Origin of the sequence: Nocardia rhizosphaerihabitans, from assembly GCF_014646295.1 — a bacterium.
Taxonomy (GTDB): Bacteria; Actinomycetota; Actinomycetes; order Mycobacteriales; family Mycobacteriaceae; genus Nocardia; species Nocardia rhizosphaerihabitans.
Genome location: NZ_BMNE01000006.1, coordinates 337,244 through 393,659, shown reverse-complemented (window position 1 = coordinate 393,659; position 56,416 = coordinate 337,244). Strand labels below are relative to the sequence as shown.

The 56,416-nt window shown below is 68.7% G+C and carries 53 protein-coding genes and 1 tRNA gene (2 of these 54 cut by a window edge); 23 read left to right on the top strand and 31 right to left on the bottom strand.

Features of this window, described 5'->3' with window-relative positions; translation table 11 throughout:
• Positions 1–507 carry the 3' portion of a dihydrofolate reductase family protein gene (locus IEY60_RS26150; protein WP_189033121.1) on the top strand. The gene continues 54 nt to the left of window position 1, outside the view, so only the last 507 of its 561 coding nucleotides appear in the window; the start codon falls outside the window, past its left edge; it ends in the stop codon at positions 505–507.
• An 18-nt stretch (positions 508–525) separates the two neighbouring features.
• Here the strand turns inward: IEY60_RS26150 and IEY60_RS26145 are convergent, their stop codons facing one another.
• Positions 526–3,768, bottom strand: a complete 3,243-nt coding sequence (locus tag IEY60_RS26145; RefSeq protein ID WP_189033120.1) for an AfsR/SARP family transcriptional regulator — start codon at positions 3,766–3,768, stop codon at positions 526–528.
• Between the two features lie 109 nt (positions 3,769–3,877).
• Here IEY60_RS26145 and IEY60_RS26140 point away from each other — a divergent pair, with 109 nt between their 5' ends.
• Positions 3,878–4,777: an alpha/beta fold hydrolase gene (locus IEY60_RS26140; protein ID WP_189033119.1), complete on the top strand. Its 900-nt coding sequence runs from the start codon at positions 3,878–3,880 to the stop codon at positions 4,775–4,777.
• Positions 4,777–5,358 carry an NADPH-dependent FMN reductase gene (locus IEY60_RS26135; protein ID WP_189033118.1) on the top strand — a complete coding sequence of 194 codons (582 nt, stop codon included), beginning with the start codon at positions 4,777–4,779 and terminating at the stop codon, positions 5,356–5,358. Before IEY60_RS26140 ends, IEY60_RS26135 begins: the two co-directional genes overlap by 1 nt.
• Before the next feature lie 15 nt (positions 5,359–5,373).
• On the opposite strand, the gene IEY60_RS26130 is transcribed toward IEY60_RS26135, so the two are convergent.
• Positions 5,374–6,576, bottom strand: a complete 1,203-nt coding sequence (locus tag IEY60_RS26130; protein ID WP_229740123.1) for a serine hydrolase domain-containing protein — start codon at positions 6,574–6,576, stop codon at positions 5,374–5,376.
• 217 nt (positions 6,577–6,793) lie between these two features.
• Here IEY60_RS26130 and IEY60_RS26125 point away from each other — a divergent pair, with 217 nt between their 5' ends.
• A complete protein-coding gene (locus IEY60_RS26125; protein ID WP_189033116.1) occupies positions 6,794–7,426 on the top strand; it encodes a TetR/AcrR family transcriptional regulator in 633 nt (210 codons plus the stop codon).
• A gap of 148 nt (positions 7,427–7,574) precedes the next feature.
• On the opposite strand, the gene IEY60_RS26120 is transcribed toward IEY60_RS26125, so the two are convergent.
• Complete coding sequence (locus IEY60_RS26120) at positions 7,575–8,135, bottom strand: ester cyclase (RefSeq protein WP_189033115.1); 561 nt, start codon at positions 8,133–8,135, stop codon at positions 7,575–7,577.
• A 15-nt stretch (positions 8,136–8,150) separates the two neighbouring features.
• A complete protein-coding gene (locus IEY60_RS26115) occupies positions 8,151–9,251 on the bottom strand; it encodes an MBL fold metallo-hydrolase (protein WP_189033114.1) in 1,101 nt (366 codons plus the stop codon).
• A gap of 85 nt (positions 9,252–9,336) precedes the next feature.
• Here IEY60_RS26115 and IEY60_RS26110 point away from each other — a divergent pair, with 85 nt between their 5' ends.
• Complete coding sequence (locus IEY60_RS26110; RefSeq protein ID WP_189033113.1) at positions 9,337–10,044, top strand: TetR/AcrR family transcriptional regulator; 708 nt, start codon at positions 9,337–9,339, stop codon at positions 10,042–10,044.
• 211 nt (positions 10,045–10,255) lie between these two features.
• Here IEY60_RS26110 and IEY60_RS26105 read toward each other — a convergent pair whose 3' ends face one another.
• The 3 genes from IEY60_RS26105 to IEY60_RS26095 form a co-directional block, all read right to left on the bottom strand.
• Positions 10,256–10,585 (bottom strand): hypothetical protein, encoded by a 330-nt coding sequence (locus IEY60_RS26105; protein WP_189033112.1) that lies wholly within the window; start codon positions 10,583–10,585, stop codon positions 10,256–10,258.
• 55 nt (positions 10,586–10,640) lie between these two features.
• Entirely contained in the window at positions 10,641–11,882 is a 1,242-nt protein-coding gene (locus tag IEY60_RS26100) for an oxygenase MpaB family protein (protein WP_189033111.1), read from the bottom strand.
• A 635-nt stretch (positions 11,883–12,517) separates the two neighbouring features.
• The gene (locus IEY60_RS26095) at positions 12,518–13,375 is read right to left on the bottom strand and encodes an SDR family NAD(P)-dependent oxidoreductase (RefSeq protein WP_189033110.1); all 858 of its coding nucleotides are present in this window, start codon (positions 13,373–13,375) and stop codon (positions 12,518–12,520) included.
• A gap of 101 nt (positions 13,376–13,476) precedes the next feature.
• On the opposite strand from IEY60_RS26095, the gene IEY60_RS26090 reads away from it, so the two are divergent.
• Positions 13,477–14,058: a CGNR zinc finger domain-containing protein gene (locus IEY60_RS26090; RefSeq protein ID WP_229740122.1), complete on the top strand. Its 582-nt coding sequence runs from the start codon at positions 13,477–13,479 to the stop codon at positions 14,056–14,058.
• A 205-nt stretch (positions 14,059–14,263) separates the two neighbouring features.
• Here the strand turns inward: IEY60_RS26090 and IEY60_RS26085 are convergent, their stop codons facing one another.
• Positions 14,264–15,472: an FAD-dependent oxidoreductase gene (locus tag IEY60_RS26085; RefSeq protein WP_189033109.1), complete on the bottom strand. Its 1,209-nt coding sequence runs from the start codon at positions 15,470–15,472 to the stop codon at positions 14,264–14,266.
• 309 nt (positions 15,473–15,781) lie between these two features.
• Positions 15,782–16,189 (bottom strand): PPOX class F420-dependent oxidoreductase, encoded by a 408-nt coding sequence (locus IEY60_RS26080; RefSeq protein ID WP_189033108.1) that lies wholly within the window; start codon positions 16,187–16,189, stop codon positions 15,782–15,784.
• A gap of 142 nt (positions 16,190–16,331) precedes the next feature.
• Here IEY60_RS26080 and IEY60_RS26075 point away from each other — a divergent pair, with 142 nt between their 5' ends.
• The gene (locus IEY60_RS26075) at positions 16,332–17,186 is read left to right on the top strand and encodes a sterol desaturase family protein (protein ID WP_189033107.1); all 855 of its coding nucleotides are present in this window, start codon (positions 16,332–16,334) and stop codon (positions 17,184–17,186) included.
• 107 nt (positions 17,187–17,293) lie between these two features.
• On the opposite strand, the gene IEY60_RS26070 is transcribed toward IEY60_RS26075, so the two are convergent.
• A tRNA-Asn gene (locus tag IEY60_RS26070) sits at positions 17,294–17,366 on the bottom strand.
• 211 nt (positions 17,367–17,577) lie between these two features.
• Between IEY60_RS26070 and IEY60_RS26065 the strand changes: the two genes are divergently transcribed.
• Positions 17,578–17,838 (top strand): hypothetical protein, encoded by a 261-nt coding sequence (locus tag IEY60_RS26065; protein ID WP_189033106.1) that lies wholly within the window; start codon positions 17,578–17,580, stop codon positions 17,836–17,838.
• 1 nt (position 17,839) lies between these two features.
• Here the strand turns inward: IEY60_RS26065 and dnaG are convergent, their stop codons facing one another.
• The 4 genes from dnaG to IEY60_RS26045 form a co-directional block, all read right to left on the bottom strand.
• The gene (gene dnaG, locus IEY60_RS26060) at positions 17,840–19,762 is read right to left on the bottom strand and encodes a DNA primase (RefSeq protein ID WP_189033105.1); all 1,923 of its coding nucleotides are present in this window, start codon (positions 19,760–19,762) and stop codon (positions 17,840–17,842) included.
• Positions 19,763–19,787: 25 nt separating this feature from the next.
• Positions 19,788–21,041, bottom strand: a complete 1,254-nt coding sequence (locus IEY60_RS26055; RefSeq protein WP_189033104.1) for a deoxyguanosinetriphosphate triphosphohydrolase — start codon at positions 21,039–21,041, stop codon at positions 19,788–19,790.
• 6 nt (positions 21,042–21,047) lie between these two features.
• The gene (locus IEY60_RS26050; protein WP_373291763.1) at positions 21,048–21,626 is read right to left on the bottom strand and encodes a YdcF family protein; all 579 of its coding nucleotides are present in this window, start codon (positions 21,624–21,626) and stop codon (positions 21,048–21,050) included.
• A 113-nt stretch (positions 21,627–21,739) separates the two neighbouring features.
• A complete protein-coding gene (locus IEY60_RS26045; protein ID WP_189033102.1) occupies positions 21,740–22,669 on the bottom strand; it encodes a LysR family transcriptional regulator in 930 nt (309 codons plus the stop codon).
• Positions 22,670–22,751: 82 nt separating this feature from the next.
• On the opposite strand from IEY60_RS26045, the gene IEY60_RS26040 reads away from it, so the two are divergent.
• On the top strand, positions 22,752–23,174 hold the full coding sequence (locus tag IEY60_RS26040) for a DoxX family protein (RefSeq protein ID WP_189033101.1): 423 nt from the start codon (positions 22,752–22,754) through the stop codon (positions 23,172–23,174).
• 395 nt (positions 23,175–23,569) lie between these two features.
• Here IEY60_RS26040 and IEY60_RS26035 read toward each other — a convergent pair whose 3' ends face one another.
• Positions 23,570–24,247: an MBL fold metallo-hydrolase gene (locus tag IEY60_RS26035; protein ID WP_189033100.1), complete on the bottom strand. Its 678-nt coding sequence runs from the start codon at positions 24,245–24,247 to the stop codon at positions 23,570–23,572.
• Positions 24,248–24,317: 70 nt separating this feature from the next.
• On the opposite strand from IEY60_RS26035, the gene IEY60_RS26030 reads away from it, so the two are divergent.
• Positions 24,318–26,333, top strand: coding sequence for a TPM domain-containing protein (locus IEY60_RS26030; protein ID WP_189033099.1), 2,016 nt, complete (start codon positions 24,318–24,320; stop codon positions 26,331–26,333).
• Between the two features lie 19 nt (positions 26,334–26,352).
• Here the strand turns inward: IEY60_RS26030 and IEY60_RS26025 are convergent, their stop codons facing one another.
• Positions 26,353–27,621 carry a phthiocerol/phthiodiolone dimycocerosyl transferase family protein gene (locus IEY60_RS26025; RefSeq protein WP_189033098.1) on the bottom strand — a complete coding sequence of 423 codons (1,269 nt, stop codon included), beginning with the start codon at positions 27,619–27,621 and terminating at the stop codon, positions 26,353–26,355.
• Between the two features lie 125 nt (positions 27,622–27,746).
• Complete coding sequence (locus tag IEY60_RS26020) at positions 27,747–29,147, bottom strand: glycine--tRNA ligase (protein ID WP_373291762.1); 1,401 nt, start codon at positions 29,145–29,147, stop codon at positions 27,747–27,749.
• A gap of 191 nt (positions 29,148–29,338) precedes the next feature.
• Here IEY60_RS26020 and IEY60_RS26015 point away from each other — a divergent pair, with 191 nt between their 5' ends.
• The 9 genes from IEY60_RS26015 to IEY60_RS25975 all read left to right on the top strand — a co-directional run bounded on the left by IEY60_RS26015 (position 29,339) and on the right by IEY60_RS25975 (position 36,043).
• The gene (locus tag IEY60_RS26015; protein ID WP_189033096.1) at positions 29,339–29,689 is read left to right on the top strand and encodes an ArsR/SmtB family transcription factor; all 351 of its coding nucleotides are present in this window, start codon (positions 29,339–29,341) and stop codon (positions 29,687–29,689) included.
• Positions 29,661–30,143, top strand: a complete 483-nt coding sequence (locus tag IEY60_RS26010; protein ID WP_373291761.1) for a Fur family transcriptional regulator — start codon at positions 29,661–29,663, stop codon at positions 30,141–30,143. Before IEY60_RS26015 ends, IEY60_RS26010 begins: the two co-directional genes overlap by 29 nt.
• 127 nt (positions 30,144–30,270) lie before the next feature.
• Positions 30,271–30,561: a type VII secretion target gene (locus IEY60_RS26005; protein ID WP_189033094.1), complete on the top strand. Its 291-nt coding sequence runs from the start codon at positions 30,271–30,273 to the stop codon at positions 30,559–30,561.
• A complete protein-coding gene (locus IEY60_RS26000; protein ID WP_189033093.1) occupies positions 30,561–32,408 on the top strand; it encodes an alpha/beta hydrolase in 1,848 nt (615 codons plus the stop codon). The genes IEY60_RS26005 and IEY60_RS26000 overlap by 1 nt, the downstream gene beginning before the upstream one ends.
• Positions 32,405–32,908 (top strand): hypothetical protein, encoded by a 504-nt coding sequence (locus IEY60_RS25995; protein WP_189033092.1) that lies wholly within the window; start codon positions 32,405–32,407, stop codon positions 32,906–32,908. The genes IEY60_RS26000 and IEY60_RS25995 overlap by 4 nt, the downstream gene beginning before the upstream one ends.
• Positions 32,909–32,986: 78 nt before the next feature.
• On the top strand, positions 32,987–33,571 hold the full coding sequence (locus IEY60_RS25990; protein WP_189033091.1) for a DUF3558 domain-containing protein: 585 nt from the start codon (positions 32,987–32,989) through the stop codon (positions 33,569–33,571).
• 12 nt (positions 33,572–33,583) lie between these two features.
• Positions 33,584–33,964, top strand: a complete 381-nt coding sequence (locus IEY60_RS25985; RefSeq protein ID WP_189033090.1) for a hypothetical protein — start codon at positions 33,584–33,586, stop codon at positions 33,962–33,964.
• Positions 33,961–35,286: a hypothetical protein gene (locus tag IEY60_RS25980; protein ID WP_189033089.1), complete on the top strand. Its 1,326-nt coding sequence runs from the start codon at positions 33,961–33,963 to the stop codon at positions 35,284–35,286. The genes IEY60_RS25985 and IEY60_RS25980 overlap by 4 nt, the downstream gene beginning before the upstream one ends.
• A complete protein-coding gene (locus IEY60_RS25975; protein WP_189033088.1) occupies positions 35,273–36,043 on the top strand; it encodes an ESX secretion-associated protein EspG in 771 nt (256 codons plus the stop codon). The genes IEY60_RS25980 and IEY60_RS25975 overlap by 14 nt, the downstream gene beginning before the upstream one ends.
• Before the next feature lie 6 nt (positions 36,044–36,049).
• Here the strand turns inward: IEY60_RS25975 and IEY60_RS25970 are convergent, their stop codons facing one another.
• A complete protein-coding gene (locus IEY60_RS25970) occupies positions 36,050–36,889 on the bottom strand; it encodes a hypothetical protein (RefSeq protein WP_189033087.1) in 840 nt (279 codons plus the stop codon).
• Between the two features lie 137 nt (positions 36,890–37,026).
• On the opposite strand from IEY60_RS25970, the gene IEY60_RS25965 reads away from it, so the two are divergent.
• The gene (locus IEY60_RS25965; protein WP_189033086.1) at positions 37,027–38,637 is read left to right on the top strand and encodes a GMC family oxidoreductase; all 1,611 of its coding nucleotides are present in this window, start codon (positions 37,027–37,029) and stop codon (positions 38,635–38,637) included.
• Between the two features lie 187 nt (positions 38,638–38,824).
• Here the strand turns inward: IEY60_RS25965 and IEY60_RS25960 are convergent, their stop codons facing one another.
• Positions 38,825–39,799 carry a hypothetical protein gene (locus tag IEY60_RS25960; RefSeq protein WP_189033085.1) on the bottom strand — a complete coding sequence of 325 codons (975 nt, stop codon included), beginning with the start codon at positions 39,797–39,799 and terminating at the stop codon, positions 38,825–38,827.
• Between the two features lie 102 nt (positions 39,800–39,901).
• Between IEY60_RS25960 and IEY60_RS25955 the strand changes: the two genes are divergently transcribed.
• Together IEY60_RS25955 and IEY60_RS25950 are read left to right on the top strand one after the other, a co-directional pair.
• The gene (locus IEY60_RS25955; RefSeq protein WP_189033084.1) at positions 39,902–40,510 is read left to right on the top strand and encodes a TetR/AcrR family transcriptional regulator; all 609 of its coding nucleotides are present in this window, start codon (positions 39,902–39,904) and stop codon (positions 40,508–40,510) included.
• Between the two features lie 154 nt (positions 40,511–40,664).
• A complete protein-coding gene (locus tag IEY60_RS25950; RefSeq protein WP_308426125.1) occupies positions 40,665–41,360 on the top strand; it encodes an LGFP repeat-containing protein in 696 nt (231 codons plus the stop codon).
• A gap of 3 nt (positions 41,361–41,363) precedes the next feature.
• Here the strand turns inward: IEY60_RS25950 and IEY60_RS25945 are convergent, their stop codons facing one another.
• From IEY60_RS25945 to IEY60_RS25925, 5 genes are all read right to left on the bottom strand, one after another.
• Complete coding sequence (locus IEY60_RS25945) at positions 41,364–41,717, bottom strand: YbjN domain-containing protein (RefSeq protein WP_229740157.1); 354 nt, start codon at positions 41,715–41,717, stop codon at positions 41,364–41,366.
• A gap of 74 nt (positions 41,718–41,791) precedes the next feature.
• Positions 41,792–42,616, bottom strand: coding sequence for an isoprenyl transferase (locus IEY60_RS25940; RefSeq protein ID WP_229740121.1), 825 nt, complete (start codon positions 42,614–42,616; stop codon positions 41,792–41,794).
• Between the two features lie 67 nt (positions 42,617–42,683).
• The gene (recO, locus tag IEY60_RS25935) at positions 42,684–43,451 is read right to left on the bottom strand and encodes a DNA repair protein RecO (protein WP_189033081.1); all 768 of its coding nucleotides are present in this window, start codon (positions 43,449–43,451) and stop codon (positions 42,684–42,686) included.
• A gap of 54 nt (positions 43,452–43,505) precedes the next feature.
• Entirely contained in the window at positions 43,506–44,108 is a 603-nt protein-coding gene (locus tag IEY60_RS25930; protein WP_189033080.1) for a TetR/AcrR family transcriptional regulator, read from the bottom strand.
• Positions 44,095–44,961, bottom strand: a complete 867-nt coding sequence (locus tag IEY60_RS25925; protein WP_189033079.1) for an alpha/beta fold hydrolase — start codon at positions 44,959–44,961, stop codon at positions 44,095–44,097. Before IEY60_RS25925 ends, IEY60_RS25930 begins: the two co-directional genes overlap by 14 nt.
• Before the next feature lie 150 nt (positions 44,962–45,111).
• Between IEY60_RS25925 and IEY60_RS25920 the strand changes: the two genes are divergently transcribed.
• Complete coding sequence (locus IEY60_RS25920; RefSeq protein WP_189033078.1) at positions 45,112–46,539, top strand: amidase; 1,428 nt, start codon at positions 45,112–45,114, stop codon at positions 46,537–46,539.
• Position 46,540: 1 nt separating this feature from the next.
• Here the strand turns inward: IEY60_RS25920 and IEY60_RS25915 are convergent, their stop codons facing one another.
• From IEY60_RS25915 to IEY60_RS25885, 7 genes are all read right to left on the bottom strand, one after another.
• On the bottom strand, positions 46,541–48,124 hold the full coding sequence (locus IEY60_RS25915; RefSeq protein ID WP_189033077.1) for a serine/threonine-protein kinase: 1,584 nt from the start codon (positions 48,122–48,124) through the stop codon (positions 46,541–46,543).
• Entirely contained in the window at positions 48,121–49,308 is a 1,188-nt protein-coding gene (locus IEY60_RS25910) for a DUF7373 family lipoprotein (protein ID WP_189033076.1), read from the bottom strand. The genes IEY60_RS25915 and IEY60_RS25910 overlap by 4 nt, the downstream gene beginning before the upstream one ends.
• A 7-nt stretch (positions 49,309–49,315) precedes the next feature.
• Positions 49,316–51,028 carry a serine/threonine-protein kinase gene (locus tag IEY60_RS25905; RefSeq protein ID WP_189033075.1) on the bottom strand — a complete coding sequence of 571 codons (1,713 nt, stop codon included), beginning with the start codon at positions 51,026–51,028 and terminating at the stop codon, positions 49,316–49,318.
• Between the two features lie 183 nt (positions 51,029–51,211).
• The gene (locus tag IEY60_RS25900) at positions 51,212–54,043 is read right to left on the bottom strand and encodes an ABC transporter substrate-binding protein (protein ID WP_189033074.1); all 2,832 of its coding nucleotides are present in this window, start codon (positions 54,041–54,043) and stop codon (positions 51,212–51,214) included.
• 90 nt (positions 54,044–54,133) lie between these two features.
• Complete coding sequence (gene era, locus IEY60_RS25895; protein WP_189033073.1) at positions 54,134–55,039, bottom strand: GTPase Era; 906 nt, start codon at positions 55,037–55,039, stop codon at positions 54,134–54,136.
• Positions 55,032–55,367, bottom strand: a complete 336-nt coding sequence (locus tag IEY60_RS25890; RefSeq protein WP_189033072.1) for a cytidine deaminase-like protein — start codon at positions 55,365–55,367, stop codon at positions 55,032–55,034. The genes era and IEY60_RS25890 overlap by 8 nt, the downstream gene beginning before the upstream one ends.
• Positions 55,360–56,416 carry the 3' portion of a hemolysin family protein gene (locus tag IEY60_RS25885; protein ID WP_189033071.1) on the bottom strand. Its footprint extends 275 nt past the window's final position, so the window shows 1,057 of its 1,332 coding nt (coding positions 276–1,332); the start codon falls outside the window, past its right edge — the gene reads right to left on this strand; it ends in the stop codon at positions 55,360–55,362. The genes IEY60_RS25890 and IEY60_RS25885 overlap by 8 nt, the downstream gene beginning before the upstream one ends.

Sequence of the window (56,416 nt, the reverse complement as noted above, 5' to 3'; positions counted from 1 at the left end):
CCGAACGGCGAGATGGACTGGCTGACGTTCGCGTGGAGCGACGACCTCGCCGCCCACATCGGTGCGCTGACCGAGCCGGTCGACACCATCGTGCTCGGCCGCAAGCTCGCCGAAGGATTCATTCCGCACTGGGCCGCGCAGCCCGAGCACGAGACCCAGGAGGCGATCGACACCATGAACAAGACGCCGAAGGTCGTCATCTCGCGGACCATCACCGAATCGCCGTGGGACAACACGGTTGTCGCGGCCGACGCGGCTGTCACGATCCGCGAACTGAAGGCGCGGCCGGGCGGCGACATCATCGCCTACGGCGGCGGCGAGCTCGTGTCGAGCCTGATCGCGCAGGGGCTGTTCGATGAGCTGAATCTGTTCGTCAACCCGACCGCGATCGGCGCCGGACTCCCGGTGTTCGCCGCGACCGGCGCGAACCAGCAGTTCGCGCTCGAGTCGGCGACCCGGTTCGAGTGCGGGATCGTCGGTCTCCGCTACGTGCCCGCCGCCTCGTGAGCTCGCCGGTCCGAAAACTCAGCGCGATGCGGCGACGGCGTCGATGAGTTCGCGTGCCGCGGCGGCGGTCAGGTCGAGTCCCGCCGCGTGGGCGGCGGTGAAGGCATCAGCGCCGAGCCCGGTGCGGACCGTCGCGATGGCTCGGTCGATGTCGGGCTGCTCGGCGGGCAGCAACGGCATTCCGGTGCCGGCCCGCAGCGCTTCCGCGGCGCCGAGCAGGCGTGCGGCGGTGTCGAATTCGCCGAGGGCCGCGGTGGCCGCTGCCGCACCGCCCAGCGCGAAGGCGGCATCGCGGGGCGCGTCGATGCGTTGTGAGCCGTCGAAGGCGCGCAGATGCTCGAACAGGCCGGCAGCCGGTTCGCCGCGCTGTTCCAGCAGATAGCCCAGTTCGACCTGGAGCATCGGCACGAACAGCGGCGTCTCGGTGTCGTCGGCGGAGTCGGCGGAGTCGGCGGAGTCGGCGGAGTCGGCGAGCAGGCCACGCAGGAGCTGTTCGGCCTCCTCCGGCCTGTTGTCGCGACGAGCGGTGAAGGCCAGCACGATCGAGGCGAACAGCCTGCCCGCCCCGTCACCCTGTTCGGCCGCCAGCACCATGGCCTGCTCGGCGAAATCGCGCGCCTCGTCGAACTCGGTGTGCTGCATGGCAATCCAGCCGAGCCAGCACAGGTGCGCCGAGGCCTGGCCCCACAGCTCGAGTTCCCTGGCCAGGACGAGGGCCTCGCGGTGGATGTCGGCCGCGCCGTGCAGGTCGCCGGTCAGTTCGGCCAGACCGCCCAGCCATTCGGCGGCCTGCAACCGGCCCCAGCGGTCGCCGAGTTCGGCGAACAGACGCGCGGCCTCGTTGGCGTAGCGCGCCAGGGCGTCCACGTCGGCGCGGCTGTGCGCGGATTTCGCCAGCGCTACCTGGATGGTCGCGACGCTCCAACGGTCACCGAGGTCACGGCATTCCGCGAGCAGGTCCCGCACGGAGGTTTCCAGATCCTGATCGGCGCCCGCTTCCAGCGCCGACATCAGCAGGATGACCTCGGCGCGCACCCGCACGGCCGGGTCGTCGAGTGCGACAAGGGCGGCCGACACCTCCGCGCGGCGCGCACTCACGTCGAGGAAGTCGCCCTGCCGGAAGGCAGCCGTGAGGCGCCAAGCCGCGACCGGCGCCCGGCGCTGCGCGGTGCCGCCGAGGGCGAGCGCCGCGTCGAACCGGCGCCGGGCGGGGCCCAGCCGACCGCGAAGCAGCCAGTACCAGGCCAGCGCGTCGGTGAGGCACAGTGCCGCGTCGGCGTCTTGCTCGCGGAGGGAAGCATCAAGGGCTGCTTGTAGATTCGCGTCTTCGCTGTCGAGCTGAGCCAGCCACCGTTGCTGGTCGGCGCCGTACAGTTCCGGCGCGGCGCGCTCGGCGAGCGCTCGGTAGTACGCGTGATGCGCCCGGCGTACGGCGGCTTCTTCGCCAGCCTCGGTCAGGCGGTCCAGGCTGAACGCGGCCACCGATTCCAGTAGCCGGTAGCGTCGCCCGCTCTGCTGGACCAGCGATCGGTCGACCAGCCGCGCGATCAGATCGGCGACCAGCGCGGGCTCGACGGGCGCATCGTCCCCGGATACGACTGCGGAACACACGGATTCGGCGGCTTCGAGGGTGCAGCCGCCCGCGTGCACGGCGAGGCGCCGCAAGACGACCCGCTCGTTCTCGTCGAGCAGGCCCCAGCTCCAATCGATCATCGCCGCGAGGGTCTGCTGTCGCGGCGGAGCCCCGCGATGCCCGGTGGCCAGCAGGCGGAACCGGTCGTCGAGCCGGGCCACCATCTCGTGCACACCGAGCGCGCGGACCCTGGTCGCGGCCAGTTCGAGGGCCAGCGGAATGCCGTCGAGCCTGCGGCACAGGGTCGCGACCGCGCCGGCGTTCTCGGCGTCGAGGGCGAACTCTCGGGCACCGGCCTGCGCACGAGTCACGAAGAGCCGCACCGCATTCGACTCGGCGATGACCTCCATCTCGCTGTCCTTCGGCGGTACGGGGAGCGGTTCGACCGCGACGACATCTTCCCCGGCCAGGCGCAGTTGTTCGCGGCTGGTCGCGAGAATGCGCAGACCTGGCGCGGCACCGAGCAGAGCTTCGGTCAGATCCGCCACCTGGTCGACGATGTGTTCGCAGTTGTCCAGTACCACGAGGAGTTCCTGCTCGGCCAGCGCTTCCCCCAGCGCCGCCGGTGCCGAGCCGTCGCCCAGGCGAATTCCGACGACCTGGGCCACCGTCTCCGCGATACGGTCGGCGTCGGTCGTCGCCGACGCCAGCGGGGCGAGTTCGACGAGCCAGGCGCCGTGCGTAAAACGGTCGGTGAGACCAGCCGCGGTCGCCGTGGCGAGGCGGGTCTTGCCGACGCCGCCGGGCCCGGTCAGCGTGACCAGGCGTGAGGCGTCGACGGCGTGTCTCAGTGCTGCGAGATCGGCTGCCCGGCCGATCAATTCGGTGCGCTGGGCCGGAATGTTCGTCGTGCGCCGGCGAACGACCGCGCGCGGCCGGGTCACCACGAGACCGGGGTCCTGGCCGAGGATCGACCGGTGCAGGTCGACCAGTTCGGGACTCGGGTCAAGACCCAGCTCGTCGGCCAGCTGCCTGCGTAGATCCTCGTAGCTGTCGAGCGCTTCAGCCTGGCGGCACGCGCCGTACAGGGCACGTACCTGTGCCGCGCGGAGTCGTTCCCGCAGTGGGTGTTCCGTAACGAACCGGGTGAGATCGCCTGCCACCTCACCGTATTCACCCTCGGCGAGTCGGGCCTCGGCCAGTTCTTCGACGGCGACCAGCCGCAGCTCCTCCAGCTGGGCGATGGCCGACCGGGTGAACTCCGCGTCGCGGAAGTCGTCGAAAGCCGGTCCGCGCCATAGCCCGAGCGCCTCGGTCAGTGTCTTGATGCGCTCGCCCGGGTCGGTGTGGGTGCGTGCTTCGGCCAGCAGGGTGCGGAACCGCAGCGCGTCGACCTCGGTGGTGGCCAGGCGGTATCCGGGCGGCGGCGACACCACCAGATCCCGGCTGCCCGGCTCGGCGTCCTCGAGAGCGCGCCGCAGCTGCGACGCCTTGGCGGCCAGTGTGCCCGCGGGGTTGCCGGGCGGGTCCTCGCCCCAGATGTCGTCGACCAGGCGGTCGGCGGATACCGGCTGACCGGCGGCGAGCAGCAGGTCGGCCAGCAGGGCACGGACCTTGGTGCCGGGGATAGGCACTACGGCGCCGCCATCGGTCCACACCGTCAACGGACCGAGCACACCGAAACGCATAACCGCACCCTAGCGGGTTCCGATCGCACCGGAATCCGACCGTAAACAAACCGGAAGGCCCCGGGCGCACTGTGGTCACAACGAGATCGACACACCACAGGAGAACGACATGAAGCTCACCGCTTTCGCCCTCACCGCCGCTGCAATCGCCGCCACCGCGCTGCTCTCCGCCTGCGGGTCCGACAAGCCCGCCGCACCCGTCGAACCCGGCGCCTACGCCGAGGTCAACGGCCTGCGCATGTACTACGAACGCCACGGCGTCGCCACCGATCAGCCGCCGCTGGTGCTGCTGCACGGCGCGCTGTCGGGCATCGGGACCGACTTCGGCGAGCTGATCCCGCAGCTGTCCGAGACCCGCGAGGTCATCGCGATCGAACAGCAGGCGCACGGCCGCACCGCCGATATCGACCGCCCGCTGCGCACGCCGCAGATGGCCGACGACACCGTCGCGCTGCTCGGTCAGCTCGGCATCCGGCAGGCCGACATCCTCGGCTACAGCATGGGCGCAGGCGTGGCGCTCGACATCACGCTGCGGCACCCGGACCTGGTGCGCAAGCAGATCCTGCTCTCCGGCGGTCTCGGCGCCGAGGCCATGCACCCCGGCCTGATGGAGGGCATGGACGAGTTGAAGCCCGAGCACCTGCACGGCTCGCCCTTCCACACCGACTACCTGAAGAACGCGCCCCGCCCGGAGGACTTCCCCCAGCTCGTGGCCAGGGTCCTCGACCACGACCTGAACGGCATGCCCTCGGTGTCCCCGGAGGCCGCCCGCACGATCAAGACCCCGACGCTGACCATCATCGGCGACTCCGACATCGTCCGGCCCGAACACTCCGTCGAGATGTTCCGCCTCTTCGGCGGCGGCATCATGGGCGACACCCCCGCCGGCCTGCCGAACTCCCAGCTCGCGATCCTGCCCGGCACCTCCCACATCACCGCGCCGCACCGCCCCGAACTGCTGCTCCCGATGATCCCCGCGTTCCTCGACGCCCCCGTCAAGGACGCCTGATGCGCGAGCCGATGCGGGTGGCCATGATCCTCGGGTCCACCCGTACGGGCCGCTTCGGCCCGCTCGTCGCAGACTGGTTCGCCGGGCGCGTGGCCCGGCGCCCCGACCTCACCCTCGACCGTGTCGACCTGGCCACCGCGGCCCTGCCCGACCAACTCCCCGATCTCGACGAACCGGTCCCGGATCCCGTGCGCGAGTTGGGTTCCCGCCTGACGACCGCCGACGCCTTCGTCATCGTCACCCCCGAATACAACCGCAGCTTCCCGGCCGCCGTGAAGAACGCGATCGACTGGTTCGACACCGAATGGGCCGCCAAACCCGTCGCCATCGTCACGTACTGCCGCGACGCCGAAGGCGGCCACGGCGCCGCCCAGCTCCGCCAAGTCTTCACCGAGCTCAACGCCGTCCCCACCCGCCGGACCGTCACCATCCCCAAGGCCTGGCAACGCTTCACGGTCGACGGCACCTGGCCCCGCCCCGATCCCGAACTCCACGAGTCCGTCGAATCCACCCTCGACCAGCTCACCTGGTGGGCCGAAGCCCTCCGCACGGCACGCGCGGCATCTCCGTTCGTGCCGTGACGGCGGCCCCCGCGGTCAGACCGCGACCGGCAGGTCGACCGGATCGCCCGCTTCCGCGCCGGCGCCGCGCACGATCGCGGCGAGCAGACCGAACAGGACGAACTGATCGCGCGGCAACAGCAGTGCCTCCGGCGCCCAGTTGTGCACGAACCCGACAGCCAGCCCCGACGCGGGATCGGCCCAGCCACCGGAACCGACGAAGCCGATGTGCCCGAACGCATTCCGCGCACCCGCCACCGGCATGGAGTGATAGCCCAGCCGCCAGCCCATCGGCAGCAGCAGGTTGCGATCGGGCAGTACCGATTGCAGACGCGCCATGGCACGCACCCGCTTCCGCGAGAACAGCGGCGACTCGGTCGCGATCGCGTTGTAGACGGCGGCGAGGGATCGCGCTGTGAAAATACCGTTCGCCCCGGGCAATTCACCGCGCAGGATGGCCGGATCGGCGCCGTGGGCCAGCCGGTCGATACCCTCGGTGTAGATCGACCGCAGGAATCCCGCACCGGGCACCAGGGTGCGCGACGCGAGCCGGATCACCATGTCGGCCTGGGGAATTCCGAACGGAGTGGTCGACCCGTGCGTCACCGCGACCGTGGTGCGCGCGTCGGGACCCGGGGCGCCGAGATGCAGCCCGTCCACGCCGAGCGGTTCGGCCAATTCCGTGCGGTACAGCTCGCCCATGCTCTTGCCGGTCACCGCCCTGGCGATCCCCGCGATAATGGTTCCGTACGAAATCGCGTGGTAGGCGGGGAACCCGCGGAACCGGTCCGAGGCCGCGGCGGCGAGGCGCTCCTCGATCAGCTGATGGTCGGCGAGTTCGTCTGCGCTACGGGCGAATACGCCGATCCGCGACAACCCGGCCCGATGACTCATCGCCTCCGCGACGGTGATGCCTGCCTTACCGTTCGCACCGAACTCCGGCCAGTACTCCGCGACCGGCGCCCGATAGTCCACCAGCCCGCGCTCGGCCAGCACATGCAGCACCGTGGAGGTGACGCCCTTGGAGGTCGAATACGACAGCGCCGCCGTATTCTCCTCCCACGCCACGGTTCCCGCGGCATCCGCGCACCCGGTCCACACGTCGACGACCCGCCGCCCGTGCTGATACACCGCCAGCGCACCCCCGCCTCGCCCACCGTCGAACAGCCGCCCGAAGCGGTCGATGGCTTCCTGGAACTGGGGCGCGGCACTACCGCGGATCGCGGTGTTCGACGGCACCGGACGAGACGATGCTCCACGCATAAGAACCTCACATGTCACCATTGACAGACCAATTCCGGATCGCTGCCCGCAACCAGTCGTATGTCCACGTTACCGCAGATCAACAAGCATTTCGAGGCCGCGATGGTCTCCCGGAGCCTGCAACGATAGTTACAAGTCGAGTGACATACAAGTCGTACGACTTGCACTTCGCGCCGATTGCTACGATGCGCTGGTGAAATCGCCCCGGCGACAGGCCGACCGTCGCGCCGCCACGGTGACGGCGCTGCTCGACGCGACGATCGACAGCCTCGTCGAGGTGGGCTACGCCGGGACCACGACCCGCTCGGTCGCCGAACGCGCCGGGGTGAGCCAGGGCGCGCAGCAGCACTACTTCCGTACGAAGACCGACCTGGTCGACGCCGCGATGATCCGCCTGGTCGAGCAGCTGGTCGCCGACGCGAACGCGCAGCCGATCGACGCCGACAACGAGGCCGAGCGCGCGGCGGCCCTACTCGACCGCCTCTGGGAGATCCACAACCTCCCGATCACCCCCGCGGTGTTCGAGTTGTTCAACGTCGCCCGCACCGACCCCGAGATCGCCACACAGGTCAAGGCGGCGCTGGCCCGCGGCATGGACGCGATCCGCACGATCGCCCACGCCCTGCTCCCCACCTTCGCAGCCAGGCCGGACTTCGACGACACCATCGACATCATCGTCGCCACCGTCCGCGGAACAGTGATCATCGCCGCGATCCCCGGCGCGGACACCCTGCATTCCCCCTGGCCGAAACTGAAGGAGCACCTCCTCGCGCAAGTGATCACCGACCCCGCCGTTGCCGTCAGCTCCGCAGCACACACGAACTGACCCGCCGAGGCCGGTCGAGATGCCGGTGAGCTCTTCGGCGCCGGCGAGCCCGCGCCAGGCCTCCCCCGCGTCCGGCGTGTGTTCGACGAGGATCGGATTGTGGGATCGCTGCGCGGGTAGGTAGCGCCCGCGTTCTGCCAGGATTCAGTCAGGCCGACAGGTCGGCGCGCGGGGTATCGACCAGCAGCGAGTTCGGATCGCTGGACAACGCCAGCAGCCCGCGCACGGCCCGGACGGCCAGCGGCCAGTTGCGGAGGTCGCGCAGATTCACTCCGCCGATGAGTTGCTTGAGCATCGACAGGGTGTCGAAGTAGATCCGCTCGATGACCAGGTTCTCGTTCTCGTCGAAGACGAAATAGGCCGTCATCCGCGTGCGGTGCCGGGAGCCGGTGGGCGGCACTCCGCCGAGCGGTCCCAGATGGGTTCCGAGAAGCCAGAATTCGACGATCACCGCGTCGGCGCTGTGGCGCAGCGCGATGATCTCGTGATCCTGGTCGGGGAAGGCGACCCGGGTGTCGTGGTAGTAGCCACGCACCTCGGAGTCACCGTCGTGCACCGTGAGGGTGGGAATGATCTCGTAGTGCGGGTGCGGGAACGTGGACAGCACCGCATCCCACTCCTGCGCCACCTCGTCGTGGAAGTGATCGAGGACCAGCTTTTCCCTGGTCCGCAGCACGTCGACGGGTGGGACGGTGAATCGATCGGTCATGAGGTCTCCTGGGGATCAGTGATGGGCGATGGCGCCGTGGGTGAACGTCGGCGAGGTACCGGGATTGGTCCACGATGCGGTGAGCTCGCTCGACGGGAAGAACTGCAGGAAGCGGGAATCGCGCTGGCTGCGGTCGGCCAGCGTCTTCTCCAGCACGATCGAGTTGTATTGGTCGACAGTGGTTTCGATGGTGTTGGCGTTGAGCACGACCTCCTGGCCCCATTCGCGCGCCCAGCGAGCCAGACCAGGCATCCGGGAATGCTCCGGCGTCAGGCATTCCGCGGCGATGACGTTCTCGCTGCTCACCCACACGCCGGTGGCGGTGTTGAGGACCAGGCTCTGATTGCCGAAGACGTGTCCCGGCGTCTTCACCACCGCGACACCCGGACCGAGGACGACCGATCCGTCGATGGGCAGGAACGCTTCCGGCGGCACATCGCGGTAGGTGCCGGGCTGGTACCACGGCCGCTGCAACGGGTGCAGGTCGGCCATCGCGGCTAGTTCGTCGCGTTGCACGATGACCTTCGCGCGCGGGAATACCGGTGTCGGCTGCTCACCGAGATCGGGCTGGGGTGCTGTTGTGCCGATCCAGCGGCGCAGATCCTGGGTGTGCAGATGGTCGAACATCAGGTAGTCGACCTCGGACGGGTCGATGCGCAGGCGGGCCAGGTGCGTGAGCACCGTCGCGTGCTCGGTCACCATCCGCTTCGACACGACATCGGGCGTGCGTCCGGCGAGTTTGTCGAAATACGGTGTGTAGCGGCCGAGTTCGACATCGCTGGGCTCGAACAGCAGCACCCGGGGAGTTCCGTCGCTCTCGTGCCACCGGATGACCAGCAGGCGGTTGGTGATCGCCAGGAACGGCGCGATCGCGCGGGAGGCGCGGAACAGCCCGAACCGGGTCGGATACGGCAGGGTCACCAGGTCACAGGTGGTGACGCTGTCGGGTGTACCGGTTTCGATGAACTCCCGGCGGAAGGCCTGCGCCTGGGTCCGGACCGCCGTCAGCCGCGCCCCTGGGCCGCCATCGATCGTCGAGAGGTCGGTGAGGCTGTCGACCCGCGAGCCGATGCTCGCCAGGTCCAGCACGTCACCCTGCCGCCACGGCATTCGCATCGGTATCACCTCACATCATTAATCCCACGTCGTGGAATTAATGCCAGATTAAACCCACGCTGTGGAAATATGCAAGAGTGGAACCATGACCGGCGTGACAGCGAACGAGCGAGCATCGAGCACGCCACGACGAGGCCGCCCCAGGAAGGAACAGGCGCAACTCTCCCGGGTGGCGATCCGGGACGCGGCGCTCGGCGTCATCGATGCCGAGGGCATCGAGGCCGTAACCATGCGCTCGGTCAGCCGTGTCCTCGGCGTCGACGCCAAGAGCCTCTACCACTACGTCGACGACAAGGACGACCTCCTCGACGCCGTCGCCGAGCATCTACTGGAACAACTGCACCCACCCACGCCTACCGACTCCATCGAAGGCGACCTGCGCGCCTGGGCTCAGGAATTCCGCCGCGTCACCCTCGCCCACCCCCGCGCCGCGACCCTCGTCCTCACCCGCCAACTGTCCTCGACCGCAGGCCTGGCCCCCGTCGAGAGCATCCTCACCGTGCTACGGCGCACCGGCTGCAGCGCCGAACAAGCAGTCCACCTGATGCGCTCTCTTCTGGCCACGATGATCGGCACCCTGCTCCGCGAGGTCTCCGCCGGCCCCACCTTCGGGACAACCGACCCCGAAGGAATCGCCGACCGCCAACACACCCTGGAAACCTCCGGCCTCCCCCAAGTCGCCCAGGCCGCACCCCATCTCGCGCGCTTCGATCGCAACCGCGAATTCGACTTCACCGTCGACCTGATGGTCGGCCTCATCACCACCCATCTCGACCCTTCGGGCGGCGAATAGCGTGGGATGCGTTACCCAAGAATGGCTCTCGATCAATTCACGAGGATAGGCAAAGATCCGAGATCGCCGAGCGGTCAGCCGCACACCCTCCGCATTGCTCGACACGTGCGAACAAGCCACTCCATCGCGGGGGGTTCCGCCGGCGACGACCGCCTGCATATGCCCGGCCAGTGGGTAGGGCTGCCCATGACTCGCGGCGGCATTGTCGATCTCAGGAGTTCGGCGCGGCCGTTGCCTCCGTGTAGTGCCTGGCCCCCGGAGAGCACGGGGAGGGCAGGGACGACAGGGTCGCCAGATCGCAGATGCCGCTGGTCAGGATCTGGAAGGGGGTGACGCCGAGGAGGACGATGAACCCGATCAGGTCGCCGTTCTGGGCGAAGTAGACCGCGGAGCGGGCTGCCGCCGATCCGGCATCGGCTGCCGACGAGCCGGTTTCGGATTCGGTGGCCACTGGCCCGGGTTCGGCGATCGCGGTGGCCGCGGTGGCGAACAGGCTCGCTGCGGCGATCGCGGCGATGGTGAGGCGAAGGGTGGTACGCATATGCGCGCTCCTTGTCGATGGACTGGAATGTCGGATCCGGCGGGAATTTCGTGGTTCAGCGCGGCGGCACACTCATGTCGCGATTCATCGTCGGGATCTCGATGCTGATCGGCATCCGCAGCTCGGCCAGATAGATCAGGGCCGCCTTGCGGAGGAATTCGTCGAGGAGCCAATAGGGGTCGGCCATGGGCGGGACAGCGCCGAGAATGCCCTCGCGGACCGCGATGAACGGGCCCCAGCTGAATCGGAGCAGCGGATCCCACACCGGCTCGCGCGGTATGGCCAGCCCGTCGGCGATGGTGTCGCCGAGCAGGAACCGGGTGAACGCGCCGAGGACCGGTTTGCTGAGCACGGAGAGGTCGATGTTGGCGCCGAGGCTCAGGAGCCGATCGGCGAGTTTGGCGCCTTCGGGTGTCGCGGCGATGATCGGATCGAGCACTTGCGCCGCTTGGGAATTCGCCGCCGCCCACGAGTTGGGGATGTATTCGTCGCGAACGCCGAGCATGTGCGCGGCCACCTGCCAGGAGTGCAGGAACGCGTCGGATTCGTGCGCCGGGATCGGCACCTGCCAGGAGGTCAGGTGCTTCATGACGGTGGTGGGCAGACTGTGCCAGGTGACCATGATGTCGTTCTGACTGATCGGGATGTCTTCCTCGGCGGAGTGCACCCAGTGCGGTGACTGCGGCAGCAGGTGCCGCACCGCCGCGTGGACGAGCCGCGTCTTGACGCAGGTGACGATCATTTCCCCGTCGGCGCTGTAGGCGTTCGCACTGCCGATGTCGTACCCGAGCTTGGCGGTCTTGGAGATGCGGTCCTCGAGATCGTGACCACCCTTGGAGTAGTAGACCGCCCGCGCTTCCTTGGGGATGACCGTGCTCATCATGCCGCTGGCGAACCCGTAGAGCACACCGAGATACAGTCCACGCTTCTTGTTGAACTCGATCGCGGTAGCCAGCTTGGCCTGATCGGTCCAGTGCGGCAGCCGACGGGCATATTCCATGAAATCCCGAAGCTCCGAAGGCAACCCGGCAGGCAGGGCTTGACCGTTCTTGGTCCAGGTCCGCAACAACTCGTTGACCCGGGGAACCTCGCCCCGGTCGATCAACCCGGCGACCAGATCGTCGGCCTCGGGATCCCACACCGTCATCGGGTCCGCACCGGAACCCGATCCCGCGACCGACCCTTGCGGTGACCAGGTCCACGGCTGCGCCCGTGCGGGCGCCACCACTCCCAGAGCGCCGAGCGCTCCCAGGATCCCGCCGGCCTTCAACGCGTCACGCCTGTTGAGTCCATCCATCGCGTCACTCCTCATCGAGTACGAACAGCCCGCGATCGCATGGAGAACAGCCGGTGCATCGGCCTCATATCGCGGAATGGATATTAACTTACAGGGCATCCGGGGAGGGCGGTGCCGTTTCACCGAACAGGCCGAGTTGCGCGCAGTTCCCATCGACGTGGACAGATTCAACGGAAGAATCCCCGCGAACTACGGGTAAAACCGCACTATTTGGCAACCCGCTTCACCCAGCCTCGATCGCGGCGGCCAACGCGGACACGATCCGGCGGTGGACTGCATGGCCCAATTGATCACCGAAATGAGAAGTAACTTAAAGCCATCGCTCGCGGACGGATCAGCGCTTGCTGAGCATGTTCGTCGCGGCGATGAGCCGATGAGCGGTACTCACCGGCGGAACGGTTGCAGCGTCCAAAGAAGCAGGTCAGGCACGGTGACCGTGCCTGACCTGGTGGTGATGCTCCCCCATCTGAACTCGAGCCAGAAACCTGCCGGTTCTCTCCGCGGGCCATGGATTGCTGTCACGCACCGACGCGCTGAGAGTTCAGGGCGACCAGGGCACGCGGCCCGGCCATCCGCTCCTTCGCCGACCACATCGACATCCTGCAAACAGCGGCCCGGGCCACTGCGGAAGTTGTCTATCCGTTGTGAGCGCTGAGCTCGGCGTCGACCAGGTTGGTGACGGTGGCCCATTTGTCGAGTTCGGCGAGGCGTGCGGCGAGCGCGGTGCGCATACTGTCGGCGCCGGCGATGCCCAGGGCGAGGCGGCGGGGTGGGTTGTCGTCGGCCACGGCTGTGCGGATCCCGGCGGCCACGCGATCGACACCGGAGAACGCCGTTGTCGGCAGCGCTTGGATCGCCTGCTGTAGGACGCGCACCGTCTGGTCGTAGTCGGCGTGGATTGCTGTAGCCGTGTCGAGGTTGGACAGGAAAGGTGTTGCGGTGAGGCCGGGCTCGACGAGAGTCACGTGGATCCCGAGTGGCGCCACTTCGGCTGCGAGCGCGTCGGAGAGTCCTTCGACGGCATACTTCGTGGCCGCGAGTAGCCCGACGCCGGGATCTGCGGTCTGACCGTAGTAGGACGAGCCCTGCAGGATGCGCCCGGACCGCTGGCCCCGCAGCACCGGCAGCGTCGCGCGCAGCACGTTGAGTACCCCGAAGACGTTGGTATCGAAGATTGCCCGCGCCTGCCCGTCGGCCGCTTCCTCGACCGCCCCGAAGAGTCCGTAGCCGGCGAGGTTGGCGACGATGTCGATGCGGCCGAAGCGAGCCACGCCCTGCTCGACCGCCTTCGCGACGGCTGCCTCGTTGCGCACGTCCGCCTCGACTACGAGCAGTCGCTCGTGTTCTCCCAGTTCACCGAGGGCTTCGGTGCGTCGAGCCACAGCAACCACAGCCTCTCCGGCCGCCAGCGCCTGAACTGCGAGCTCGCGCCCGATACCCGAGGAGGCGCCGGTGATGAACCAGATCGGTGGGGTGTTTCCCGTATTCGTCATGTTGCGAGCGTAACCATTTAGCTCACAACATTTCAAGTGCTTCACGCGCAAGCGTTGTGATCAACCGGGCTAGCCGCGTGTGGTGTTGGTAGCCTGAAGCAGTGGAGGCGACATATGAGGCACCGAAGTGGAGCGACGATGCCGCAGCCCTGGTGTTGCAGTTCGTCAACACCAGAGCCGACGGCACGGGGCGCGTCGAGGTCTTCGACACAGCTTCGGGATTCGCGGACTGGGCGATCGAGCAGGGCCTGCTCGCCGCCGCCATCGTGGTGACCGACTCCGACGCGGCGGCCGCGCGTGAGCTGCGCGACGCGCTGGTCACGGTGCTGCTGACGCACGCGGGTGATCCAGATATCGGTGACGCCTTGGTCGCCGAGGCGGAGCGGTATCTGCTGCAGGCCGGTGTTCGCTATCCGCTCACAACGGTCGTCACTGCGGAAACGGCGCAGCTCCGCGCCGGATCGACCGGTGTCCCCGGCGTTTTGGGTGCTGTTCTCGCCGCGGTGACCGAGACGGCGCAGCGCGGCGACTGGATGCGGATCAAAGCCTGCTGCAATCCGCCGTGCCACTTCGGCTTCATCGATCGCACCCGCAACCGGGCGGCGCGCTACTGCAGCCCCGGATGCGGATCGCAGGTGTCGATGCGCGCGCTTCGGCAGCGCCGCAAGCAAGCCAGCTCCTGAACAACCCTGCCCACCAGGCCAGCTCGGGGCCGCTCGGCATTCAGATGTGTTCGACAGGCACCGCACCAAACGGCATCCGCACCCAATGCCCAGTCGGCTTCCATCGCCTCGATCTGCGCACCCGGTCGAAGGCCGACCGCCCGGCTGGTGCAGAGCACACCAACCGTGCCGTCCGCTGAGCCCGGCCGATCAGCGGAACTGGCGGCTAGTTGTTGGCGCGTTGGATGGAGCGTCGGACCAGGCCGCGGATGCCGGGGAGCTGGATTGCGCGGAGCATCAGTTCGCCCGCCCACACATGTGCGCGTGACGGCGGGGCGAATCGGCTGATTCCCTTCCGCGCCAACGCCTGTCGCTTGGTCACCTCCGGGCGCAACGTCGCCTCCCAGGCGTCGAGGGCGGCGGGAATGTCGTCGCCGTGTGCCGCCAGCGCGGTGCCGAGCCGGTCGGCGCCGTCGAGAGCGAGGGCGGCGCCGTAACCGGCGAATACCGTTACGCACCAGGCCGCGTCGCCGAGCAGGACGACTCGGCCCTGGCTCCAGCGGTCCATCACGATCTGGCCGACCGAATCGAAGTAGGCGGTGCCGGGCTCGGCGTCGAGCTGACGGAGCGCGTCGGCGACACCGCCGCCGAGATCCCCGAACGCTCGGGTGAGGGCGGGTGCGGCGCCGAGAGCGAGCTCGGCGTCAGGGTCGAGGCAGCGGTAGGCGAAGAACGCCGAGGACCTTCCCGGTCCCAGGTTCATCACCGCGGCCGTGCGCCCGGGACCGATATACGTGGTGCCGACACCGTCGGGCATGTGGGCGGGAGATGTCTCCAGCGGAAATGCGCCGACCATATGGCCCAGGTCCACGAAATACTCGGACTCGGCACCGAATACGAGCTCTCGAACCCGGGAGTGCACGCCGTCTGCGCCGACGAGGAGTTCGGTGCGGAGGTGGGTGTCGTCGCTGAGGGTGACTTCGACCTCCCCGGGGGTCTGGGTAATGGCCCGCACCGTAGTGCCGAAACGGATATCGGCGAACTCGGCGACGGCGTCGTACAGTGCCGATTCCACATCGCCGCGGAACAAGCTCAAGGCCCGGTTCCCGACAGCGGCCTCGGTGACAGCGGCGGGAATCCTGAGTTTCTCCCGGCCGTCGGCGTGGACGAGGACCGAGGTGAAGAAGCCGATATCGCGCGGGGTCAACGCCCGGAGCAGCCCGAGCCGCTCGGCAGCGGCATATCCGGGTCCGTGCAGGTTCACCAGGTAGCCGCTACTGCGGCGACTGGGCGCGCGTTCGACCACGACGACGTCCCAGCCCTGCCGACGCAATCGCAACGCGGCAGCCAACCCGGCGATCCCTGCGCCGATGACCGTCGCCCGCCTGCCCGATGACTCGGCTTGCCGGCGCTCAGCGCTGTCGAAGGCTTCCATTGCGACTCCTCGATTCGATGTGCTGTCGGCGACAACCACTCACGAACTATCGCCGTGCGTCAACTAGTAGTTGACGCACGCCCTATCGTCAACTACTAGTTGACGCATGGTTCGGCTGGTACCCCTCAGGAGAATCCGTGAGTCCAGACGCGTCGATTGTCAGGTCGTGCTCGAACGCGTCAGGCCCGATCCGTCTGGCGGTCATGGACGTCTGGACGGTCCGCCGAGGGCACAGCGAGACTGCCGAAACCCACATTGACCTGCATCCGTGCGAGGGCATCCTTCGTCACGGTGTTCGTCGAAGGGTCGTCAGTGCCGGGCGTGGCGGGTGTCGTACCACTGGTCACCGGCCGGCTCACCGGCCAGATTCCAGCTCCAGGACTGTGTCGGTGTGATTCGCAGGTAGTAGCCGGGACCCACGATGCCCGTCCGTTCGACGGGCGGTTCGGCATGACCGTAGACACGCACGCCGCGCGCGATGAACGGGTCGAGCGAGACCAGGTCGTCGATTACCAGTGCCACCTCGACGTTGCCCGCAGCGACATTGCGGGCCTTGCGGGTACGGGGGAAGGACGCTGCACCGCCGACCCAGAAGTAGGTGCCGTCGAACTCGTAGGCGACCGGAACGACGTCCGGTTGCCCGTCGGCGGCGCGGGTGGCGAGGCGGGCCAGCGGCTGCGACCGGAGATAGTCGAGTTCGGCATCCGTGAAGCTCATGCCATCGCAGTATTCCGCAGCAGGCTCCCGGGGGGGTGGCGATCAGCCACACCTTGGGTCCCTGGTACAGAGTGCCGCTCCGAACGATGGTCTTACATATGGGCGGCACGCAATCGACCGGCAAGACGTGGCGGGAGAAGTGATGGATGTCTCGACCATGCTGATCTGGCTGGCAATTCCGGTCTTCATCGTCGCCGTTGCGGCGGAGTTCGTGTATCTGAAGCGTCACGGCAAGCCTTACGACTACCGTGACTCAGCCACCTCCATCGTCGCCGGTCTGGGGTACCAACTCCTCAACATTCCCTGGGCGCTGGCGGAACTCGCGATCTTCGCGTCTGTTTCTTCGCTGGTGCCGTGGCACCTCGAGGGGTGGGCAGCGTGGGCCGTAGCACTGATCGGGGTCGACTTCGCCTACTACTGGTTTCACCGCGCGCACCACGAGATCCGGGTGTTCTGGTCGGTCCACGTCGTGCACCACTCGAGCGAGAGCTTCAACCTCACCACGGCACTCCGTACGCCTTGGCTGGTTGTCACGTCCCTGCCGTTCCTTGTACCACTGGCACTGTCGGGAATCGATGGCAGGATCATCGCCGCCTCCTACGCGATCAACCTGCTGTACCAGTTCGGCATCCACACCGAGGTCATGGACAAACTGTGGGCGCCTGTCGAATTCGTGTTCAACACGCCGAGCCACCACCGCGTGCACCACGGCTCCAACACCGAATACCTCGACCGCAACTACGGTGGCGTGCTCATCATCTGGGACCGAATCTTCGGCACCTTCGAGCCGGAGGGCAAGCGGGCGATCTACGGCCTCACCAAGAACGTCGACACCTACAACATCGCAAAGATCAACGCCCGCGAGATAGTCGCGATCTGGCAGGACGTCAAGAACGCGGAGAAACCCTCGGACAAGCTCGGCTACCTGTTCCGGGGCCCCGGATGGCAGCCACAACAGACCTGGGCGACCAGCTCAGCCGGCGGACTCGGCACGTAGCCATTCCGACGCGGGGCGTTTCGGAGTCCTTCCGGAACTATGGCGCTTGATGGTACGAGAAAGGCCCCTTACCGTCGCACTTCGGTGCTGATAAGGGGCCTTTTCTGCTCCCCCATCTGGACTCGAACCAGAAACCTGCCGATTAACAGTCGGCTGCTCTGCCAATTGAGCTATAGGGGATTGCCCTGAGCCGTTAGACTCAGGCGGTCTGCCTTGGCGGGCTGACCGAGATGAAACTTTAGCGCATGGCATCGCAGGTTCCCAAATCGGGCTGCTACCTGCGGACATGCGGCGTACAACGATGTGCCGACAACGGGTGGCCGGATCGACAGGGGTGGGGCGGCTGGGGCAGGATGGAGCCCGCACACAGACGTGGGAGGAGCTCCAGGAGATGCTGCGGTTGATCATCGGCGTAGCGGCCGGATATGTGCTGGGCACCAAGGCCGGGCGCGCGCGCTACGAGCAGATCAGTGCGGCGACGCGGGCGGTCACGGGGAGTCCGGTGACGAAGAAGCTGGTGTCGGTGGGCCGGCAGAAGCTGTCGGACAAGTTGAGCACGCAGCCGAAGCTGGAGCCGATGGAGCCGATCGACGAGCGCACCACGGTGCTGATCCCGCACGACCAGCTGCGCAACAACCAGCTGCGTCGCTGACTCAGGCGCCCGCCGCGTAGCCCTCGTTGCCCATCGCCTGGGCGGCGAGGCTCTTGCGGTACTGCTCGAGCGCCACCAGGTCGCCGAACAGGGCCATGTAGGTGTCGGGCTCCTCGCTGGCCGACAGTCGCTGCAGCTTCGATTTCAGCTCGGCGATCTGCCTGCCGACCCAGGCTTCCTGGGTGCGCGCGAGGATGCCGGTGATGAAGCGCGGGATGTCGTTCTGGGAGCGCACCGGCAGCTGTTCGTTGGCCAGTTCGGAGACGAGGGCGCGGATCATCAGGTCGTCGGTGTGGTCGGAGACGGCGGCCACCCATTCGGCGCCGCTGAGGCCGACCGCGGTGCCGCCCGCCTTCGCGATCATGATGCGGACGGCGACGTAAGCGGGGTGGGTGAACGCGGCGGTGTCGATGGCGTCGAAGGCCGCGCCCGCGATACCGGGATATTGCAGTGCGGCGCTGAGGGATTGACGCTGGGCGAACAGCACCGGGTCATTCGGGGCGGGGCGGACCGAGGAGCTCTCCGCCACGCGCGCCGCGGGAAGCGCTGCGGCGCCGGACTTTCCGGTGGTGGGTGTGGCGCCCATCCGGTTCTTCTTGGCTTCCTCGCCCACCCGGCGCACGACGAGCTGGATGTCGTCCCAGCCGACCCAGCCTGCCAGTTTGGTGGCGTACCCCTTGCGGGTCGCGTTGTCCTTGATCTGGGCCACCACGGGCACCGTCCGGCGCAACGCCTCGACACGGCCCTCGACGTCGTCGAGGTTGTGTTCGGCCAGCAGACCGCGAATCACGAACTCGTAGAGCGGGGTTCGGCGCGCCACCAGATCGCGGACGGCGGCGTCGCCGGAGTGCTGACGCAGCTCGCACGGGTCCTGACCGTCGGGCGCGACCGCGATGTAGGTCTGGCCTGCCAGTCGCTGGTCACCGCTGAAGGCTTTCAAGGCCGCGGCCTGGCCCGCGGCGTCACCGTCGAAGGTGTAGATGATCTCGCCGCGCCAGAAGTTGTCGTCCATCAGCAGCCTGCGCAGCACCTGCAGGTGCTCCTCGCCGAAGGCGGTGCCGCAGGAGGCGACGGCGGTCTTCACTCCGGCCAGATGCATGGCCATCACGTCGGTGTAGCCCTCGACGACGACGGCCTGGTGACCCTTGGAGATCTCGCGCTTGGCGTGGTCGAGCCCGAACAGCACCTGAGACTTCTTGTACAGCAACGTCTCCGGCGTGTTCACGTACTTGCCGGGCATCGTGTCGTCGTCGAAGAGCTTGCGCGCGCCGAATCCGATCACCTCGCCACCGAGGTTGCGGATCGGCCACAGCAGCCGACGATGGAACCGGTCGATCGGCCCGCGCTTGCCCTGCTTGGACAACCCCGCCGCTTCCAGTTCCTTGAACTCGAAACCCTTGCGCAGCAGGTGTTTGGTGAGCACGTCCCAGCCGCCGGGCGCGTAGCCGCAGCCGAACTGCTGGGCCGCGGCGCCGTCGAAGTTGCGGTCGGTCAGGTACTTGCGGGCCGTCTCGGCCTCGGGTTCGCGCAGCTGTGCCACATAGAACTCGTGCGCGGCGGCATTGGCGGCGACCAGCCGGGAGCGGGTGCCGCGATCGCGCTGGACCGAGGTGCCGCCGCCCTCGTAGTTGATCTGATAGCCGATCCGGTCGGCCATCTGCTCGACGGCCTCGACGAAACCGATGTGCTCGATCTGCTGCAGGAACTTGTAGACGTCACCGCCCTCGCCGCAGCCGAAGCAATGGAAAAGGCCGTGGTTGGGCCGCACGTGGAACGACGGCGACTTCTCGTCGTGGAACGGACACAGGCCCTTGATCGAGTCGGCGCCCGCGCGCTTGAGCGCGACGTATTCGCCCACTACATCTTCGATCCGGACACGTTCACGGATCGCCGCGATATCGCGATCTGGGATTCGTCCGGCCACGGTGAGTGAGTCTAGTCGGGTCGGCTCAGCGGCAGTCCAGCGAGGCGGCGACGCGCTCGAAGCGGCTCTCGGTGTAGGAGGCGATCTGGTCGATCACCACGCGCACGCGGGCGGTGTCGTCGGTGGCGGCGTTCCACCAGGGCAGCATCTGGTCGTCCAGGTGGGCGGGCGCGGTGGTGAGCAGGCGGTCGGCGACGGCCTGCACGCGGTCGCGCTGGGTCTGCTGGCGGGCCAGGTGGCCGCGGTCGGAGCGCACGTAGCGCAGGGCGACGGTCTTGAGGACGGCGACCTCGGCGGCCACGACCGGCGGCACGATCAGATCGGACTCGTAGCGGGTCAGCGGGCCGGGTCCGTGGTGATCCTGGGTGGCGGCGATCGCGGCCGTCGCGAACCGGCCGACCAGCTCGCTGGTGAGCCGCTTCAACGCGACCGAGGCGGCGAAGGTGCCGTCGTAGTTCACCGCGTCGGCGACCACGTCGAGTTCGGACAGGCGCTGCGCGGCGGCGGCGAGCGCGTCGATGGACTGGTCGGGGTGCTGGCCGTGGCCCTGCTCGGCGAGGGCGGCCTGTTCGCTCGGATCGGCCAGGGCACGCAGGTCGATCCGGCCGACGATCACGCCGTCCTCGACGTCGTGCACCGAGTAGGCGACGTCGTCGGACCAGTCCATGATCTGGCATTCCAGGCTCTGCTTGCGGTCGGGCGCGTCCTTGCGGACCCAGGCCAGGCGCTCGAGGTCGTCCTCGTAGGCGCCGAACTTGGTGCCCGAACCGCTTCTGCCCCAGGGGTATTTGAGGGTCGCGTCCAGCGCGGCGCGGGTCAGGTTGAGGCCTGCGCTTTCCCCGGCCTGGTCGACGACCTTCGGTTCGAGGCGGGTCAGGATGCGCAGGTTCTGCGCGTTGCCCTCGAAACCGCCGTATTCGTCGGCGAATTCGTCGAGGGCGCGTTCGCCGTTGTGGCCGTAGGGCGGGTGGCCGATGTCGTGGGCGAGGCCGGCCAGGTCGACGAGATCCGGGTCGGCGCCGAGACCGTCGGCGATGCTGCGGCCGATCTGGGCGACCTCGAGCGAATGGGTGAGGCGGGTGCGCGGGGTGTCGCCCTCGCGCGGGCCCATGACCTGGGTCTTGTCGGCGAGGCGGCGCAGGGCAGCCGAATGCAGGACGCGGGCCCGGTCGCGGGAGAACTCACTGCGGTGGCCCTTGCCCGCGGCGCCCGGCCAGGCGGTCTTGCCCGGCTCGTGGACCATCCGTTCCCGGTCGTGCGGGATGTAGCTGTCGGTCATCGAATCTCACTGTCCCGCCGTGTAAGAGAAATCTGCCGAGAAATGGGTGAGCTGGTACCAGAGCAGCGCGCCGGTCTCGCGGGCGATGCCGTGGAACTGCGACTCCCTGGTGTAGACCGCCGGTCCGGTGCGGGTCGGTGCGGTCCACGCGGCCAGTCCGGCGTCGCGAGCCATCGTCCTGGTCCGCAGTGAATGCCACGGATCGCTGACGAGTACGGCCGATGACATCCCGCGCTCCTGCATCTCGGTCGCCACCGCTTCGACGCTGCGCAGGGTGTCCGAGCCGGTCTCCACCGCGAGGATGTCCTCGCTCGGCACGCCCTTGTCCTCGAGGTACCACTTGCCCGAGGCGGCCTCGGTGTAGAGGTCGCCCTCCTGCTTGCCGCCGACGGTGATCACCCGCGGCGCCACGCCCGCCTCGTAGAGCCGCCACGCCTGGTACAGCCGCGCCTCGAACACCGACGACGGCGTGCCCGAGTATTGCGCGGCGCCGAGCACCACGATCGCGTCGGCGTTGCTGTAGTCGTCGATCCGCGCGACCTGCCACACCCGCACGGCCGTCCCGGCGACCAGTACCAGCGCCATCAGTACCGCCCCCGCGATCAACCGGCCGATCCATAGCGAGACCGACGACCCGAACCCAGAGGGTGCTTCCGGGGCAGGAGCGGCCGTTCGCGGGAAACCCGATTTCATCCTGATCAGTCTGCCAGGTCGGTCCGACGACCGATGATGCCAGCGGTCACCGCCCGATTCCGGTCCGGTGAACGGTCGGCCGCAGCCACGCTGTCCCAGGAAATCGTCGCCGCGATGGCGGTGATCGAGCGGACCAGCGGGCTGTGCTCGGCGCTGTTCCACGCCAGCACAAGGCTGCTCGGCGGCTTGTCGACGAGCGGGATCACGACGAGGCCGTCGGGCACCGGGTGGCCGAGCGGGGTGAGTCCTACGGTGCCGTTCCACAGGACGGTCTGCTGGCATTCGTGGACGGTGCGGACCACGGGACCGGTGTCCGGGTCCGTCGGATGTGACCAGTAGCCGCGCCAGACCGGGTCGGCGTCACCGGGCAGCTGGAACCACTGCCGGGCGGTGAGTTCGCGCAGGTGCAGGCTCGTGGCGCTTGCCAGGGGGTCGTCGGCTCGGAGCACGACGCCGACCGGGTCGGTTCGCAGAACCCGGGTGGTGATGCCGGTTTCGTCGAACGGGGTGCGGGTGAGGGCGATATCCACGCGCCCGGCGCGCAACCCCGCGGTGGGGTCGGCGAAGTCGCTCTCTCTGATGTGGACCTGGACGCCGGGGTGCCTGGCGCGGTAGGCGGCGGCGAGTCGCGTGCCCGCCTGTTCGGCGATGGTGCCGATAGTGATGGCAGACATCCCGGCGACGGCCGCGACCCTGGTCCGCAGGCGATCGGCCTTGGCCAGCAGCTCGCGTGCCTCGTCGTACAGCGCGGCCCCGGCGGGTGTGAGCGTCACGCCGGTCGGCGAGCGATGCAGCAGTGCACAGCCGAGATCGGCCTCGAGCTGTTTGATCGCCCGGCTCAGCGGCGGCTGGGTCATGTGCAGCCGGGCGGCGGCGCGACCGAAGTGGAGTTCCTCGGCCACCGCCGTGAAATATCGCAGCAGGCGGAGGTCCATGAGCTGCGACGATACTCGCCCGGTATCGGGTTCACCGGATCGGTCTTGGACGGTGCCCGCTGCCCGATGGTCAGGTGGAACCATGAGCGTCATTGTCCTGATCGGACGGATCCTGTTCTCCGCGTTGTTCATCGGCGCGGCCATCGGTCATCTGAGTGCGGCGAAGGCCACCGCGCAGTACGCCGCGAGTCGCGGAGTGCCGTCGCCGACAGCCGCGGTGTACAGCTCGGGTGTGGCCATGCTCGTCGCCGGGACGAGCGTGCTGCTCGGGGTGTGGGGCGACCTCGGATCGCTGATCCTGGTGGGGTTCCTGGTTCCGACGGCCTTCCTGATGCACGCGTTCTGGAAGGAGACCGATGCCGAGACCAAGCAGCACGAGATGGTCCATTTCAACAAGGACATCGCCCTCGCCGGTGCCGCGCTGGTGTTCTTCGCGGTCTTCGCCGCCACCGGCGATCTCGGCCTCACCCTCACCGGACCGGTCTTTGCGACCTGGATCGAGTAAGGGCGACCCTGGCCTGATTCGAGTAGCTGAGGCACTCGACATCGCCTGGTCGGAGGGGTGTACTGGGTAGTGGTGGTGACCTGCGACGGCAGGGCGCCACACCGGGTGGCCCGGGCAACCGGTGTCCCACCCACGGTCGCCTGCACAGCGGGGCAGGCGGCAGCTCGACCGAATTGTTGTTTATCGCGGTTCCTCGAAGGGGGTGCCCAACCGAACAACTAAATCTCCTCGCGGCCTCCGTTCCCCATCAGGAGGTCACGTGACCCGAAGCGCCGGTCTCGTGTTCGGCCTCGGGTTGACGGTGTCACAACCGTCGGAGTCGACGGCGTTCGGACCGTCGGAGAACGGCACCTCGGCCCGCGTCTGGTGCCGTTCTTTATTGCGCCGGGACCGGTTCACCAGCCCCGATCGCGCCACTCGTCGAGGTGGGGGCGCTCGTCGCCGAGGGTGGTGTCGTCGCCGTGGCCGGGGTAGACGACGGTGTCGTCCGGGTAGCGGTCGAACAGCTTGGTGGTGACGTCGGTGAGCAGGGTGTCGAAGTCCGCCGGGCTGTGCGTTTTGCCCACTCCACCGGGGAAAAGGGAGTCGCCGGTGAAGAGGTGGGTGCGGCCGGCGCCGTCGATGAGGGCCAGTGCGACCGAACCGGGGGTATGGCCGCGCAGGTGGATCACCTCGAGGACGAGGTCACCGACCTGGATGGTGTCGCCGTCGGCGAGCAGGTGCTCTGGGTGTACCGGCAGGGTGCCCGCGTCGAGGGGGTGGGCCGCGGTCGGGACGTCGAGTGACGTGGTGACCTCGGCGAGGGCCTGCCAGTGGTCGGGGTGCTGGTGGGTGGTGACGATCAGCTCGATCTGGCCGGGGGTTTCCTGGCCGATCAGATCGATGATGCGCGCGGCGTCGTTGGCGGCGTCGAGGAGCACCGCGGCGCCGGTGGCCGTGCTCTGCACGAGGTAGGTGTTGTTGTCCATCGGGCCGACGGACATCTTCACGATCCGAGCGCCGGGCACGTCCCGCTGCTGGGCGGCCGCGCCTGCGGTGACATGTCCGGTGTAGAGGCGATCGACTGTGACCATGCGCCGATCGTAGAAGCCACGCCCCGCGCCGTCGCACCCGCGGTCGCCGCGCGCCCGTTAGATTCGACACATGCCGCTGTCGAGGAAGAGTTCGGCCCCACGATCGGTTCCGGCGCGCGCGATGGCCGGCCTGCTCTGCGCGGTGTTCGCCGCAGTGAGCCTGCTCTGCGCGCCGAGCGCGAGCGCGGAACCGCCGTCGCGGATGGGTCCGCAGGTGGTCGACAGCGCGGACGTGCTCAGCGGCGCCGACGAAGCCAGGGTGCTCGAGGCGGTCGACCGGCTCTACCGCGACCACCAGGTCAAGCTCTGGGTGGTCTACGTCCGCGATTTCGCCTCGATGGCCCCGCGCGACTGGGCGGCCCGCACCTCCGAGCTGTCCGGTTTCAGCGATCACGATCTGCTGCTCGCGGTGGCCGTGGACGATCGCGGCTACTGGCTCCACGGCATCCTGCCCGACGGTGTCAGCGACGGCGAGCTGGATTCGCTGCTGGCAGGCACGGTGGAACCCGATCTGCGGGACCGCAAATGGGCGCAGGCCGGGGTCGACACCGCCGACGGCATCGGGTCGGCGATGCGCGGTGGTGGTGTGCCGTGGGGGTGGCTCGTCGGTATCGGACTGGTGGTCGTGCTGCTGGCAGGTGGCCTGCTCCTGTTCTCCCGCAAGCGCCGTCGCGATCGTGACCGCGCCGAACTCAGCACTGCCCGTGCCGTCGACCCTGCCGATTCGGCCGCGCTGGCGAAACTGTCGCTGCCGACCTTGCACGCGCTCTCGCGCGAACGGCTCGTCGAGATCGACGACGCCGTGCGCACCAGTGCCGAGGAATTGGCCTTGGCCACCAGCGAATTCGGCGAGACCGCGGTGACACCGTTCCGCACCGCGCTCGACGCGGCCCGTGCCGCCACCGCCAAGGCGTTCACGATCCGCCAGCAGCTCGACGACGCCGTCCCGGAAACCCCCGATCAGCAGCGCAGCATGCTGATCGAGCTGATCTCCACCGCGGGCACCGCCGACCGCGAACTCGATGCCCAGGTAGCCGATTTCGACACGATGCGCGATCTGCTCATCGACGCACCGGCCCGGTTGGACGGGTTGACCCGCGACATCGTCGACCTGACCGCGCGCAAGCCGGCCTCCGAAGCCGAACTGGCCCGGCTGAATTCGGCCTACCCCGCCTCGGTGCTGGCCCCGATCCACGACAACGTGCGGATGGCGACGGAGCGAATCACCTTCGCCGAGCACAACATCGACACCGCCCGCACCGCGTTGACCCGGCCGGTCGGGCAGCAGGGCGGGGCGGTCGCGGCGATCCGCGGGGCGGAGGGCGCGATCGGTCAGGCGCGCACCTTGCTCGATGCGGTCGACCAGGCGGCGACGAATATCCAGCAGGCACGCGACGGGCTGCCCGCCGCTCTCGACGAACTGCGCGCCGATCTCACCGCGGCCTCGGGGCTGACCGAATTCGGCGGTCCCGAACTGGCCGCCGCGGTCACCAGGGCCGACACCACCGTGAATGCCGCGGCAGCCACCGCCGAATCCGATCCGCTCGGCGCCTTCCACGAGGCGGTGACCGCCGACGCCGAGCTGGATCGCGCGATCGCGGCGGCCTCGGATCGCAAACTCGCCGTGGAGGATCTGCGGCGCAGGCTCGACCGCACGCTGACCGACGCGGCTGGACGGATCGATGCGGCGTCCTCGTTCATCACCACCCGCCGTGGTGGGGTCGATGCCGAGGCGCGCACCCGGCTCTCCGAGGCGCAGCGTCATCTCGACGAGGCGCGTCAGCTGGCGGGCACCGCTCCCGACCGCGCGCTCAGCAGCGCACAGACCGCCGCCGACCTCGGCGGACGGGCATTGCAGCAGGCGCAGGCCAGCGTGCGTGCCTGGGAGTCCAGGCAACCGGTGGCGGGCGGCGGATCGCAGGCCGGTGCGGTGCTCGGCGGCATCCTGCTCGACGGTTTCCTGCGCGGCTCGATCGGCGGCGCGACGCGACGCGGCGGTGGCGGGTTCGGTGGTGGCGGGTACCGGCCTGGTTCCTACGGCGGATCGTCAGGATCGCGCCGGGTCAGCCGAGGTGGCCGATTCTGAATTGGCTCGACCCGCTGTATCAGGCGGTCGCGGCCTCGTGGTCGGCCTGCCAGGTCAGCTCGGCGGCCACGGCGGGCAGTAGTTCGGCCGCGCGCACACCGCCGCCGAGCCTGCCGATGGTCAGCCTGCCCAGGTAGGTGTAGACCAGGAACGTGACCGCCGCCGAGGCGCCCGTCGACGGACGTGGATGCGCGGACAGGTAGACGATCTCGTAGTCGTCGAGGATCAGGCCCGTCGGCGCGCGGAAGGTCGGCACCGTGCCGGTGTTGGTGAGGGCGATGTGCCCGGCGGTCGAGTGGATGCGGGTGGGGCCGAAGAAGTCCGGGAAGTGCAGTACCGACTGTTCGATCACGCCGGTCGCCAGATCGTCGTGCAGTCTGGTGCCGATGCGCCTGGCCAGGGCGACGATGTCGTCGGTCCCGGCGGTGTCGGTGGTGAAGGCGGCGAGGCCGGAGATGTTCGTGCCCGCCGCAGCCTGGATCGGCGGGTCGAGTCGCCTGCGCATGTCGACCGGGTAGACACAGCCGACCTCCGCCACGTCGTAGACCGACGTGAACGCCCGCAGCACCGCCGCGGTGACCAGCCCGTTCACACTCACCGCATGGGTCCGCGCCAGGTCGAGCACCCGTGCGGTCTCGGCGGGGTCCAACCGGATTCGCGCCGGCCTGGCCAGCGCGGCGGTGGCCTGCGGCGACGGCTCGACCACACCCACCGCATCGGCGACGACGAGCGGCCGGGTGACGGTCTCCAGACCTGACCGCGCTCCACGCTCGGTCCCCCGCTGCGCCAGTAGCGATTCCAGCGACACCGGATACTCCCGCGACCCGACCGCGATCGAGCCGTTCTCGACGTGATCGGTGTAGTAGTCCCACAGCCGCGCGAACAGTTCGACGCAATGCCCGGCGTCGGCGACACTGTGGTGCACGAACAGGGTGACCCGCGCCCGATCCTCTTCGGCGAGAACCACATCCAGATACCCCAGCTGATCGGCGGGGTCCATCGATTCGGTGGGGATCCTGACCTCGTCGGGATCACCGAAACTCACCCACGCGCCGACAGGATCGATATGCCCGGGGCGCAGCAGGATTCCGTTCTCGTCGGCGTCCTCGACGATCCGGCACACCAGGACCGGGAAGGCACGCTGCAGTGCCGCGAACGCCGCGCCGAGGGCCGCGGCGTCGAGTTCACCGCGAACGGTCACCGAGCGTCCGGTGAAGGTGGCATGCCGGACGAATCGTTGTTCCGACGGGTCGAGCCCCCGCACCACATCTTCCGGTTCCCACAGCACAACGCACAGAGTGAGGCACGAGCCCGGCCGATGCAAACCGTCAGGTACGCACTGTGATCACGTCCACGCCGCGCACGCAGCGAAGCCCGCGCCGGACGAGGGCGCGGGCTTCGATGTGATATGTGTCAGGCGCCGATGAGGTGGGTGGCCAGGTAGGACTCCACCTTGTCCAGGGCGATGCGTTCCTGGGCCATCGAGTCGCGTTCGCGGATCGTCACGGCCTGGTCGTCGAGGGTGTCGAAGTCGACCGTGATGCAGAACGGGGTGCCGATCTCGTCCTGGCGACGGTAGCGGCGGCCGATGGCGCCCGCGTCATCGAAGTCGACGTTCCAGTTGCGGCGCAGCTGGGCGGCGAGGTCCTTGGCCTTGGGGGTCAGGTCGGCGTTGCGCGAGAGCGGCAGCACCGCGGCCTTGACCGGCGCAAGGCGACGGTCCAGGCGCAGCACCGTGCGCACGTCGACGCCGCCCTTGGCGTTGGGGGCCTCGTCCTCGGCGTAGGCGTCGACCAGGAACGCCATCAGCGAACGGGTCAGGCCGGCCGCGGGCTCGATGCAGTACGGGATGTAGCGCTCGCCGGAGGCCTGATCGAAGAAGCTCAGGTCGGTGCCGGAGTGCTCCGAGTGCGTCTTGAGGTCGTAGTCGGTGCGGTTGGCGATGCCCTCGAGCTCGCCCCACTCGCTGCCCTGGAAGCGGAAGCGGTACTCGATGTCGGTGGTGCCCGCCGAGTAGTGCGACAGCTTTTCCTTGGGGTGCTCGAACAGCCGCAGGTTCTCCGGATCGATGCCGAGGTCGGTGTACCAGGCCAGGCGGGTGTCGATCCAGTACTTGTGCCACTCGGCGTCTTCACCGGGCTTGACGAAGAACTCCATCTCCATCTGCTCGAACTCGCGGGTCCGGAAGATGAAGTTGCCGGGAGTGATCTCGTTGCGGAAGCTCTTGCCGATCTGGGCGATGCCGAACGGCGGCTTCTTGCGCGCGGTGGTCTCGACGTTCTTGTAGTTGACGAAGATGCCCTGCGCGGTCTCGGGGCGCAGGTAGTGCAGGCCCTCTTCGTCGTCGACCGGGCCGAGGAAGGTCTTGAGCAGGCCGGAGAAGTTCTTCGGCTCGGTCCACTTGCCGGGCTGGCCGGTCTCGGGGTCGTTGATGTCGGCCAGGCCGTTGGCAGGCGGGCGGCCGTGCTTCTCCTCGTACGCCTCCAGGAGATGGTCGGCGCGGTACCGCTTGTGCGTGTGCAGCGACTCGACCAGCGGGTCGGAGAAGGTCGCGACGTGGCCGGAGGCCTCCCAGACCTGGCGCGGCAGGATCACCGAGGAGTCGAGGCCGACGACATCGTCGCGGCTGGTGACCATGGTGCGCCACCACTGCCGCTTGATGTTCTCCTTCAGCTCGACGCCCAGCGGACCGTAGTCCCACGCCGACTTGGTGCCTCCGTAGATCTCACCGCACGGGTAAACCAGGCCCCGGCGCTTGGCGAGGTTGGCAACGGTGTCCACCTTCGACTTGGGTGCCACGCGAGATATCTCCATCCACTGCGAGTCGGAATTGTTCGCTACGTCGTATCCGACAATGGAGCGACGTACCGTACACGTATTGGGTCAAGGGTATCGGGCAGCGTCCAGTGAGATTGCAGCAGCCGACCGGAGCCGCCCGGCGCGTCATTTGACATGCGCACCCGTGCATATCAAAATGGAATCGGTTTCCATTAAGGAGTTGGTTGATGACCACCGATGCCGCGGCCGCACACGCGCACAATCCGTATCACTCCCCCGCCCCCGCGACGGTGCCCGCGCGCCAGGTACTCGAGGACGCGGGCGAGTTGTTGCGGGCGCTCGCCGCGCCGGTGCGGATCGCGATCGTGCTGCAGTTGCGCGAGTCGCCGCGCTGTGTGCACGAGCTGGTCGATGCACTCGGGGTCACCCAGCCGCTGGTCAGTCAGCACCTGCGCATTCTCAAGTCGGCGGGCGTCGTGCACGGGGAACGCTCCGGCCGCGAGGTGCTCTACGAACTCGTCGACGATCATCTGGCGCACATCGTCGTCGATGCCGTCGCCCACGCCGAGGAAGGGTAATCCGTTGGCAGACAATCCCTCCGGAAAGCAGGTCGGGGTCCGCAGCACGCGTCAGCGCAGCGCCATCTCGGCGCTGCTCAGCGATATCGACGAGTTCCGCTCCGCGCAGGAACTCCACGACGAGCTCCGCAAACGGGGCGAGGGCATCGGCCTGACCACCGTCTACCGGACACTGCAGTCGCTCGCCGACGCGGGCATGGTCGACGTCCTGCGCACCGATTCCGGCGAATCCGTCTACCGCCAGTGCTCGAGCGGACATCACCATCACCTGGTGTGCCGCCACTGCGGCCGCACCGTCGAGGTCGAGGGCCCGACGGTCGAGGCGTGGGCCGAGACGATCGCGGGCGAGCACGGTTTCACCGAGGTCAGCCACACCCTGGAGATCTTCGGCACTTGCCGCGACTGCGTGCGCGATCGCGTCGCCGCGGACAAGGACGAGACCGCTACGGTCTAAATTATGTGACTCACGTCACATAATGGAACCCCCGGTTCGACTGCCCCGTCCAACCTTCACGAAGGGACCGATCCGCACGGTGGTACCGACGGCCTGTGGCCGGCTCGGCGCCGAAGGAGGGGGAATCGTGAGCACGCTGGGTGTCGAACCCGATCAACTGAAATCTCTGGCGACGACGTGGCGGCAGGAGTCCGACGAAGTCGGCAAACTCCCGTGGTCGGCAATGGGCGAAGCGACCGGCGACGGCAGCGATGTCCTCGCCGCCGTGCGCGCGATGGCCGATCCCGCACAGCAGGCGATGTCCTCGATCGCGACCAGGTTCACCACCCTGGCCGATCTGGTGGACAAGTTCTCGGCGGACATACAGGCCAAGGATGCCGAGATCGCCGGCGAGATCGGGAAGCTGAGCGACCGCTGATGCGCCCGACGATCACCCAGCTCGACGGCTGGAATCTCGACGGTCTGCACCGCGCCGCCGACGCCGCGCGCGCCAATGCCGATGTCGTCTCCGCCTCGGTCGACGACTGCTCCCGCGCGGTCTCGGCGACGGGCAGCTGGCACGGGCAGACCAGGGACGCGGCAGGCCGGCGCGTCGACGAGGAAGTCGATCATGGCTACGAAGTGCGCACCGTGCTGCTGCGGATCGCCGACGACGCCGAGGATGCCTTCCTCGGACTGAAGCACGCCAGGACGTATGTGCTGGATCAGCGGAATCTCGCTGCCGGACAGGGTTTCTCGGTCGCACCCGATGGCCGCGTGTCCCATCCGGACCCCGAGAAGGAGGGCGCGGCGGGCGTTTTCCAGCTCAACCTGTTCGGCGGGCTCGACGAGATCGAACGCCTCGACAACCAGTTCGGCACCCGCCTGAAGGAATCGCTGGCCGACCTCACCGCCATCCGCGACGGTCAGCCCGACATCACCCTCGCCGACGGGACCATCCGTGACCCCGACGCTGTGGCGATCCAGCTGGCGTCGATGTCGGCCGACGAGCGGGCCAGCTTCCTGGCCGGATTGAGCCCGGAGGCACAGCGGCAGCTCGTGATCGCCGCGCCGGAGAAGCTGGGCAATCTCAACGGTGTGCCGTTCGTGATGCGGATCGAGGCCAACGAGATCACTGTGCGCAATGCGCTGACCGCGGAGAAGGCGAAGCCGAATCGGGACGAGTCCCGGGTCGCACAGCTGGAGGCGATGCTCGCGCCGATCCCGAATCCGGAGGGGACGGGCACGCTCGACACCACGCCCGCCGCCACCGCGACGCCGCGTCTGGACATGGTCGATCGCAAGTTCGTCATGTTCAGCACCGAGGGCAACGGGCGGATGATCGAGATGGTGGGCGATATGAAGTCCGGTGCGCCCGGGGTCGGGGTGTACGTGCCGGGCACGTCGACCAACCTCAACGGTTCCGGGTCCAATCATGTTGCCGCGTGGAATCTCGCCGACCAGACCGACGGTCCCGTGTTCCTCTATATGGAAGGCGATTTCCCGCAGAGCCTGACCAGCCTCTCCGATGGTGCGCCCAGCCCCAGGTTCGCCGCCGACATGGCTCCGAGGCTGGTGGAGTTCGGGAAGGAGATCGACCGCGAGGTGGCCGCGAGTGCGCCGGGCACTCCGGTGACGTACGTCGGGCATTCCTACGGTGGCTCGATCGTCGGGTCCGCCGAGCAACTCGGCCTGCGTGCCGATCGGATCCTGCACGCGTCGTCAGCGGGTACCGGTGTGTTCGATACGGGCTGGAACAACCCGAATCCGAACGTCCAGCGGTACTCGATGACGGCGCCGGGTGATCTCATCGGCGTCGTGCAGTCGTATCCCGAAGGGGGACTGACTGTCCCGGGTGGGATCCGCCTGCCTGGCAATCCGCATGCGTCCGATGAGCTCGGCGGGGATCCGGACGAAGTGCCCGGAGTAGTCCGGCTCGACACCGGCTACTACAGCGGCACCTCGACCGACCATCCCGGGGAAGTCGTTTTCGGCACCGACGGCCACGGCAAGTACTGGGACGATCCGGGATCGACTGCCTTCCGGAACATCGTCGGGGTGATCGAGGGCTCGTCGGCGACCGCCTACGTCGAGCGCGGGATCGAAACCCCGTTCGTCGATATCGGCTTGGGCGACAACGGAAACGGTGCCAAGGAATCCTTCGACGCCGCCAAGGCAGCCGCGGCCCAACAGGCGGCCGCCGCGTTCGATATCGACATCGACCCCTACGCCGGACCGCGCGTCACCGACAATCCGGACCCCGGTGTGAAGATCGATATCCGATGAGAATCGCTGCTGTGCTCGCCTTGGTGGCGGTCGTCGCGACAGGGTGCGCGACCTTGGACGAGAAGGGTCCGACGAACGAGGACATCATGCAGGGCACTGGCCTGACCGTCGCCACGGCCAGGCCGATCGTCGCGGACAATTTCGAGCTCATCTGGCCGGAGCAGCTGGCCGTCGACCCGGCGGCGGTCGATGTGAGCAAAGGCTGCCGGACCAGTATGGCGGCCATCAGCTACGAAGGCCCGCCGTGGCGCCCACGATACGAGCGGGAGGTGGTCAACCCGTCTCAGGAATTCGTCGACCGTGCCATGGCCAATCTCGAGGCGATGACCGCCCGTGGCTTCACCCTGGTGCCGAGCCAGAATCCGGACCAGGACCCGGTGAGCAGGTACTACCGGGACGCACAGGGATTCTCGGTGTCGTCGTCCCGGATCCGGGTGGGCCAGAACGACGAGGAAGTGCGGTTCACCATGGCCGCCGCCTCTCCCTGCGCGGCAGAGTGACGGAGCGCGGTTCGGACTAGACTCTGCACAGCCGTGACCGCTCGGGGATTCGAGCGAAGCTGTCTACACCAGGAGGGGATGGTCGAGTTGACAGTGCGAGGCAGTGTGGTGAAGGTCGTCGGGGTCGTGGCTGTGGGGATGGTCGCGGTCAGCTGCGGGGATACCGGGAGTGGGACGGCTCCCTCGCCGACCAGCAGTGTGAGTGTGGCGGCTAGCCCGACCTCGGTGGATGCCGAGGCGAAGGTGTGGGATCCGTGTTCGCTGCCGGATTCGGCTGTCAGTGGGGTGGGGTTGAACGCCGGCAGCAAGAAGAAGGACGTGGCGGGCGTGGACTTCACGGGGTGGAAGGTCTGCAGCTGGACGGATTCGGAGAAGAAGTACACGTTCGCCGTCATGGCGTCGGAGCACACGCTGGCTGAGTCGCGGCAGCGGACCAGCGAATACACCGGATGGACCGACCTGACGGTCGGCTCCCACAACGCACTCGAGTTCCGGCCGATCGGCTCCGCCAATGACGTGGCGTGCTACGTCAGCGTTGAAGTCCCCAACGGCTCAGTTGATTTCAAGGTGCAGAATCGTGTGAGCGCCGTGGGAGCCGCTGAGCCGTGCGGCGAAGCGCGCCGACTGAGTACGGCCTTGGTCCAGTATCTTCCTGCGAGCTGACGGGGGCGGCAGATGGTTCTCGGAATCAATCCAATTCAATGGAATCAGCTACTTACCCAAGCGAATGCGGGCGAGCTGGCGCTCGATCCCGAAGTGGGCAGAGACTTGGACCGGGTCTGCGACGATCATCTGGATCGTCTTGAAGAAGTCTATGAGCTCGTCGACCGCGTCAAACGCATCGACGGGTTCGGGTCGTTCAACTCGAGCCAGGTACTGGCCAAGAAGTTCTCACTGACCGCCTCGGGCGGCGATCGAGCGTTGGACACGGTGCTTCGGCAGCACATCGAAACGGTCCAGACCGCGAAAGAGGTTGTCGCCAAGGCGATTGCCAACTTCGTCGCCCAGGACCAATCGACCGGCGCCCAGATCACCGCGGCGGGAGAACCCGGATGACCTACGACGAGTACAAGAGCAAGGTGATCGCCGCGCAGGAGCAGTGGAACACCGAGCGAGCCGGCATCTACAACCGTCAGCAGCAGGGCAACTACTCCACGATCTTCAGCGGCGACACCCAACCGCCGCACATCACCGTCCCCGACAGCTACGACAGCATGACGCTCGCGCAGATGCAGGCCGCGGTGGCGGCGATGAAGCCGCAGCTGGTCGACGACGCGGTGACGGCGTGGGCGAACATCGGCATGAACCTGATGGGCACGTTCTACAAGTTCAACCAGGAGTTCGCCCGCACCGTCACCGGCGCGAACGGGCGCAGTGGCTGGACGGGTGCGGCGGCGTCGGCGGCGGTGGCCGCGGTGAACAACTACGCGGAGCAGTCGATCCCGTTGTCGCAGGCGGCCACCGCGATCAGTTTGAAGCTGGCCGAGATGCGCACGGGCATCGAGGAGACCCAGGCCCTGATGCCCGGTTTGACCGAGCGCGCGAACGTCACCGGCAAGACGCTGCCCCAGGACGGCGTGATGAAGGTCGACGAGCACAATCAGCAGGAAGCCACCGATGAGGGCAGGCGGATCCTGCGCACGGTCTACAGCCAGGTAGCCGCCCAGACCGACAACGGCGTCCCCTATCTGCCGACGGCCCCGTCCATCACCCCGGGCACCGGCGACCCCGGCACGGCGGGCGGCAACGGCGGCACGAATACCGGTGGGACATCAGGACAAAGTTCCGGCGGCGGGTCGATCACCGGCGAACCTTCGACCGATACACCGGGCGAGGGCACGCCCACCGAGGACACCGACACCCAATCCCCCACCACATCGCAATCCACCGACACGGGTTCGACCACCCAGCAAAGCCCCAGCACCACACCGCAATCCGCGACACCGACCGCGACCACACCGAGCTCGACTGCTCCCGGCACCACAACACCGATCACCCCCACCACACCGGGAACAGGCAGCCCCGCAACCGGCGGTCGTGGCGGAGGTGGCGGCACACCAGGCGCCGGCGGTCGCGGCGCAGGTGGCGGCACCCCGTCCACGCCGGCCCCGGGCCGCAGCCTGCCCGGCAGCCAAACCCCCGCCGCCGCAGCGGCTGCCGCGGCCAGATCCGGTGCGGCGACCGGTGGCCGTGGCGCGCCAGGCATGGCGGGCATGGGTGCGCCGGGCGCGGGCCGCGGCGGGTCCGACGACGAGCGGACCAAGGGCATCCCCGACTATCTGATCAACCAAGGCAACGGCGAGCTGCTGATCGGCACGGACGGACTCCGGACCGTGCCCCCGGTGATAGGCGGAGACCACGACAGTGCACCGAGCTGAATTCACCGGCCTCGAGTTCGAGATCCTGTGGGCAGGCTACGGCCGTGACCGTCTCCCCTACCCCTTGCAATACCGCACCGACATCGCGGACTTCGACGAACTGAAGCGGCATCGGGAAGCGGCGGTCGAGAGCCTGCTCCGCAAGTACGATCCCGCGGTCGAGCACGCCCTGACGGTCCTGCTCGACCCGGATGCCAGGGTCGAATCCAAAGGCTTTGTCGGACAGGACACCTCGAACGCCATCCGCTTTCACGGCGCGATCCGCGGACCCGCAGGCGCGACCTTGACCCAGGCGCGCGGCACCGCCGAGGACATCGGCGGCGACGTCGTCATGACCTACTGCCGCGCAGAGCAGGTGGCCGCCCTCGCGGTGGCCGCCCTCCCCGCCGCGAAGCCGGGCACCAAGGCCCCGGTGGAAGTCCGCCGCGAACAACTCGCCGCCGAAGAGGAACACTTCGAATACCGCGCAGGCCAACTCAGCTCCGCCGACCAGCTCAACCGCATCTTCCGCCGCAAACGCCACGCCTTCGGCGAAATCTCCGCCTTCTCCGGCCCCGCCGTCGACGCCCGCCCCAGCCCCGGCCGCACCTTCTGGTGGATGGACTACGACGACGGCCGCTACTACGTCAAAACCGGCGACCCCATCATCGCCGAACCCCTGTCCCCCGACCGCATGATCGCCGGTATCCGCCGCATGCTCGCCCGAGCCCAGCGCTACCACCAGGAATTCGGCGACCCCGACGAACGCCTGGCCTGAGCGCCGTCACCACCGACCGTCGAACAGCGCCTGCAACGCGGGCACGGGCTCGGCGACCGTCGACGTATTCGCCACCGCGACAACGACGAACACCACGGTCAATCCCATCGTGAGCAACCCGAGCCCGGCGAGGACTCCCCGCTCCCCCGAGGACCTTCCCGCACGCCGCTTCCACAACACCACCGTCGCGATGGCACACCCCACCGCGACCACGGACGCGATCACCACCATCGCGACGTGATAGCGCGTGAAGTCACCGATCATCACCTCGAGCGCGGGCGAAGAACCCGACGCGGCCAACTGCCGACCGACGCCTTCCAAGGTCCCCGCCAGTTCCGACCCCACCGGGTCGTCGAACAGCATCGGCAACACCGAGGCGTAAGGCGCCACCGCGCCTTGCACATTCGCCATCACGGCCAGCAACGCGACGAGCGCGCACGTCGTGACGCCCGCACCGGCCGCCCCGAGCGCAACGCGGCGCCCCCACCCCGAATCATCTTCCTGCCCAACGGCTTTCCACAACACCGCGGCCAGTGCAGTCAGAACCCCCAGCAGCGCAACCGCGATCAACGCTTTGACTACGTGATACCGAAACCAGTACTCCACCACATCATTCAGCGCAGGCGAGAACTCTCCGACCCCGGAACTCCAGTACCCGACGAACGCCACCCGCAACGCATCCCGCAGCTCCCCCGCGTCCCCGATCCCGCCCTCGGATCCCCACCCCGCCACCATCCCCGGAACGAAGACGAACGCGACGCCGAGCAGCACCGACGCCACCGCGATCAGCCCCACCCCACGCCCGGAAATTCGTCTCTCCCGCGGTGCCACCGCCAGACCGCCCACGATGATTCCTCCATTCAGAAACGGCCACCACGACACCAGCAGTCGCTCACACCGATGCTAACGAGCCCTTTCTGGTGCGACGCGTGGCGCGCTAGAATTCGGAGGTCGTTGGGGTCGACTCCCGACCGGAGAACACTGTGACCGAGGCCGACTACGTCGTTGTGGGAGCGGGGAGCGCGGGCTGCGCGGTCGCGCGCAGGCTCGCCGAGAGCGGCGCGTCCGTGGTGCTGCTGGAAGCGGGCGGAGCGGACGACAAGGGCTGGGCCCGAATGCTGTTCCGGATTCCGGGCGCGATCAACGTCATCCATTCGACGCCGCAGCTGAAGAAGCTGTTCGATTGGGGCGACAAGTCGATACCGCAGCGCCACGCGCTCGGCCGCCAGATCCCCATGACGCACGGCCGGATACTCGGCGGATCGAGTTCGGTCAACGGGATGCTCTTCGTCCGGGGCAACCGGAAGAACTTCGCCGATTGGGCCGCCGAGGGCTGTGACGGGTGGGCCTATGAGGACGTTCTGCCGTATTTCCAGCGGATGGAGGACTGGGAGGACGGCGCGAGCGCCGTGCGCGGCTCCGGCGGTCCCATCAAGGTCACACGCCAGCACACCATCACCGACGCGGCGCGCGCATTCATGGACGCCACCGAGACGCGCCTGGGTGTGCCGAGAATCGACGACTACAACGGCGAGAGCCAGGAAGGCGTCGCGGTTTTTCAGCAGAGCGCCGCGAACGGATTGCGATACTCCGCGTCCAAGGGCTACCTGCACGAAGATCCGCTGCCAAACCTCACGGTGCTCACGGAAACGACGGTGACGAAGGTCGTCATCACAGGATCCCGCGCGACTGGCGTGGAGATCCTGGTCGACGGTGGCAAGCAGGTGATCGGAGCATCACGCGAGGTCGTCGTCTCGGCCGGCGCGTTCGGTTCGCCGCAGATCCTGCAGCTGTCCGGGATCGGCCCCGCCGCGCACCTGAAAGAGCACGGTATTGCCGTCGAAGCGGACTTGCCGGTGGGCGACAACCTGCACGACCACCTCTTCGTCCCCCTCTCCTTCGAGATGAAATCGGCATTGCGCAGGCCGACGGCGCCGTACTTCCTGCGTGGTTTGGCGGCGGAACGATTTCGTCCGGGATCGTCGTGGGCGGCCGGTTCCTCCTTCGAATCCGTCGCGTTCGTGCGCACCTCGCATGCGCGCGAAATCCCTGATCTGCAACTGCTCAGCCTCTACTGGGTCTATCCGTCGCCGAATCAAGACTCCGGCACGCGCATCGTTCCGGCAACTAAAAGACCAGGTCAGAGCATTTTCCCCGCGCTCATCTACCCGGAGAGCCACGGAACCGTCCGGTTGGCATCAGCAGATCCGACCGCCGCGCCACTCATCGACCCGGCATATCTGACGGCCCCCGAGGACACCGAGGTTCTTCTGGAAGGCATCGCGATGGTCCGCGAGATCATGGCGGGAACAGGCGACAACGAGGACGAGATTGTCCCAGGCGCGGATTTCACCGACGAAGCGGCGATGCGCGAAGAACTGCCGAACCGCATCCACACCATGTATCACCCGGTCGGCTCGGTCCGCATGGGTACCGACGAGCGCGCGGTCGTCGATCCGCAACTCCGAGTACGCGGAATCGACGGCCTCCGCGTCGCCGATGCGTCGATCATGCCGAGCGTGACAGGCGGCAACACCAACGCGCCCACGATCATGATCGGCGAGAAATGCGCCGACCTGATCCTGAAAGGCTGAGGTTCAGCCACACGGTTCGAGCGCACTTCCCTCGTCGTCAGACGGGAAGGTCGCGCCAGGGGCGTAGGGAGATGGGGCGTGCCACGGCTGGAATGACCTGCGCGACGGCATGTCCGGACGGCCGATCCGGCGCGCGAAGATGCTCCGCACGAAAGTTGTTCGTGCGGAGCATCTTCGCGCGGGGGCTTCAGGCGGGAACGGCGACCGGTGCCGGGGTGAGGTCCGAAGTGCCCGAGGGGCGAGAGCGCAGGGCGCCCACGCCGAGCAGGACGAGACCGGCCGCCGACCAGGTGAGCAGCACCGCGAGCGGGGCCAGCGCACCCGCGCCGTCGAAGTAGGCGACCGAGCGGAGCAGGGAGGCGGCGGCGCCGGGTGGGCACAGCTGGCCGATCGTGCCCCAGGGCTGCGGGAGGAGTTCGGGGGCGGAGGTGGCGGCGGAGAACGGGTTGCCGATCAGGAGCATGACGAGGGCACCGAGGCCGATGCCGGGGCGGCCGATGGCGGCGGCCAGGCCGACGATGGCGGCGGAGACGGCGAAGGCGGCCAGGCCGGCGATGGCGGCGAGTTCCAGGTAGGAGCCGGGGACGATCGAGAGCCAGGTGTGGAAGACCAGGGTGCTGAGCAGGCCGCCTGCGATGCCGAAGGTGACCAGGCCGACGAGGCGGGCGGCGAAGCCGGGGATCAGCAAGGTGAGCAGAACACCTGCCGCGATGCCGGACATCACCAAGGGCAGGACCATCGAGCCGAAGCCCGCCCCGCGCGGGTCGTCGGGGTCGGTGGCGACGACGTCCTGGACCGGGGCGGCGGGGGTGCCGCTGAGCTGCTGGGCCAGCGCCGTGAGTTGCTGGGCGACGGCGGGTGAGGCAGCCGAGGCGACCATGACCTGGGGTGCGCCGCCGCCGGTGACGATGGCGCCGTAGATCTCGTTGTCGGCGAGCGCGGTGCGGGCGGCGCTTGCGTCGGCGAGGGTGGTGATCTCGAAGGAGTCGGGGCTGCGTTGCTGCAGTTGCTGGGTGATCTGCGCGGATTGGGGACCCGTCACCGCGATGGGCAGGTCACGTGGGGCGAGATTGACGGCGGGCCAGGCGAAGGCGATCAGGAGCAGAGCCTGCAGCGCGGTGGCTGCCAGGCCGAGCGCTACTGCTCGTCGGGTGATCGTCATGGCGGTTCTCCCTTAAAGCGAATGTTCGTTCTTTTTGGTGGTTCAACGGTGACACCCACCCGCCTCGCTTGTCAAGAACGGATATTCGTTTTACTTTTGGGCATGCCCCGAGTCAGCGAAGAACACCTCGAACGCCGCAGGCAGCAGATCCTCGATGCCGCGCAGCTCTGCTTCGCCAGGAAGGGCTTCCACGAGACATCGATGCAGGATGTGTTCGCCGAGGCCGGGTTGTCCGCCGGGGCCGTCTACCGGTATTTCACCAGCAAGAACGAGATCATCGCAGCACTCGTCATGCAGACGATGGTGCCGCTACGCCTGCGGCTGGCCGAGATCATCCGGGCCGAGACGCCGCCGGTTCCCGCGGAAGTAATGCGGCTGCTGACGACCGAGGTGATCAAACGCAGTGGTCCGGACGGGCCGTTGCGGCTGGCGCCGCAGGCCTGGGCGCTGGCGCTGGTGCAGCCCGAGGCGGGCGTGCCCGTGCGCGAGGGCATCGCCGCCATGCGTGAGCTGTGGCGTGAGTACCTGGCGCGGATGCGCGACCTGGGGTGGATTCCGGCCGACACCGATGTGGACGCGCTCGCCAAGACGGTCATCGGGGTGCTGCCCGGCTTCATCCTGCAGCACCTGCTGCTCGGCGACGTCGATCCGGACGACGTGGCCAGGGGTTTCGAGGTGCTGCTGCCCGTCGTGCCGACCGGGGATCGTTAGCAGGCTCACTGTTACCCGCGCCGTCGAGCGGGTAGGTTCGGGTGCGGTGCCGGTCGGGGTCAAGCGCCGAAAATCACCGAACAACGATTCGACCAGGGAGTTTCCTGTGCTAGTTCACCGACGAAACCTTCGATCACGCGGCATCGCCGCCCTCGTGGCCGCGGCCGTACTGCCCGCCGCCCTCGCAGGCACCGCGCAGGCACGCATGATCGGCGAATTCGAGGTGGGCGGCGCGATCGAGACCGAATACGACCAGGCGGGCGGCGCCGCGCTCGGCGACCCCACCTCCCCCGAGTCCGATGCCGCGGCAGGCGGCAAGTACCAGACCTTCGCCAACAACGCGGCGATCTACTGGCACCCCGACACCAATGCCAACACCGTCGCCGGGCAGATCCGCGACAAGTTCGCCGAGCACGGCAACGAGTCGGGCAAGCTCGGCTACCCGGTCACCCGCGAGCAGTCGACGCCCAACGGCGCCGGGCGCTTCAACCACTTCCAGAAGGGTTCGATCTACTGGTCCGTCGGCACCGGCGCGCACCAGATCAGCGGCCCGATCCGGGACAGATGGGCCGCGCTCGGCTGGGAGTCGAGCCCGCTGGGCTTCCCGCTCAGCGACGTGTCCAAGGCGGGCAAGGGCGACGGCCAGTTCTCCATGTTCCCGACCGGCGCCATCTACTGGTCCTCGTCGACCGGCGCGCACGCGGTGTGGGGCAACATCCAGGCGGACTGGATCCGCGCGGGCGCCGAGGGCGGCCGCTACGGCTACCCCACCAGCGACGAATACGACTACCAGGGCGGCAAGGCCCAGGATTTCCAGGGCGGCAAGATCACCTGGAAGCCCGCCGGCTGACGCCTACGGCGCGAGCAGGCCCTGCCTGGCCCTGCTCGCGCCGGACAGGGCGAGCAGCAGCATGGTGGTGAGGGCCTGGTCGTCGAGGCCCTCGGCGGGGAACGTGTAGCGCAGGATGACATCGCCCAGTTTGCCGCGCCCGATCAGGGTGACCGAGCCGAACTGGATCTCGTTGTTGCGCTCGGCGACGCGCTTGTGCAGCTGCGGCTTGAGCGGGCGGTCCCAGGCCAGCACGCTGGTCAGTGACAGCACGGTGAGGCCGGGCGCCAGGGTGACGGCGCGGATCGAGCACAGCGCGCCGTCGTACTCGAAGCCGAGGGAGCCGTCGGCGTCGACGCGGATGTCGATGTCCTGCATCTGCAGGCAGGCGCCGGTGCGCGCCTGCAGGTCGAGTTCGGGCGTGACCACCGCGTCCATATCGGCTCCGTCGCTCATTTGGTGCCGCCGAAGCGACGATCGCGCTTGGCGTATTCCAGGCACGCGTCCCACAGGTTACGCCGATCGAAATCGGGGAAAAGCGTGTCCTGGTAGACGAATTCGGCGTACGCGGCCTGCCAGATGAGGAAGTTCGAGCTGCGGAACTCACCCGACGGGCGCAGGAACAGGTCGACATCGGGCATGTCGGGTTCGTCGAGGTACCTGGCGACGGTCGCCTCGTCGATCTTCTCCGGATCGATCTCCCCCGCCGCCACCCGGCGCGCGATTTCCCGTGCGGCATCGGCGATCTCGGCGCGGCCGCCGTAGTTGACGCACATGGTCAGCGTCATCACGTCGTTGTCCTGGGTGAGCTCTTCGGCGATCTCGAGCTCCTTGATCACGCTGCGCCACAGGCGCGGTCGGCGCCCGGCCCAGCGCACCCGCACCCCCATCTCGTGCATCTCGTCGCGGCGGCGGCGGATCACGTCGCGGTTGAAGCCCATCAGGAAGCGGACCTCGTCGGGACTGCGCCGCCAGTTCTCGGTGGAGAAGGCGTAGGCCGAGAGCCACTTGACGCCGATCTCGATACAGCCTTCGACGGAGTCCATGAGCACGGCCTCGCCACGCTCGTGACCGGCGGTGCGCGGCAGCCCGCGCTCCTGCGCCCAGCGGCCGTTGCCGTCCATCACCAGCGCGACGTGGTTGGGGACCAGCTCCGGCGGGATCGCGGGCGGACGCGCGCCGGAGGGGTGCGCGGACGGCGGGCGCACGGTGCGGGCGGCACCGGTTCCCTGCTTGGCCCCGGCGGAAGAGTCACGACGCAGAATCACGGCTTCCATCCTGCCTGATGGTTGCCGGGACCTGTTTTGCGGGCGGTGCCGAGGTCATGGTGAACGCCGAGTGCGATCAGCCTGCGACGGGTGACCGGTTCATCGCCGGGGCGGCGGACCGCTCTACCAGCGGCAATGTGCGCAGCTGGCGTTCCAGGTGCCACTGCAGATGGGCGGCGACCAGACCGCTGGCCTGGCGGCGGACATTGTCGGGGACGCCGGCGATGTAGTCCCACTCCCCCTTCAGCAGGGCGACGAGCAGATCGAGCACACCCGAGGCCGGGGTGCTCGCTCCCGGCGGACGGCAGTGCACGCAGACCGCGCCGCCCGCCGCGACGTGGAACGCGCGGTGCGGGCCGGGGGTGGCGCAGCGGGCGCATTCGTCCAGGGCGGGCGCCCAGCCGGCGAAACCCATGGCGCGCAACAGGTATGCGTCGAGGATCAGTTCGTGCGGACGTTGCTTGGCGGCGATGGCGCGCAGGGCGCTCGCGGTGAGCGCGTGCAGTTTCGGCGCGGGTGCGCGTTCCTCGCCCGCGAGGCGTTCGGCGGTCTCGAGGATCGCGCAGGCCGTGGTGTAGCGGCCGTAGTCGTCGATGATGTCGGCGGCGAACGCCTCGACCGTAGTCACCTGGGTGACGATGTCGAGCGTGCGACCCGGATGCAGCTGCACGTCGATGTAGGCGAACGGCTCAAGCCGCGCCCCGAACTTCGATTTGGTGCGCCGCACCCCCTTGGCCACCGCGCGCACCAGACCGTGTTGCCTGGTCAGCAGCGTGACGATGCGATCGGCCTCGCCCAGCTTGTGCTGACGGACCACCACCGCCTCATCCCGATACAACCGCACGGGCCCAGTCTTCCACGTCGACCCGACACCGCGGTCACGGACACGGTCGGTGGGTCAGCTCTGCCGGAGCAGACCGGTGATGAGCAACAGCAGCGACTGCTGAGTTTCTCCGCGGGCACGGTCGGGGTCCTCGGCGTGGGCGACGATGAGCGAGGCTTCGGTGATGGCGCTGAGCAGGAGTTGCGCGAGCACCGGGACCGGGACGGCGGGGACAAGGCCCGCGTCGACGGCGCGTTGCAGCTGGTCGGTGATCAGGCCGAGGCCGTGGCGGGATTCGAAGTCGCGGAAGGCAGGCCAGCCGAGGACGGTGGGGGCGTCCATCAGGACGATGCGCAGCATTTCCGGGCGGGCGCAGATGTCGAGGAAGCAGGCCAGGCCCGCGGTCATGCCCGCGATGACGTCGTCGGGGTCGACGGCGGCGACCGCGCTCGCGATCTCCGCGGTGACCTCGGTTTCGACCTGTTCGAGGACGGCGAGGAACAGCCCGCGCTTGTCGCCGTAGTGGTGGTGCAGGGCGCCGCGGGTGACGCCGGCGTCGGCCACCAGCTGTTCGGCGGACGTACCGGCGAAGCCGCGCTCGGCGAACAGGCTGCGGCCTGCCTGCTCGAGCGCGGCCCGGGTGGTGCGGGAGCGATCCTCCTGACTACGGCGCTGCATGCAGCCGAGTGAACTCCACGATCAGTTCGGCGAGCAACTCCGGGCGGTCCTCGGGCAGGAAGGTGTAGGAGTCGTCGACGGTGCGCAGGCTCGCCTTCGGCAGGGCGGTGACGAGCCGCTGCGCGAGCGTCATCGGGAACAGCCGGTCCTCGGTGGACCACACCACGAGGACCGGGAACTCGACCTCGGCGAAGCGCTCGGCGGCCGCGAGGGTGACCCGGTTGTCCACGCCGGCGGCGAAGCGGCGCAGGTCGGCGCGGATCGCGGCACTGCGTCGGGCGGGACCCAGGTAGGAATCCGCGATCTCCCGCGGCAGATGATGTTTGGTCACCAGGCCGAAGGCGAGCGGCAGCCGCTGCATGGGCTTCCACCGGATCGGCGCGAGCAACGGCGCGATGGCACCGGGCAGTTTCGCCACCTTCAGCAGACTGGCGAACGGCTGCGGCGGAAAGACCTCGAAGCAGTCGACGGCGGCCAGCACGACCCGGCCGATCCGTTCCGGTCTGCGGGTCATCAGGATCTGGGTGAGCGCGCCGCCGGTGTCGTTGGCGACGATCGTGACGTCGGTGAGGTCGAGCGCGTCGAGGAACTCCGCGATCAGGTCCGCGATGCCGGTGGGCGTGAGGTCGGCGTCGGGCACCGGAATCGAATGCGAGCCGAGCGGCCAGTCGGGCGTGAGGCAGCGGTGTCCGGCGGCGACGAGGCCGGGCACCACCCCGCGCCAGAGGTCGGCGTTGACGAGCAGGCCGTGCACGAACACGACCGGCGATCCGGTGCCGGTGTCGTGATAGCGGATGCGGCCGGACGACAGGACGATCTCGCGCGCGGGCCCGAGTGCTGAGCTGATTCCCATGGGGTCCTCCCCTGGTCGAATGCTGGGCACATCCACTGTTACATACATCCGGTATGTATGTCTATAGCCGAGAAATCCACCCAGGGTATGTGGACGGGTGACCAGCTTCACGCTACGGTCGACCCGATTACCTGCAGAGATGGAGCTCACATGTCCGTGTCCGACCGCGTCGTGCCGAACCCCGCGGCCGATCTCGGCCTCGCCGACCTGTCCGCCGCGATCGCCGACGGCCGCGTCTCCTCGGTCGCGACCGTCACCGACGCGCTCGACCGGATCGAGGCGTCCCAGCCGACGCTCAACGCCTTCCGCGTCGTCCGCCGCGAGGCCGCGCTCCGCGAGGCCGCCGACGCCGACGCGCGGCTGGCGGCCGGTGCGCGCCTGCCGCTGCTCGGCGTGCCGATCGCGGTCAAAGACGACACCGATATCGCCGGTGAGATCACCGCATTCGGCTGCGGTGGCGAGTTCGCGCCCAAGACCGAGGACGCCGAATCGGTGCGACGGCTGCGCGCCGCCGGTGCGGTGATCGTGGGCAAGGCCAATACCTGCGAGCTGGGCCAGTTGCCGTTCACCAGCGGTGATGCCTTCGGCCACTCCCGCAATCCGTGGGATCGCACCCGCACCCCCGGCGGATCGTCGGGCGGTTCGGCGGCGGCGGTCGCGGCCGGATTGGTCCCTGCCGCACTGGGTTCCGACGGCGCCGGCTCGGTGCGCATCCCGGCGTCATGGAACAACCTGGTCGGGATCAAGCCGCAGCGCGGTCGCATCTCCACCTGGCCGCACGCCGAGGCGTTCTACGGGCTGACCGTCAACGGGCCGCTCGCGCGCACCGTCCGCGACGCGGCGCTGCTGCTCGACGTCGCCGCCGGCCCGCACGGCGGTGACCTGCACACGCCGGCGCCGATCGACGCGAGCGCTGCCGTCGGGCGCGATCCCGGCAAGCTCAGAATCGCACTGTCCCTGCGCATTCCGTTCACAGCGACCAAGACGGCGCTGGACCCGGAGATCGCGGCGGCGGTGCACGCGCTGGCGAAGACGTTGCGCGCGCTGGGACACACGGTCACCGTGGCCGACCTGCACTACGGGCTGATGATCGGCGCGTCGTTCCTGCCGCGTTCGATGGCCGGGATCCACCGGGTGCACCGGGCGATGCCCGAGGCGATCGTCGACCCGCGGACCATCGCCAACTCCCGTGTCGGCCGGGTGCTCGGTGGACCGGTGCTCGCCGCGGCGCGACGCCTCGAACCGTTGCTGCACAAGCAGATCGGCTCGTTCTTCGACGACTACGACCTGGTCCTCGCGCCGACCACCGCCACCCCCGCACCGCGGGCCGAGGAGATCGACGGCATCGGCGTCGGCGCGACCAACAATCTGATCACCGCCGCCTGTCCCTATACCTGGCCGTGGAATGTCCTGGGCTGGCCGAGCGTGAACGTGCCCGCCGGTTTCACCGACGCCGGACTGCCGGTCGGCGCGCAATTGATGGGCACCGCGAACACCGAGCCGATGCTCATCTCGCTGGCCGCGCAGCTGGAGGAGGAATTGCACTGGGAGCGGGCGCGACCCACGCCGTGGTGGTGAGTCAGAATGGGGCGGTAGGCCACCAGCGGTCGTAGAGTTCGGCGCCGTTGGTGGCGCCGACAATGCTGACCAGGCAGAAGTTCCGCGCGGTGTCGTCGAATTGGACGACCAGCGCGCCCGAGGTGGTGCCCGCCCGCAGGCCCGGCATGTCCTGCACGATCAGCTTGCCCCGGCCCGACGTCCGTTCCCAGCTCTCCTCCCGGACCGCGGTCGCTTCCAGGAACGGCCGCGCGCTGCTCGCCGTGCGGTCGCCGTTGCAGTACACCGTCATGCGCTCGACGGGATTGCGGTCGCCGTTGCAGCTGAGTCTGCCGACGCTGTCGTGCTGGTTCAGTGCGACCGGCCGGTGCTCCTTGTCGACGGCCGCGCACCGTATGCCCTGGAAGCCGCTGGCGAACGGGGTGCGCGGAAGCAGCTCCGGAAAAGTGCGGATGATGTATTCGTGTGCGCCCCAGGCCGATTCGGCGGTGGTCGTCGGCGCCACCGAGGACGCGGGCGCGGCGGACGGCGGCTGGTCGCGATTCAGCGCGACGACACCGACCGCGACCAGGGCGATCGTGAGCGCGGCCGCCGACCCGGCGACCAGCAACCACCGGCGCGACACGGGCGCTGTCTCGACTCGGCGTGGCTCCGGAGCCGAGGCGAGGCCGACCGGGGTGGGGTCGGCCCAGGCGGCGGTCCCCGGATGACCGACCTGTCCGCGCGAAGTTCCCGGCCCGGCGACACGCGTCGTCGGTGCCACCGGTGCGCCGAACGCGGCGGCAGCGGCGGCGGCCAGTGCACCGCAGCTGGAGTACCGGTCGTCGGGATTCTTCGCCATGGCCCTGGCGATCACCGCATCGATCGCCGGCGGCAGCTGCGGGTTCACCTGCGTGGGCCGGGGCGGTGGCTCGCTCAGGTGGGCGTTGATCACCGCGGCGACGGTGTCGCGGGGAAACGGCTTGCGGCCGGTGAGCAGTTCGAACAGCGTGCAGCCCAGCGAATACAGATCGGCGCGGTGATCCACGGCATCGAGCCGGATCAGCTCCGGGGCCGCGTACGCCAGGGTGGCCAGGAAGGCGCCGGTCTCGGTGAGCGCGGTGCTGTCGGTGCCGGATTTGGCGATACCGAAGTCGGCGACGAGGACCCGGTCCGGCTCCCCCGGCCGGGTTTCCAGCATCAGATTGGCCGGTTTCACATCGCGGTGCAGCAGCCCGGCGCGGTGCGCCGCGTCCAGCCCGGCGGCCGCCCCGGTGACGATGTGCAGCGCGTGCTCCGGCCGGGGCACACCGGCGCGCAGCACCGCCGCGGCGTCGGTCCCCGCGATGTACTGCATCGCGATCCACAGTGCGCCGTCGACGAGGCCGCGATCGTGCACGGCCACCACGTTCGGGTGATCGATGCGGGCCGCCAGCTCGGCCTCGCGGATGAACCTGGCCCGGAATTCCGGTGCGCCGCTGTGGGCTTCGCTCAGCACCTTGATCGCGTCCAGGCGCGGCAGGCGCGGATGACGCGCGGCGTAGACCGTGCCCATCCCGCCCCTGCCAAGGACCCGCTCGATCACATAGCCGGCGAAGACCGAGCCGGGCCGCAGCTGTGCGGTCATCCGGCGAGCACCAGCAGGCTGTACTGAGCGGCGGCCTTCTGCTTGGCCTGCTGCTCCTGCGGCGCGAACACGGTGGCGATGTAGCGCCCGTGCAGCACACGGCAGGCATAGCGCACAGCGGGCTGGCCTGCGTCGTCGTCGAGGCACTCGATGTCGGCCAGGCCGGCCGGACCCGCGACTGTCCGCAATCCGTCGGCGGCCAGTGACCGGGTCCCGCGATCGAAGGCGCGGCGCGCTTCCACGGCATCGGGATACCGCATCAGTCCGTCGAATCCGATCATCGCGAACGCGTCGGCCGCGGATCGCTGCTGCCGGGTGCCGTTCAGATAGCTCACGTTCGGCCCGTAGACGACGCCGCTGGCATGCAGCAGTGTCTTGCCCCCGGCGATCTGTTCCCGATCGATGAGCAGGACGGCGGGCCGCGACCAGCGCCCCAGCTTCTCCGGGATCAACCGGGTCAGCATCTTCTCGCCGTCGAGCGGCAGGCTCGCGAGCTGGTCGATCGGGGTGGCGACGAACCGATCGAGCTCGGGCAGCTGGGCGTCGAAGGCCTTGCCGATCAGCGCGATCAAGGCCGCGGCGTCCGGCGTCGGGTGCGTCACCAGCACACTCACCACGAAGGAGCCGCGCGCGACGGTGGCGGCCATGCTCGCCACGGTGGGCCGCCAATGAGCGCGCGCCGCGGCGTAGTTCGGGATCGTGACGGCGACATTGTCGGGGCTGACCGCGGCGTCGGTGGCATCGAGGTCGGCGGCGGCCTTGGTGGCGGCGTCCGAATCGGGCATGCGCAGCGCCAGCAGCGACAGCCCCCTGGTGCGGACCGAATCGGTGCCGGCGACCTGGAATCCGGCGACCATGCCGTACTTGTCGAGCACGGCGCGGGCCTGCTCCGACAGCACCCCGGACACCTTGGCCGGGGTCGGCAACGGCACCGTGGGTTTGGAGTCGGCGGGCAGGGACAGGGCGGCGTCAGCCTTGGCCGGATTGATCATCACCTCGCCGATCCGCACCGACTCGAGCACCCGGCCCGAATAGTCGTCGCCGTCCGGTGCGACCAGCGGAACATGCTGGTAGGTACCGAAGTCCAGCGCCGACAGGTCGACCCGGGCCGGTTCCGGCGTGCCGGCCACCGTGCAGCCGGTCAGTGCGGCGACCGCGAGCAGGGCGGTCGCCCGCACCGCCACGCGGGGATCACAGCGGCGCATCGGTCCACCACTTCTCGCGCAGTTCGGCGCCGTTGTCGCCGCCGTTGACATCGATCCGGCAGAACGACCGCGCCGGTTCGTCGAAGTAGACGTGCAGGAAGCCGGTCTGGGTCTTGTCCAGACCGATATTGCTGCCCCAGTGCAGGTTTCCGCTGCCCGAAGGGCGGCGCCACTCCTCGTTGCCCTCGACCTGATCGGTGCTGGGCTGCACCAGCATCCGGGAGCGGTCGGTATTGCAGACGACGGTGATCGCGACCGCGGGATCACGATTTCCGCTGCAACCCATCCGCGCGATCGGTCCCGCCGTGTCCGTCGGCACGAAGTCGAACTTCTCGTCGAACATGAAGCAGCCGGTCAGCTCCTGGTACCCGGCGCCGAACTGGAAGGCGGGCAGCAGGTCGGGGAAGGTGTCGGCGACGAAGCTGTAGGCGCCCCACGCGGTCGCCGGTGGCAACGGGGGCAGCGAGGTGGTCGCCGCCGTCGGTGATGCCGCGTCGTCGGCGCCGGAGGTGGCCAGCGCCGCCGCCGTCACGATGCCGAGGACGACGATCACCGCGGCCGCCAACCGGAAGGCGCGATGGCGGATCAGCCTGCCCAGCGGCGTCCGGCGGCGCAGCAGTGCCGCGGTGAACGGGTCGGCTTCGACCATCGGGGCCGGTGGCCAGGTACCGCCGACGCCCGGACCTGCGGCGGACAGTGGCGGGCGGGAAGGCTCGTGCGCGGGAGAATCCTGTACCGACGGCTGCGCCCGCATCGGGCCACCAGCAGTCGTCACGGGAATCGGTTGATCGGGAGCTGAGATGGCTGTCGACGTCGCCGGGTTCGCCCTCGCCGATGCCCCTCCCGGCGGCAGTGCGCGCCCGTCCATCGCGTCGCGAGCGGCCGCGGCCAGTTCGCCGCAGGAGGCGAACCGCTGCGCCGGGTCCTTCGCCATCGCCTTCGCGATCACGGCGTCGAACCCGACGGGCAGGTCCGGCCGGATCGACGACGGCCGCGGCGGTGGCTCGTGCAGATGCGCGTACATCACCGCCGCGGGCGTCTGCCGAACGAACGGCACTGTGCCGACCAGCAATTGGAACAGCGAGCAGCCGAGAGCGTAGACGTCGGCGCGCAGGTCGACTCGGTCGCCGCTCAGTTGCTCGGGCGCGACATAGGACAGCGTCGCGGTGAGTCCGCCGTCCGCGGACAGTGTCGCGGTGTCCTCGGCCCGGCGCGCGATCCCGAAGTCGGTGACCAGCACCCGGTCGGCGTGACCCGGCTCCTCGGCCACCAGGATGTTGGCCGGCTTCACGTCGCGATGCACGAGTCCGGCCCGGTGCACCGCGTCGAGTCCGCGCGCCGCTTCGCCGATGATGTGCACCGCCCGCGCCGGATCGAGACCCGACGGCGCGTTCCGGACGAGTTCGGCGGCATCGGAACCGGCGACGTACTGCGTGGCGATCCAGAGTTTGCCGTCGGTCTCCCCGCGATCACGCACGGCGACGAGGTTCGGATGGGCCAGCGTCGCGGCGAGTTCGGCCTCGCGCAGGAACCTGGCCCGGAACTCGGGGTCGGCGGCGTGGTCGTCGGCGAGGATCTTCAGCGCGTCGTGGCGGGGCAGCCGGGGATGCCTGGCCAGGTAGACGGTGCCCATGCCACCGGCGCCCAGTCGCCGTTCGATCAGATACCCGGCGAACTCCGCGCCGTCTGCGATACTCACCCGCCCTGGTCTCCCACGGTCACAGTCCTGCCGGGACCCTTCCGGCAGTGGTGGCGGATCGGTACCCGACGTAGCCGGTCCCCGCCCGGAGGTCGACCGGAAACAGCACGCCTCCAGTCACGCTCGAGCGACTATAACAGCACGAATCCTGCGGTGTAGTCCGGGAATTCCGACATCACCGCACTACCGCCCCGGTTCCGCCCAGCCCTCGAGATCGCTCTTCGTTCCGGCCGGGCAGCCGTCCTGACCGGTCTGGCGGGGGAACATCATCAGGCAGCGTTGCGGGCCGGGGCCACCGACCGCGGTGGTGACCAGCACCGCGATCGACGAGCCGTCGGCGACGCGACGCGTCGCGAAGCCCAGGGTGCCGGTGACGCCGCGATAGTCGCTCTCGCGCAGCTGCACCGCGATCGCGGTGCGGTTCGGCGGCAGGTCGGCGAGCACGCCGCGGCTGGCGCGCACGGCTTGCAGGAACAGGCCGCTCACGTCGAACGCGAGGCCGGTGCGGTCGCCCGCCCAGCTCGGGCGGTAGTCGGCCAGTTCCGGGTAGCCGCGCAGGTCCTCGATGAGCCCGGCCAGTTCGACGCACAGCTGCTCGTGTTCGAACGGCACCGGCTGAGTGCCGAGTTTGCCTACGCCACCGACACAGTCGGCCCCGCCGAGCATCACCGGCGCGGCCTTGGCCACGTAGCGCACCGTCAGGTTGGCCGGCAGCGCGGCGGTGGCCTTGGGGTCGGTGATCAGCCGGGTGACCGCGTCGTTGCCGAGGATCGCCGGGCCCGCGCCGCTCAGACAACCACGGCTGACCGCTTTGGCGAAGGTGGGGAAATCATCGTTGCGGCCCGCGAAGAACAGCAGGGTGCGCCGGTCGGCGCCCTCGGTCTCGCACGGGGCGGGGAACCGGTAGAGCTGTTGCTGTTCGCGCCAGCTCAGACTCTGGTGGGCGATACCGCGCGTGCTGAGCTCGGCCTGCAGATCGGCGACCAACGTCGTCACGTACAGGTCGTCGGGCGCTTCCGGGTGGTAGATCGCCACCTTGTCGTAGCGGGCGGTGCCGTTCGCCTCGCGCGCGCCCTGGACGTAGTCGGCGATCAGCCGGGCCTGCACGGTATTGCTCGGCGCCGCTTGGAAATACAGGGGTGAGGCCTGGTCGAGACCGTCGGCGGACAGTGTCGTCGCGACCGCGGGCACGCCGAGTTCGCCGAGCCGGGCGATCGCCGCGCGGGTCTCGTCGGTACTGCGATCGATGCCGACCACGCCGAGCACACTGGGATCCTCGGCCACCAGCCCACGCAGCGAATGCTCGACCACCCACCTCGCCTGACGCATGTCCGAGCCGCCGTTGGCGATGACGATGCGCAGCAGCGGTTCCGACTCGTCGGAGGCCAGCAGGGCGCGGCGCTGCTGCACCGCGAGTCCGGCCAGCTCCTCGACCTGGGCATGCGGGTAGCGCACATTGGTGTCGGCGTAGCTGAGACCGGCGAAGTACACCAGCGAGACCAGGGGGCGGTTGGGATTGCTCTCGCGGGCCTGCACTGCCTCTTCGTTGAGCCGGAACACCTCGCGCTGCATCGCCGTCAGCTCGGGATCGTCGGCGAAGAGCTGCGCGGTGTTGTCGCTGTAGCCGACGCACTCACCGTCACGCAGGCTCACCGAGACGCCGCCGGTCCACGGCCACTGCGAGCACGGCGCGCCACGCAGCGGCGGGAAGTAGACCAGCGCGGCGGCGATGGCCAGCGCGATGGGGATGAGCACGCACAGGCCGACGAACCAACTGCGCGCGGCCATCGGCGGTGCCGGTGGCAGGGCGAGGCCGCGGAAGCGGGGGTCACTGATCCGCGGCGGGGTGTCGGCGGGCAGCAGCGCGCGCAGCGGCAGGAACCAGGCGTCGGTCTGGCGATGGGTGCGCCGGTTGTCGATCTCGCGCAGCCAGGTCTGCAGCGGGTCCGGCGGCTGCGCGGACGGCTGCTCGGCAAGGCTCTCCAGGGTGCGCAGCGTGCGCAGCTCACCGATGTGGCCGAGCTCGCCGACCTCGCGGTTCGGGCCTTCGTCGCGGAAGGCCACGATCACCAGCGGATCGAAATGGCCCGTCTCGTTCCTGATCTCGTTGACCCAGGTGAGGATCCGCGCGCCGTCACTACCCTCGGCCAGGCCGCCCAGCAGCGCCACCGGGTAGGCGGTGCGGCGCCAGCTCGACGGCCGCCAGATCCGGCGCCGGTAGGCGTCGCGCAGATCCTCGAGGAAGGCGTGGATCAGGAGTTTGGCGACCTGTTCTTCGTTCTCGTCGACCCGGTGCGAGGCGGTGAGCCGGGAGGCGAAACCCAGGAAACTGCCGGACAATTCGGGCGCGAGGTAGCGCTGGTGCAGGAACCACCTGGTCACCTTCGACATGCCGGGGATGCGACCCGACACCCACAGCCACAACCGCAGCACCGGCCACAGCGCGAGCACGCCGAAGACCACTCGCGAGATGGTGTCGCCCGCAATGCCTTCCGCGGTGTCGGAGCGGCTGGTCGGCGATCCGCTGCGCAGCAGCTTGGGCAGCCTGCGGCGCAACTCGTCTGGCGCCTCGGACTCGTCGCTGGTGACCCGTTGGCGCGTCAGCCAATCAGCGGTGCGGTAGCGCGGGAACTTGATCGCGCCCATCGCGGTGTCGTCGGCCGCGAAGCCGGCGACGAGATGCTGGATGATCGGCAGGCAGTGCCCCGGCACCTCCTGGTCGTCGGTCGAGCTGACCGCGGTGAGGTCGGGCGTGAGCATCGTGGGTGGCAGGTCGGGCGCGTGCAGATCGATCTTGGCCCGCGGGGTCGCGCGCCTGCCACCGGATTCGCCCAGCCAGCTGTAGAGGTCGGCGACCAGCGCGGAATGGCCTTGCACCCCGACCAGTTCGACGATCGGCCGGGGCAGCGTGCGGCGCCCGCGCAGCAGTGTGCGCAGCACCCGCGGTTTGGTGTCGGGGATTTCCAGCGCCCGCAGCAACTCCAGCAGCTTGCCGACATCATTGGCATCGGGCACTTCGACGGCCTCCCCGGGCGATCAGCGAGCACGCCGGGCACTGTCGGCGTATTCGCCGAACGATACCCTCTACCGCCGACGCTCAAACGGTCAAAAGCCCAGCTTCCCCAGCTGTTTCGGGTCGCGCTGCCAATCCTTGGCGACCTTCACGTGCAGATTCAGGTAGATCCGGGTGCCGAGAATGTGCTCGATCTGCTTGCGGGCGTTGGTGCCGACTTCCTTGAGACGAGCACCGTTCTTGCCGATGATGATCGCCTTCTGGCTCGGCCGTTCGACATAGAGCAGGGCATGCACCTCGAGCATGTCCTCGTTGGCCTCGTACGGCTGGATCTCCTCGATGACCACGGCAAGCGAGTGCGGCAGTTCGTCGCGCACGCCCTCGAGCGCCGCCTCGCGGATCAGCTCGGCCATGAGGGTTTCCTCCGGCTCGTCGGTGATCTCGCCGTCGGGGTAGAACGCCGGGCCCTCGGGCATCTTCGAGGCGATCACGTCGACGAGCACCTCGACCTGTTCGCCCTTCACCGCCGACACCGGGACGACCTCGGCCTCGGGACCGAGCAGCTTCGAGACCGCCATCAGCTGGTGGGCGACCTGGTCGCGGCTCACCTTGTCGATCTTGGTGACCACGCCGAGCACGGTGGTCTTGGGCGCCATCATCTTGATCTGCTCGACGATCCAGCGGTCACCGGGACCGATCTTCTCGTCGGCCGGGATGCACAGGGCGATCACGTCGACCTCGGAGTAGGTGTCGCGCACGAGATCGTTGAGGCGCTGTCCGAGCAGGGTCCGTGGGCGGTGCAGGCCGGGGGTGTCGACCAGGATCAGCTGGGCGTGGTCGCGGTGCACGATGCCGCGGATGGTGTGGCGGGTGGTCTGCGGGCGCGAGGAGGTGATCGCGATCTTGGTGCCGACCAGCGCGTTGGTCAGCGTCGACTTGCCGGTGTTCGGGCGGCCGACGAAACAGACGAAGCCGGAACGGAATTCGGAGTCAGCCACCGTGCACCTCGCTCAGGACGGCGCCGGTGCGGTCGGTGCGGATCACCGCGGCCGACGGCGAGACCTCGCGCACCGCGGCGATGCCCGCGTCGTCGGACTCACCACCGACAACGACCGCCGCCTCGAAACCCTCGGCGCCGCTGGAGATCGCGGCGGCGACGGCGGCCTGCAACGCGGTCAGGCGCAGCGCGGTCAGCGCCACCTCGCCCGCGGCGTAGGTGCGGCCGTCGGTGTCGCGGATCGCGGCGCCGCTCGCGCCCCCGGTGCGGCCCAGCGCGCCACGCGCCAGCACCAGCAGTTTGTTGTCCTCGGCGTCCAGTTCACTCATCGGTTTCTCCGTTGTCGTCGGGCACGGTGACCTCGGCGGACTCGGCGCCCGCTGCGGTCTTCTTGTTCTTCTCGGCCGCGCGGCGCACCAGCACGGTGTTCACCCGCATCCGGCCGCGGGCATCGGCGCCGCCCTCGCCGCGCAGGACCAGCCCGTACACGGTCACTTTCGAGCCGGGCAGCGGGACACGACCCAGCTCGTGGGCCAGCAAACCGCCCACCGTGTCGACGTCGGAATCCTCGATGTCGAGTCCGTACAGCTCGCCGAGGTCTTCCACCGACAGCCGTGCCGACACCCGGTAGCGGCCCTCGCCCAGGTCTTCCACGGGCGGGGTCTCGTCGGTGTCGTACTCGTCGGCGATCTCGCCGACGATCTCCTCGAGCACGTCCTCGATCGTCACCAGACCCGCGATGCCGCCGTACTCGTCGACCAGCAGCGCCATGTGGTTGCGGCGGCGCTGCATCTCGTCGAGCAGATCGTCGAGCGGCTTGGAGTCGGGGATGAACACCGCGGGGCGCATGACCTCGCGCACGGTCACCTTGCGGCTGCGATCGGCATACGGGACAAGGTCTTTCAGGTACACCACGCCGAGCACGTCGTCGACGTTCTCGCCGACAACGGGGATCCGGGAATGCCCGGACCGCACCGCCAGCGACATCGCCTGGGACGCGGTCTTGTCGGCCTCGATCCACACCATCTCGGTGCGCGGCACCATCACCGCGCGGGCGGCGGTATCGCCGAGTTCGAAGACCGACTGGATCATCCGGCGTTCGTCGTCGGCGACCACGCCGCGCTCGCGGGCCATGTCGACCACTTCGCGCAGCTCGATCTCGGACGCGAACGGGCCGTTGCGGAAGCCCTTACCCGGGGTGATCGCATTGCCGAGCAGGATCAGCAGCCTGCTCACCGGGCTCAGCACCGCGCCGATGATCTGCAACGGCACCGCGGCGCCGAGCGCGATCGAGTAGGCGTGCTGGCGGCCGAGCGTGCGCGGGCCGACACCGATCACGACGTAGGAGACGACCACCATCACCGCGGCGGTGACCAGC

Excerpts from the sequence above, each read along its gene's own strand:
- IEY60_RS26145 (WP_189033120.1), bottom strand. The coding sequence starts at position 3,768 with ATGCGTTTCGGTGTGCTCGGTCCGTTGACGGTGTGGACCGATGGCGGC.
- IEY60_RS26140 (WP_189033119.1), top strand. The coding sequence starts at position 3,878 with ATGAAGCTCACCGCTTTCGCCCTCACCGCCGCTGCAATCGCCGCCACC.
- IEY60_RS26135 (WP_189033118.1), top strand. The coding sequence starts at position 4,777 with ATGCGCGAGCCGATGCGGGTGGCCATGATCCTCGGGTCCACCCGTACG.
- IEY60_RS26120 (WP_189033115.1), bottom strand. The coding sequence starts at position 8,135 with ATGACCGATCGATTCACCGTCCCACCCGTCGACGTGCTGCGGACCAGG.
- IEY60_RS26115 (WP_189033114.1), bottom strand. The coding sequence starts at position 9,251 with ATGCGAATGCCGTGGCGGCAGGGTGACGTGCTGGACCTGGCGAGCATC.
- IEY60_RS26110 (WP_189033113.1), top strand. The coding sequence starts at position 9,337 with ATGACCGGCGTGACAGCGAACGAGCGAGCATCGAGCACGCCACGACGA.
- IEY60_RS26105 (WP_189033112.1), bottom strand. The coding sequence starts at position 10,585 with ATGCGTACCACCCTTCGCCTCACCATCGCCGCGATCGCCGCAGCGAGC.
- IEY60_RS26100 (WP_189033111.1), bottom strand. The coding sequence starts at position 11,882 with ATGGATGGACTCAACAGGCGTGACGCGTTGAAGGCCGGCGGGATCCTG.
- IEY60_RS26095 (WP_189033110.1), bottom strand. The coding sequence starts at position 13,375 with ATGACGAATACGGGAAACACCCCACCGATCTGGTTCATCACCGGCGCC.
- IEY60_RS26085 (WP_189033109.1), bottom strand. The coding sequence starts at position 15,472 with ATGGAAGCCTTCGACAGCGCTGAGCGCCGGCAAGCCGAGTCATCGGGC.
- IEY60_RS26080 (WP_189033108.1), bottom strand. The coding sequence starts at position 16,189 with ATGAGCTTCACGGATGCCGAACTCGACTATCTCCGGTCGCAGCCGCTG.
- IEY60_RS26075 (WP_189033107.1), top strand. The coding sequence starts at position 16,332 with ATGGATGTCTCGACCATGCTGATCTGGCTGGCAATTCCGGTCTTCATC.
- IEY60_RS26065 (WP_189033106.1), top strand. The coding sequence starts at position 17,578 with ATGCTGCGGTTGATCATCGGCGTAGCGGCCGGATATGTGCTGGGCACC.
- IEY60_RS26055 (WP_189033104.1), bottom strand. The coding sequence starts at position 21,041 with ATGACCGACAGCTACATCCCGCACGACCGGGAACGGATGGTCCACGAG.
- IEY60_RS26050 (WP_373291763.1), bottom strand. The coding sequence starts at position 21,626 with ATGGCGCTGGTACTGGTCGCCGGGACGGCCGTGCGGGTGTGGCAGGTC.
- IEY60_RS26045 (WP_189033102.1), bottom strand. The coding sequence starts at position 22,669 with ATGGACCTCCGCCTGCTGCGATATTTCACGGCGGTGGCCGAGGAACTC.
- IEY60_RS26040 (WP_189033101.1), top strand. The coding sequence starts at position 22,752 with ATGAGCGTCATTGTCCTGATCGGACGGATCCTGTTCTCCGCGTTGTTC.
- IEY60_RS26035 (WP_189033100.1), bottom strand. The coding sequence starts at position 24,247 with ATGGTCACAGTCGATCGCCTCTACACCGGACATGTCACCGCAGGCGCG.
- IEY60_RS26030 (WP_189033099.1), top strand. The coding sequence starts at position 24,318 with ATGCCGCTGTCGAGGAAGAGTTCGGCCCCACGATCGGTTCCGGCGCGC.
- IEY60_RS26020 (WP_373291762.1), bottom strand. The coding sequence starts at position 29,147 with ATGGAGATATCTCGCGTGGCACCCAAGTCGAAGGTGGACACCGTTGCC.
- IEY60_RS26015 (WP_189033096.1), top strand. The coding sequence starts at position 29,339 with ATGACCACCGATGCCGCGGCCGCACACGCGCACAATCCGTATCACTCC.
- IEY60_RS26010 (WP_373291761.1), top strand. The coding sequence starts at position 29,661 with ATGCCGTCGCCCACGCCGAGGAAGGGTAATCCGTTGGCAGACAATCCC.
- IEY60_RS26000 (WP_189033093.1), top strand. The coding sequence starts at position 30,561 with ATGCGCCCGACGATCACCCAGCTCGACGGCTGGAATCTCGACGGTCTG.
- IEY60_RS25995 (WP_189033092.1), top strand. The coding sequence starts at position 32,405 with ATGAGAATCGCTGCTGTGCTCGCCTTGGTGGCGGTCGTCGCGACAGGG.
- IEY60_RS25990 (WP_189033091.1), top strand. The coding sequence starts at position 32,987 with ATGGTCGAGTTGACAGTGCGAGGCAGTGTGGTGAAGGTCGTCGGGGTC.
- IEY60_RS25985 (WP_189033090.1), top strand. The coding sequence starts at position 33,584 with ATGGTTCTCGGAATCAATCCAATTCAATGGAATCAGCTACTTACCCAA.
- IEY60_RS25980 (WP_189033089.1), top strand. The coding sequence starts at position 33,961 with ATGACCTACGACGAGTACAAGAGCAAGGTGATCGCCGCGCAGGAGCAG.
- IEY60_RS25960 (WP_189033085.1), bottom strand. The coding sequence starts at position 39,799 with ATGACGATCACCCGACGAGCAGTAGCGCTCGGCCTGGCAGCCACCGCG.
- IEY60_RS25955 (WP_189033084.1), top strand. The coding sequence starts at position 39,902 with ATGCCCCGAGTCAGCGAAGAACACCTCGAACGCCGCAGGCAGCAGATC.
- IEY60_RS25945 (WP_229740157.1), bottom strand. The coding sequence starts at position 41,717 with ATGCAGGACATCGACATCCGCGTCGACGCCGACGGCTCCCTCGGCTTC.
- IEY60_RS25940 (WP_229740121.1), bottom strand. The coding sequence starts at position 42,616 with ATGGAAGCCGTGATTCTGCGTCGTGACTCTTCCGCCGGGGCCAAGCAG.
- IEY60_RS25930 (WP_189033080.1), bottom strand. The coding sequence starts at position 44,108 with ATGCAGCGCCGTAGTCAGGAGGATCGCTCCCGCACCACCCGGGCCGCG.
- IEY60_RS25925 (WP_189033079.1), bottom strand. The coding sequence starts at position 44,961 with ATGGGAATCAGCTCAGCACTCGGGCCCGCGCGCGAGATCGTCCTGTCG.
- IEY60_RS25920 (WP_189033078.1), top strand. The coding sequence starts at position 45,112 with ATGTCCGTGTCCGACCGCGTCGTGCCGAACCCCGCGGCCGATCTCGGC.
- IEY60_RS25915 (WP_189033077.1), bottom strand. The coding sequence starts at position 48,124 with ATGACCGCACAGCTGCGGCCCGGCTCGGTCTTCGCCGGCTATGTGATC.
- IEY60_RS25890 (WP_189033072.1), bottom strand. The coding sequence starts at position 55,367 with ATGAGTGAACTGGACGCCGAGGACAACAAACTGCTGGTGCTGGCGCGT.